This is a genomic window from Lyngbya aestuarii BL J, from assembly GCF_000478195.2.
GTDB classification, from domain to species: domain Bacteria; phylum Cyanobacteriota; class Cyanobacteriia; order Cyanobacteriales; family Microcoleaceae; genus Capilliphycus; species Capilliphycus aestuarii.
On record NZ_AUZM01000040.1, the window covers coordinates 1 to 57,671 of the forward strand.

Below are 57,671 nucleotides of genomic sequence, written 5' to 3' on the forward strand. Positions count from 1 at the left end.
GATCGGCACCTCTGGACTAATCTTACCTCAACGTCGGGCTGTCGGCATTACCTCGACGGTGATGAAAGTAGCCGCAGGCGCATTAGAAACGTTTCCCGTTGCTCGCGTTGTCAATCTCAATCGCGCTCTCGAAGAACTCAAACAAGCTGGTTTTTGGATTTATGGTACATCTGCAACTGCGGCTCAACCTTTATATACGGTTAAGTTTAGTGGCCCTGTGGTTTTAGTGGTGGGGAGTGAAGGTCAAGGTTTAACTCGGTTAGTTGAGCAGAGTTGTGATATTTTGGTGTCAATTCCTTTGATCGGACAGACCCCTAGCCTGAACGTTTCAGTAGCGACAGGAATGGCACTCTATGAGATTGATCGTCAGCGTCGGTCTGGTCAATAATTCTCCAACTCCGTCTTGATTAAACCGTATAAATCAACTCTGTCTGAGAGTAGAAGATTAAGATAAAGTAACGATGTAAGATCGGCTTCTATGAGGCACTGAAGAAGGGTGTCTGTGGAGAAAAGGTGAACGTGTCGCAAGTCCGATGACATGATTGAAAAAAGAAATGCGAGACTGGTATAACAAAGTGTGAAGACTGATTCTAGTAGAACTTGAGAGAACATCATTACCCACTTGATCCGCTCGCTGACCGATTTGATTCAGTTGCAAACAGACATTTCTAACATTTGATCAAGGGAAAAACAGACATGAAAGAACTTTTGATTAACTTGCTCAATTTCTTGGGGTTGGCATTTTGGGTAAAAATCATCACGACAGATCCAGATTGTACTTATTACTTTGGCCCGTTTTTGACCGCCCAAGATGCCCATTTTGCGAAAGTCGGTTATGTAGAAGATATTGAAAGTGAAGGCGCGAACACCTACACAGTTTTTGTAAAACGTGATAAACCGTCTCGCCTAACGGTTGCTGAAGATCTCGAAACCCCAATAATTGCTCAAGGCGTTATTCCCGCTTTTAGTCCTCAACCTTAGTTGAGCAAACAGAAAACAGGGTACTGGCTAGAGAATTTCAGTATTTAGCCAGTTTTCAATATCGCTTTGAACCTGTTGCGGAATTTCCCAGGGAAAAAGATGAGCCGTTTGAGGATAACAAAAAAACTGAGCATTTTGGAGATGTTGAGCGGTAGCTTGGCTCGACTCGGCGGTAATATGGCGATCGGCTTCACCTGCTAACACCAAACAGGGACATTGGATCTGATCGAGATCGGCTTGACGGTTATATCTCGATCTCAGGGCTTGATTTAAAGCTTGAGTCGCATAACGTGAGGTTTGCAGATAAGCAGGTAAGGCTTCGCGAGCGAGGTATTGGTAGGCGGTGGGTGTATGCTGTTGAATCAGATATCTAAACAGCGATCGCTTCCCAAAGGTATTAATATTCCAATCCCAACCCGGAATAAACCCGTTAATGATTCCGGCTAAACCTGTATAAATATTATCGAGCAACGTGATGGGAGGATGGTTTCCTCGGGGATAAGCAGCGGTAGCCACTAAAATTAACCCTGTAATTCGTTGAGGAAATTTTAATGCCAATTCCAGGGCGAGTATTCCGCCTAAAGACCATCCTAAAATGAGACAATGCTGAATATTAAGTTGATCGAGTAAGTTCTCTAAATCAATTAAATGATCTTGCATTTGAAAGCTTTGAGAAGTCCGACTTTGACCATATCCGCGTAAGTCTGGCGTAAGGGTTTGAAACCGACGAGATAAATAATCGGTAAAAACAGACATACATTGACGAGAACCCGGATGACCATGAAGACAAAGAATGGGAAATCCTTCGCCTTGAATTTGGAGATTAAGCGGTAAAGGTTCCATCGTTCCAAATAATCATTAAAAACAAGAATTAAAGATGACCATTTTGTTGAAGATGATCGGCGATTTTAGAGATCGCTTTACGAATTTCAGGAATCTTACCTGTATTATTATCAATCACCGTAATTACATAGGGTTCTCCATCAATACTCACGGCTAAAGTTGTACCAATCATACGAGAATTTTGACCTGTTTTTTCACCCAACCATTGAGCGTCTACTAAGTCCTCTAAAGCCTGATAACCAATTTCTCGATCATACTGACGATTAAGAGCTTGAATTAAAGCATCAGCATTCGGATATTCGTGATTATAGGTTTTAATCATCATTTCCGTTAGTTCGCTACTGGTGAGGCGATTTTTACCACTTCCGGGGCGTTTTGGCATAATCCGATCCCCCATTAATTTGAATTTAACTTTAGTTTCTTTATAGCCTTGTTTTTCCAGGGTTTGATTAATATAATCTTGACCTAAATAATCAATCAGTTGATTAGTCGCAATATTACTACTATGATCGATCATCTCTCCCATTAATTGATTGAGAGAATAGCTAGTTCTGGCTCTAATTGAAGACGCATCTTCGGTGAAGTTTCCGCCATCGACATAGACTTGTTCTTCGAGACTAATATTGTCTTTGGAAACCTTCTCTAAGAGTGCAACAGCAATCGGAACTTTAATCAAACTTGCCGGACTAGCGGGAGGATCTTCACCTCGCAGATGAGCGCAATCTCGATTGAGATTACAAACACTAATCATCGCTGTTGTTGATAATCGGCTTTCCGTGCGAATATTTTCGAGGAAAGATGCTTGAGCGAGTTGAATATCTTGGATTAAGTAAGTTAAGCTCGTCTCATAGTCTTTGATTTTTTGAGACGCTTGAGCGGCAATTAATGAAGTTTTAGGGATTTCTTCGAGATTACCGATTGCTTGTTGCCAAAGAACTTTAATTTGTTTTTTATGAGCAAGGGAATCTGAAGCGTTTGAGTTATCTTTTGTGGCTTCTGTGGCTAAATGAATGGCTTGTTTCCAGTTGTCATTGGAGCGCTGTTCAATTAAAATTTGTAGTTCTACATCTTTTAACTTTTGAAATAAGATTTTATCTGGATTCGATGCGGGAGATTCAGATAATAAAGAATTTAAAAAACCCGATTCAGAAGCATCTTGAACTGGAGTTTCTAATTCCTGAATAATTTGATCGCGCAGTTCAATTAATTCACTTAAGGAACGCGCACCATAAACATCATTGGATGAACCCCACATCGGTAACGTTTGAGTTAACCCCATACAAAAGGCGATCGCCAAACTACTGATCCCCGTGGTGGCCCAACGAAATAGTCGTGGCATTTAGTTCTCCTTATACAACCCTCACACAATACCGTTAATTAAACCTCACAAACTAGAGTTCTGTAAATGTCGCTGAGTCACATTCGGTATGCTAACGGTTTTCACCCCTGATAGAAGCATCCTGTTGTGAGATACTATGAATTAGAGAGAGTCAGCGAAGGCAATTGCGGACTCAAGACCTGAGTCTGAGGAAAGTCCGGACTCCCAAAAGACTAAACCTGCTGGATAACGCCCAGTGCGAGTGATCGTGAGGATAGTGCCACAGAAAAATACCGCCTTTTCAGTCAACCGTGAACAGTTCTTTGATCACTGATCATTGAAAACGGAAAAGGTAAGGGTGCAAAGGTGCGGTAAGAGCGCACCAGCAACGTCGAGAGGCGTTGGCTCGGTAAACCCCAGGTGGGAGCAAGGTCGGAGGAACTAAGGTTGGTCTTTTCCCCGTTCCGGTTTAAGAGGTACCGCTTGAGGTGTTTGGTAACAAACATCCCAGATAGATAATTGCCTTCTTGACTGTATACAGTTGAGAAAACAGAATCCGGCTTATGTCTGGCTCTCTCTTTTTCGGAAAACTCCGAACTAATGATACTTGAGAAAAGTTAAGATGAAAATCGGCTATCCAAACCGCCAACGCCAGTTACAGAAGCTGGTTGAACGTTTGGGACTGTCGGAACAAGACGCCATTCAGTGGCATTTGTTAGATTTGGCCCTAACGCATCCTTCGATCTCCATGGAAGCTAACTATGAGCAGTTAGAATTTGTGGGAGATGCTGTTGTACGACTAGCTGCTTCTGAGTTTTTGTGGGAAACTTATCCCCAGCAACCAGTCGGAGAGTTTAGTGCAATTCGCTCAGTGTTGGTTAGCGATCGGTTTTTGGCAGAAATTGCTGAAAGTTATGGCATGGGTCGATATTTGCTGATTGGCGGGAGTGCGGCGCAAGATCGCATGGGTGAACAGTCTCGTCTGGCTGACTGTTTGGAAGCAATATTGGCGGCTTTTTATTTGAGTACCCACAATTTACAACTGATCCATCCTTGGCTGGAACCTCACTTCCAAAAGGGTGCGACCCAGATTTTACGTGATCCGGCTCGTCAAAACTACAAAGCGGCATTGCAAGAGTGGACGCAAAGTCATTATAAAGTTTTACCGGAATATACCGTGACTGAAAGTGGGCCGATGGGCGATGAGGAGCGGTACACGGCGCAAGTTTGGTTTCAAGGTAAATCGGTGGGTGAAGGTCGCGGACGTTCAATTAAAGCAGCGGAACAGGTGGCGGCTCAAGAAGCGTATACGGCTTTGGTGATTTCTCCGAAGAATCAAAATTCAGATTAATTTGAGGGTTGTATTGTGATCACAAATCCAATCAAGATTGCTATTTTTGGAGCGGGTCGCTGGGGAACGCATCTGATTCGCAATTTTAATCAGCATCCTCACGCGGAACTGATCGCGATCGCTGATCCTCATTTTCAACGCCTACAAACGGTGAAGGAACGTTTGAACTTGAATGAGCGAGTCAAGTTGGAGACGGATTGGTTAAAGGTGATTCATGGTTATGAACTGGATGCGGTTGTGATTGCAACTCCAGCCTCAACGCACTACACTTTGATTTCTGAGGCTCTAGAGCGAGGTTATCATGTTTTTGCTGAAAAACCTCTCACGCTCAAACTCTCGGAGTCACAGAGCCTTTGTAACTTGGCTAAACAGCATAATCGTCAACTGTTTATTGATCATACCTATTTGTTTCATCCTGCGGTTGCTCAAGGTCAAGCGGTGATTGAACAAGGACGCTTAGGACAATTGCGCTATGGGTATGCGACGCGAACTCACCTCGAACCGATACGACAGGATGTAGATGTGTTGTGGGATTTGGCTATTCATGATCTGGGAATTTTTAGCACTTGGTTAGGACAAAAAGCAGTTGAGGTACAAGCGACAGGGACGGTTTGGCTACAACCGGATCGCAGTTTTGATCTCAATAGTCCGAGTTTTCCGGTTTCTAATCAGATTTCGGGGTTGTCTGATTTGGTGATGGCGACGATTCGCTATGAGTCGGGTTTTCAAGCTTTTTTACATTTTTGTTGGTTAAATCCAGATAAACAGCGACGTTTAGCGGTGGTTGGGAGTGAAGGAACGTTGATTTTTGATGAGATGTTAAAAGATCAACCGTTAACTTTGCAACGGGGGTATTTAGAGACAATTAATGACGGTTGGAAAGCAGCAGGAGTTGAATGTGAAAAAGTGGAAGTTGAACCGAGGGAACCGTTAGCCCAAGTTTGCGATCGCTTTTTAAATTGTGTTCGTCAAAATCAAGTGTGTTCGGTTTCTTCCGGTGAAGTCGGAACGGATTTAGTTCGGGTTCTTTGTGGTTTAAGTGAATCTCTCCAACAAGGTGGAAAACCAATTAAACTTTAGCTTTTAGCAAAATTTATTCTTCTTTCAATCGGGCTAACTCCCACAACTGATTTTGTTGAGGAGGAAAGCCAAATACCGCCAGAAACCAATACAAAATCCAAGAATTCTGTCGAGGATGAATGGAAAACTCGGACTCTGCAACTTTCAATAAATAAGATAAATAACTAACTTGATCTTCAAAACACTCTGATTTTAACCCGGCAATTTCTCGCGACCACGCTAACACCGGAACACTTTTTAAGCCTTGTTCTTGCAGAAAAATCTTGGCTTCTCGACGCGCAATTTCTGGAGAAAGTTGTAGAAAATAACACTGTTCTAACAGGGTTCTAAAGGCTTGATGAACTGATTTTTTTGCATTACTATGAAATAGTAACTTGAGTTCATCTTCCGGTTCAGGTCTTTCTAAAGAGGGGAATTCATACCCACAATGATCACATTGTTTTTGAGATAATCTGATTACATGACCACATTCAGGACAAGCTTTAACCGCAGATTCTCCTCGGTTTTGAGATAACTCTAACTCGGTCAAAGGTTCATACTCAATTTCCTCAACTGACCCATGACGCTGAATATTTCCGCCCTGATCTAAAATCAAACAATCTGATTTTCCTTGCTGCGGACATAACCTCATTCCTCGACCAATCATCTGAACATAAAGGGCTTTAGATTGAGTTGGTCGTGCGAGAATAATACAACTGACTTCGGGTCGATCAAAACCCGTCGAACAAACCCCCACATTAATCAGGATTTTAACATCACCTTGAGAAAAAGAATCAAAGATTTTTAATCGTTCTTCATCGGATGTTTTAGCAGTGACTAAAGCTGAAGGATGACCTCGAGTTGTAAACTCTTGAAAAAGAGATTGAGCGTGTTTTACCCCGACTGCATAAACGAGAGTTAAGCGCTGAGGACACAATCTTTCATAGTTGTCTACCGTCGCCTTAACCACCCCAGGGGCGTTACATCGGAGTTCGAGTTCACCAATGGCAAAGTCTCCTTGGCGAATTTTAACCCCTTTGATATCTGCCCCGGCTATGCCATAATAAACAGTTGGAACTAAATCACCCTTTTCTATTAAACGGGCGGGAGATTGGCTGGCAATTTGAACTTCAAAAATATGACCAAAATTTTCCCGTTTACTCAGTCTCCAAGGACTCGCTGTAAACCCAATTAACAATGGAGAATAGGTTAATGAATCTGGGGTTTTATTCAGACGCGGAAATCGTTTTTTTGCCCATTTTGACCACATGACTTGATGACATTCATCAATTATCACCAGATCAGGATCAAACCATGTTTCTCGACGACCTCGTTCGAGGGTTTGTCTCATCGCAACTTGAATTGTAGCTTGTCGATCTTCTTTCCAACCTCCGGCGATGACCCCGGCTTTGAGATCAAATAATGCTAGACTTTTTAAAACTTGTTGAATCAGGGCTTGAAAGGGAACAACAATTAAAACTTTACCGTTTTTTTGAATAGCATCATAGGCAATTGAAGAAAAGACAATAGTTTTCCCATAAGCACAAGGCGCAACAAATAAGACTCGCTTGTATCCGTTTTGAATCAGTTGATAGAGTTGTTGTTTGTCCTGTTGTTGATAATCTCTCAGTTGGATTAAGGATTGTCTATCCCGTTTAGATTGGACTTGGATTGTTGTCGGCGGGGTTTGCTGTTGAGATCTTTGGGACTTCACTCCGGTTAACAGAGAGTAAGGATTAGACATTCTTGAGCCTGAACTGAGCCTTGTCAAGTTTACGAGATTTATTGCAGTTTGAAAAGGGTTGAGTGTCAATGATAACCTGTTTGAATTGATTTCCCTTTGTGTTTGGGGAGCAGATTGCTATAATAATTGCAGTTTTTTGAAAACAAATCTCGTGAATGATTTATTGAGAGGAATTAATCTCTATCTCATCGGTATGATGGGTGCAGGTAAAACGACTGTCGGAAAATTGTTGGCAAAAGAGTTTAATTATCGCTTTATCGATACGGATGAGGTGATTACTCAAGTCGCGGGTCAGTCTATTAACCAAATTTTTGCAGAACAAGGCGAGGAAGCGTTTAGAACGTTAGAATCTCAGGTATTATCAGGATTATGCGCCCATCAACGTTTGGTCGTGGCGACAGGAGGAGGTATTATTCTCCAACGGGCGAACTGGGGTTATCTCCGTCATGGTTTAATTGTTTGGTTGGATGTTTCTCCTGAAGACCTTTATCAACGCTTAAAAGAAGATACAACCCGACCTCTACTCCAACATGATAATCCTTTGGGTCGATTGCAAGAATTGCTCGAACAGCGCTCCTCTCTTTATGCTGAAGCGGATGTGAAAGTGACGATTACTCCCCATGATACCCCAGAACAGGTGGTGGATCATATTCTCGAAAAAATTCCGACTGCTTTGAAAACAGAATCTCCAAAACCCCCTCAATATAATCTAAATCCCAATGACTTATCGTAATCCTACTCCGACTGTTGATATTATTATTGAATTGAGTGATAAACCTCAACGACCGATAGTTTTGATTGAACGTCGTAACCCGCCTTATGGTTGGGCAATTCCGGGCGGTTTTGTTGATTATGGAGAATCTGTAGAAGCTGCGGCTAAACGAGAGGCTCAAGAAGAAACGGGTTTGGAGGTAACATTAATTGAACAATTTTATGTTTATTCTGACCCGAATCGTGATCCACGTCAACATACTTTATCAATTGTGTTTTTAGCAACTGCAAAAGGAGAACCTGTCGCAGCCGATGATGCTAAAAATTTAGAAACTTTTGAACCGTGGCGTATTCCAACTAATCTTTGTTTTGATCATGATCGGATTTTAGAAGATTATCTACGTTATCGTCATTTTTCGCTTAGACCTCGACTTTAACTGTGATTAGCGATCTCCGTTTCCCCTGCTATAGTTGATATTGCCAATCCTCTTGAAATAATGTGGTTAAAGCGTCTACCGTTAAAGGTTTAGCAATTAAGTAACCTTGAGCAAAGGGACATCCGATGTTTTTTAAGTATTCAAACTGCGTTCGGGTTTCAATTCCTTCTGCAATTACTTCTAGGTTTAACTTCGTTGCCAAAGTCATAATAATGTCTATAATTGCGCTATTTTCTCCCTGTTCTCCAATACAATTGACAAAAGATTGGTCAATTTTGATAGTATTTAACGGCAGTCTTTGTAAATAACTCAGAGAAGAATAACCCGTACCAAAATCATCGATACTGAGTTGAATAGAATGGGAGCGAATGTTAGAGAGTAGTGTAATAATATTTTCGACATCATCTAATAACATACTTTCAGTCAGTTCTAAAGTTAAAAGTTGGGGAGGAAAATATATCTCAGTTAAGGCTTGATTAATTTGTTCTATTAAAGTCGGTTCTCGTAGTTGTCGCCCGGAAAGATTGACACTGATTTTTAAATTTTGAGTATTTGGAAAGTGTTGATACCAAGTTTTCATCTGAGAACAAGCCGTTTTTAACACCCACATTCCCATCGGAACAATCAGTCCGGTTTCTTCAGCCACCGGGATAAAATCAGACGGAGGAATTAAACCCTTTTGAGGATGTTGCCAACGAATTAACGCCTCCATTCCCGTGATTTTTCCCGTTTCTACAGAAACAATTGGCTGATAATATAAAATAAAATCTTTTTGGTCTAAAGCTTGACGTAAATCATTTTCTAAGTGTAAACGTTTGAGAGCTTGTAGATACATAGACGGATCAAAAATTTCATAGCGTTCTCCCCCTTTTGCTTTCGCTCGATACATGGCTGCATCTGCATCCCGCAACAAGTCAATTGCTTGGTGATAATCACTCGAACCATACACAATCCCAATACTCGGTGTAATAAACACTTCTTGTTGATTTAATATAAATGGAGATTGGAGTTCTGTGATAATACGTTTAGCAATTTGAACTGCTTCATTAATATTGTCGATTTCTTCGAGTAAAATCACAAATTCATCACCGCCAAACCGAGCCGCCAGATCAACTTGGCGAATTAATCCCTGTAAGGTCTGAGCAACAGAGATCAACAGTTCATCTCCGACGACATGACCTAGACTATCATTAATCACTTTAAACCGATCAAGATCTAAAAATAAAATCGCAAACTGAAAGTCTTGATAGCGTTTTAAACGTTGGAGAGCCAGTTCAATGCGATCAATCAATAGATGACGATTTGGTAATTCCGTCAGAGAGTCATGTAGAGCATCATATCTCAGTTGTTGTTCGACTTGGACTCGATCTGTGACATCCCGAGAAGTGGTTTGTAGACGAACGACTTGACCCGTATCATCTAAAATGGGTGTAGTTAGGGTTTCTAGCCAGATATAGTCTCCTGATTTTTTTCGCATCCGATAGGTCATGGGGATGGATTGACCGATCAAAGCTGCCTGATGAGAAGTTTGAAAGATCTGATCGCAATCTTCGGGATGAAAGAATGTATAAGGATCTTGTCCAATCAGTTCTTTGTCGTCATATCCGAGTAGAAGCTGACAAGAAGGACTCACATAGAGATATTGACCTTCTGCATTGTGAATACAAACGAGATCACTCATATTTTCGGCCAATAACCGATAGCGTTCTTCGCTTTCGCGCAATGCCATTTCTGCTCGTTTGCGATCGCTGATATCGAGAATTAAACCTTCCCAAATCACATCACCATTGAGTCGTCGCTCGGGTTTTGCTAAGGTTTGTAGCCATTTTTGACAACCCGAGGGGGTGGTAATTCGCCATTCACAACTCCAGGGTTCTAGAGTCTCCGCAGACACCTGAAGCGATTCTTGCATTCTAGGTAAATCTTCGGGATGGATCAACTTCCAAAGAACTTTAACATCTTGTTCGATTTCGTAGGATTCGATTTCCCAGAGTGTTCGGCTACCTGGACTCATATAAGTCACCGCATCAGAGCCATCAGCAGACAAGACGTAGCGATAAATTACTCCCGGTAAATTCGCCGCTAGGTTTTGCAGACGCTTTTCGGCTTGTTTGAGGGCTGTTACCTCTATTATCATCGTGTCCCAAATCACATCACCATTGGTTTGTTGTTCGGGTTTACCTGCACTTTGCACATATTTGTGAATACCGGAGGGCATGATAATTCGCCATTCATAAGACCAAGGTTCTAGGGTCTGAGCCGATAGCAATACTGATTGTTGCATACCGGGTAAATCGTCGGGATGTACGAGCTTCCAGAGAATTTCGGTATTGTGTTCAACTTCCCTGGCTTCAATTTCCCAGAGTTTATAACAACCCGAATTCATATAAATAACTGAATCAGAACCATCGCTATGCAAAATATAGCGAAAAATCGCTCCGGGTATGTTGGCGGCTAGATTTTGAAAACGAGTTTCGGCTTGTTTGAGAGCGGTAATATTGGTTGCTGTTCCAATAATTTGAAAAATTCGCCCAGTGTCATTTTTTAAGGGTGCTAAACTCGTCAGCCACCAAAGATCTTGTCCGCGAAAGGGAAGAAATTCTTCGTAGGTGATTATGGTTTCTGTTTCTACGCAACGGCGATAGTTTTGTTCAACTGCTTGGGCAATTTCTGGGGGAAGAATTTGGGCGGGGGTTTTTCCTTGTATTTCTGCGGTTGAAATTCCGGTTACTTGCTCATGAATGGGGTTCAGTCCAACATATTTAAAAATTCCATTTTCTAAAACATTGAGAATAAAGATGCCATCTTGAGTATTATCATAAATTGTCTGTAAAAACTGTTCGTTTTCTTTTAAAGCAATTTGTGACTGTTTACGCTCGGTGATGTCTCGAAAGTAAACGGAAAGTCCGTCTTCGTCGGGATAGGCATGAACTTCATACCAACAATTAAAGGGAGGATAAAAGGCTTCAAAATCAACGGTTTTATCTGTGTTTAAAGCTTGATGATATTTGTGGTAAAACAGAGTATTTACTGCTTCGGGATAAACTTCCCAAAGATTTTTACCGATTAATTCTTCGTTGTCTTTACCGAGCAATGGCTCGGCTTGAGAGTTTAAGTAGGTAATCTTCCACTGACGATTTACTGCAAAAAAACCATCACTAATTCGCTCTAAAATTTTCTCTATTTTTGTTTTTTCAGCCTGTTCGCGTGCGAGTAACTTTTCGCGTTTAAGTTCAGCTTGCTTACGTTCTGTAATGTGAGTATTGGCAATGACACATTGACTGACTTGTTGCTGAGAGTCAAACAAGGGATAAAGACGGGAAATCGCAAAATGTAGGGTTTGATCTGCACCTCGATAAGTAATTTCAACTCCACTAAATGACTTTTTTTCTTGAAAAACTTGGGTGAGAAGTGATTCAAGAGAAGATAAACTTTCATCAGCTAATAGGATTTTCCAAGACTGACCGATAATTTCTTGATGATAATGATAGTTTTGCTGACAAGCGACATTCCAAATTTTGATTTCACCTTGTTTATTGACTGAAAAGATTGGATTGGGAGATCTTTCGACAGTCTGACGATAGTCTTCAATTTCTGGTTTTATTGAGCGATCATCGCTCTGAAAATTAGACTTTTTGATTTTATAGATAAAGTATACTATGATGATTAGAATTGAGGAAGTTACTAAATAAGTTAAAGGATTAAAAAAAGTCAAAGTTGAGACAAAATGAACAGGTAAAAAATAATATTTTTTAGAAAACCAGTAATACATGGGTAACTTTCCTATGAATTCTTAGCTTTTGATTTAACTTTAACATTTTTTATGAAAAAGACATTAAAATTATTATGACTAATTTGTTGTCTTGAAAACATACTCCTAAATCTTAGACATAATCTGGAATCGGTAACGTGCGAACTTTAAGATCTTTGTAAAATTCTTCTTGAGTTAATTCGACTTTAGATTGAGCCGACAACAATAATAATGCCCAGAATACTCCGACTCGTTCATTAGGTTGATGAACTAAATTGGCTTCATCATTATTGTCATCACTATCTTCGGAAGACAACTTAGGCGATAAGGCTTCAGGGGCAGTCGCATCTGACCATAACACTAAAAGCTGTTCTAAATCTAACCATTCTGCACTGAAATCTGACCATTGATTACTAAGTAACTGTTCGAGTTTAGTTGCGGTTTCAGTTAAATTTTCTTGGTGTGCGAGTTCAGCGATCGCTTTTGCAGCTTGGGCTTTGGCTTGAGAACTGGTTTGACGACGCTTCGGACGTGCTTTTTGTTCGGCGATCGCAGTTGCCATTAATTGTAACTGATCAATCAATTCTTGCAAAGTCACGCGGCGTTTTTGGGGGACTTTACCAACAGTTCGTCGTCGAATTTGACGTTCTAGATTTTGGGGGCGTTGCAGCCCATTTAACCCATTTTCAGCATCGATAAATTCTTCTTCTACAATTATTTCTCCGTCTCCTTCTAAGGGATCAACCGACATTAAACTGTCAGCTTTCAATAAAACCAATATTGAAGCATACAAAAAAGCTTGACCCGACTGAGACAATTCGGTAAAATTTTGACTCGGAGAAGAATTTTGTTGAGGCGTGAGTTGACTCAAGTAGCGATCAATCACTTCAATCACTTGTACATCCCAAGGATCGATTTCTCCTCGCTTTGCCAAGTCGATTAACAGGGCGATTCCTTCGGAGAGTTTATTTAAAGCGTCTTGCGGTGTTTCGACAATCATTGAATTTCTAAGCGTTAAATGAGCGCGAATTTTTACAGTCACCCGTTTGATTGGGATCATTGATCAATTATCCGTGTTAATCCTGTCACCCAGAGTAACCCAGAGTAAACTAAACTTCTGGCTTCTGACCTCACAGCTTCTGACTTTGGCAATAGTTCACTTGACGACTGATAACAATTAACGATATTGTAATCAACTATAGACATTTGGTAAAAGTTTATCCATTTTGTCACACCGAAAAAATCAACCCCCCTCAATATTCTGATAGTAGTCGCTAACCTTGACAGACGATTTTGATTCAGACTTGAATTCACCTTCTAGCTCGACGCAAACCCTCCATCCGGCGTCAGTTTCATTGACTTTGACCGGGAATGACTCAAAAGCGATCCCGGCCTCTAGAGAAGCAGCATTGCAGGAAATTCGTGACGGTTTGCGCCCAGGACAACAACAAATGGCAGACTGGGAAGGCGGGCCTTTAGCGGTGTCGGCAGTTCCAGGGGCGGGAAAGTCTACCGGAATGGCATCTGCTGCGGCTATTGCGATCGCCCGTTATCATCTTAATACTCATCGTCAGTTAGTGGTAGTGACGTTTACTCGGGCAGCAGCAGCGAATATTCGGTCTAAAATTAATGAAAAACTGAAAAATCTGGGTTTACCGATGGGCGGTTTTTTGGTCTATACGTTACACGCCCTGGCTTTGAATATCGCCCGCCAACATCCAGAATTATCGGGTTTAGATTTAGAAAACTCCACGCTAATTTTACCGACTCCGAGTAATCGTTTAACCCGAACTTGTGTAGAATTGTGGATTAATAATTATCCTCGCCACTATCAGCGCTTAATTGAAGGAATGCAGTTTGATGGGGAAGAAACCGAACGGTTGCGGCGTCAATCTGTGTTGAGAACAGAAGTGTTACCAGACTTGTCTTGGAAGGTGATTCAAGAGGCAAAAAGTTCAGGTTTAAAACCTTCGGATTTACGAGATTTAGCGACAATTATTCCTGATGAATATGAGATTTTAGCGATCGCTGCGGGATTGTATGAAAATTACGAGAAATTGCTAAAAGAACGTCAGTTAATGGATTATGACGAGATGATTTTAGCCGCCTTGCGGGTTCTCAAAAATGATCGGGTTCGTCAGCAATGGCAACAGCGAGTCTTTGCGGTGTTTGAAGATGAAGCCCAAGATTCGACCCCTTTACAAACCGAGTTACTCAAAATTTTAGCAACAGATTCAACTTCAGACAATATTTTAAATTTAGTTAGAGTTGGTGATCCCAATCAAGCGATTAATTCGACGTTTACTCCGGCTGATCCGATTTATTTTCGTGACTTTTGTAAAGACTGTAAAAATCAAGACCGTTTGGCAACCATGGATCAAGCGGGGCGGAGTTCACAGATTATTATTGATGCGGCTAATTTTGTGTTAAAATGGGTGAATAATTCTCAGTTAGCCGGAAGCGAAAAGCCCTTTCGAGAACAAGAAATTCATCCGGTTTCCGAAGGCGATCCCCAATATCCCAATCCGGCGGCGACGGGTTTGGGGTTGGAACTCTATCGACCTGTTGATGTTTATCAGACTGTAGAATTAATTGCCGAGCGAGTGATTCAATTAATTCAAGACAATCCCGAGGGTAAATTTGCAATTTTAGTCCGGGAAAATAAACAAGGGGAATTTATTTCTAATTTGTTGACTCGTCCTGATGAATTTAATTTTAAAGTTGATTTAAGAGAATATCCGATTAAAATTTATGATGCGTCTTTAGCCGCCCGAAATTCGCGTATTCCGGCTGAAATATTATCATTATTACAGTTTATTGATCGTCCTCATTCTCCAGATTATCTCAAAGCTGCGTTAAAAGTCTTTAGCGATCGCCAATTAATTCCCAATCAAGATTTTAACGCTTTAGTGATTCAACCGGAAGAATTTCTTTATCCTAGCCCCCTGGAGAGTTCGCCCTCTGATCAGGTGCGAAAATGTCGGCTTTTTTGTCGGGGTTTGTTACAAGCCCGTTTAGAGTTAGCCCCGTTTCAACTGATCTCATTTTTAGCATTAACCTTGCAATACGAACGCAGCGAGTTGGCAACGGCTGATAAATTAGCCGAAAGAATTGTCAAACAAACTGCGGGCAATAATTCAATTCCAGCTATTGTTAACGTGTTGAATGAAATTGTTAGTTCCGAACGATTTGAAACCGTTGATATAGACGAAAATAAACAAAATGAGAGCGTCTATACCCGCAAAGGTCAACTGACAATTATTACCATGCACAAAGCCAAAGGTTTAGACTGGGATTATGTGTTTTTACCGTTTTTACATGAACAAACAATTCCGGGAGGTTTGCGAGTTTTACCTCAAAGTCGCTTCTTAGGAGAGTTTACTCTATCAGAAGTCGCACGGGCGCAAATTCGGGCTTATTTGCATCAACAAAATCCCTTACCCAATGTAACGCAAGCTTGGGAACAAGCAGGCTATTTAAAAACAGCAGAAGAATACCGTTTATTGTATGTCGCAATGACAAGGGCAAAACAGTTATTGTGGATGTCGGCAGCGCGTCAAGCCCCTTTTTCTTGGCATAAACCTGAGAATTTACAAGCCCAAAAACCTTGTCCGATTTTACCCGCTTTAAAAGAACGTTTTCCTGATTATTTTAAATCCTGTTAAATATAGAAGTGTATAACTTTAATAAAAAGGTTATAAAACAGGAATATATTGACTCTACAACGTTTCTTTTAGAGTAATGCTATAATACAAAAAAACAAATTTTAATTATTTTAAGTGATGGTTTCTCGTTTACAAGAGTCTTATACTATTTCTCACAAAGATTATCTCGAAGGCGAAAAAGTTAGCCAGATCAAACATGAATATATTCGCGGAGAAGTTTATGCAATGGCAGGCGGAAGTGATGCCCATGAAACGATTGCGGGTAACTTATTTGTTTTACTTAGAAATCATGTTCGGGGTCAGGGTTGTCGTGCCTATATCGGCAATATGAAAGTCCAAATTGAAGCAGCCGATGTTTATTATTATCCCGATTTATTTGTAACTTGTGATTCTCGCGATCAAAATCCTGATGATTTCAAAAAATACCCTCGTTTAATTGTGGAAGTGTTATCGCCGAGTACAGAAGCCTTTAACCGAGGGAATAAATTTGCAGATTATCGACAAATTGAAACCTTAGAAGAATATATTTTAATTAGTCAAGATCAGATTAATGTTGAATGTTTTCGCCGCAATGAACAAGGGTTTTGGGTTCTTTATCCCTACAACGCAGAAGACGAACTCGAACTCTCCTCAATTGGCTTTAAATGCGCTATTCGTGAACTCTATGAGGATGTATTGGGGTTCAGCTAAGTTGTGAGCTTGATCTTCTTAGAGAATAAACACGCTATGATAATAAACTGAAGATTAAGAAATGTAAAGAGCTTTGACTGCTAGCTTAAAATCAACTGACCCGATTCAACAGCCAACCGCTTGGCACCGTCTCCGTACCCACTGGGAGGGCGGAGAAGAAAAAGTTCGTCAGGGTTTACCCCATAGCCAACTGTCTCCCGCGTGGCAAATTTTGTTACTAGGCGATGGTTCTCCGACTCGTCACTTACAACTGTTAACGACCGAACCGACAGAGGTAGATGTGATTGATATGTCGCCTGTGGGGATAGATAGAGATAGCGCCCCGGATGCGATTGAATTAGTACCCGGGCCACGACTACGACGACAAGTTTGGTTAAAAACCGCTTCAGGACAACGACTGGCTTATGCGGCGTCTTGGTGGGAAGCGAGTCATGTTGATGAGTATTTACAAAACCGTTCCTTGCCAATTTGGGCGAGTTTAGCCCGTCTGAGAACAGAGTTATACCGGGATGTACAGGGATTATATTATGGGGAGTCGAAGGCTTTAGAATTAGCTTTTGGACAAGAGGGGCCGTTTTGGGGGCGTCATTATTTATTTTGGCATCAGGGTAAACCGTTGACGCTCATTTATGAGGTATTTTCGCCTTATTTAACTCAATATTTAGGGCCGATGCAAGGGGTTATTAAACAGTGAAAACAGTTAACAGTTAACAGTGACCAGTTTTTTGCCTTTTGCAAGAGCGCCTGTTGCAAGAGCGCCTCTTGACTTTTGCCTCTTGCCTATTTAAGACCGTCGAATGTTAAAACAACACCAGTCTTGGCGTTTCCAAAGTGTTGCGACTATCCACCCATGTTGTTCGAGAGTATCGGCAATGGGTTTAGCTTGGTCGAGTAAAATTCCACTGAGAATTCCCCAGGTTGTCGGTTTAGTAATCACAGTAAATTTAGGAATTAAATCAATAATGACTTCTGCTAAAATATTGCAAAGAATGCCATCAACTGGCTCATTTGCTAACTGAATAATTTCTTCTATTCCTCCCTGTTCTACTTTCATTTGTGTAGAAGAAAGATTGTTTAGTTTACGATTCTGACGAGCCGAACGTACTGCCATGGGATCAATATCAACCGCGTAGGCTTGAGTCGCCCCCAATAGTAACGCCCCAATCGATAATATCCCAGAACCACAGCCAACATCTGCGACAACCAAATTTTCAGGTTTGATACTCAACCGCATTTCAATTGATTCTAGACAAAGCTGAGTAGTCGCATGAGCGCCTGTCCCGAAAGCAACACCCGGATCAAGATGTAATAAAATCCGATCAGACTCAGCAGGTGTTTCTAGCCAAGCCGGATAAATCAAGAAATAATCACCAATCTTTGTCGGTTCCCAATGTTTTTTCCAGCTACTCGCCCAGTCTTGTTCATCAATCAATTTCCATTGAACAACGGGAAGGCTCGTCTCCATACAAAGCGCATCTTGACGTAGCCATAAGGAAAGTGCGGCTAAATCTAATAAATGAGCTTTTTCTTCAGGAAGATAAGCTGAAACTAGGCAGGAATTGTTTTGATTCTGACTCGCTGTTCCTCGACAGCCAAAACTCTCCAGACGCCAGAAGACAGATTCTTCTAACACGGGATCGCATAGAACTTGAATTTCCCACCAGCTATGTATCATGTCAATCCTGCAAAATTCGGAATTCGGAATTTGTGATGGCTTGTCGTCAGACATCCATATAGAGTCACCCTGAGCCTTTTTACCATTGTCCAGTAGAAGCTCAGGAGAACCCCCCGATCACACCTTCCGAACTCCGAATAATTTTTACTGCCAATGTAACTTAGAGAGTAACGGTATAAGCATCCCGAATTCCAGGTACTTTCATAATCTCACTTAAGAGACCTTCTGGTAAGGGGTCATCAATACTTAAGACCATAACCGCCTCACCCCGGACAATTTTTCGGCCGACTTGCATACTGGCAATATTAACGTTAAAACTGCCCAAAAGAGAGCCAATTTTACCAATAATTCCCGGCATATCCCGGTGTAGGGTAAATAGCATATGGTGAGTCGGGGGGACGTTAATCGGGAAACCATCAAGATTGGTAATCCGCATTTCACTTGATCCCAGTAATGCCCCTGTGACTGAATGAGTACCTAAAGACCCCTTCGCTTCTAAGTGTAACGATCCGGTGTAGTCATTAGCCGAAGCATCGCGGGTTTCGATTACATGAATCCCTCGTTCTTTAGCTTCGATGCTGGCGTTGACATAGTTAACCCGTTCACGCAATGCTTGAGAGAGTAAGCCTTTAAGAGAAGCAACAACCACAGGCTGACTATTGTTTGTGGCGAGTTCCCCTTGTAGACGAACATCCAAGAAATCAACTCGTCCTCCAGCTAACTGACTAACCAGATTTCCCAAAGTTTCCGCCAACTGAAGATAAGGCTTGAGTTTTTCGAGGGCGTCGGGATACAAACCGGGAATATTCACCGCAGAACGTGCAGGTAAACCGAGTAATACATCTCGAATTTGTTCGGCGACATCAACCGCAACGTTAACTTGGGCTTCTTCGGTGGAAGCGCCTAAATGGGGCGTGAGAACCAGTTTTTGATCTAATGCTCTCAGGGGTGAATCTGCTTCTAGGGGTTCATTTTCATAAACATCAATCGCAGCCCCGGCAATTTGGCCTTGTTTGAGAGCTTCGACTAAAGCCGCTTCATCAATAATTCCCCCTCGCGCACAGTTAACAATTCGGGCGGTGGGTTTCATCATCTCGAAGGCTTTCGCATCAATCATATGATACGTGTCCTTCGTTTTGGGCATATGCAAGGTAATATAGTCAGACTCTTGCAACAATAGCTCTAAGTCTACCAAGCGACAACTGAGTTGATCGGCTCGTTCTTGGGAAATGTAAGGATCAAAAGCGAGAAGTTTCATCCCCATTGCTTTGGCGGCGGCGGCGACGTGAGAACCAATTTTACCGAGGCCAACAATTCCCAAGGTTTTTTTATAGACTTCAACGCCGATAAACTTTTTACGATCCCATTTACCACTTTTCACCGATTGGTTGGCTTCGGCAATGTAGCGCGATAAGGATAACATCATCGCCAGGGCGTGTTCAGCAGCAGCAATGGTATTTCCCTCGGGAGAGTTCACGACAACGATTCCTGCTCGTGTAGCGGCAGCTACATCGACGTTATCGACTCCGACACCAGCTCGACCGATAATTTTAAGCTGAACGCCCGCTTCAATTATTTCTTGGGTGACGCGAGTGCCGGAACGTATCATTAAAGCATCATATTCTGAAATAATTTTGACTAATTCCTCTGCGGGCAAACCTGTTTTAACATCGACTTGCGCCACTTGGGAAAGGATATCAATTCCAGCTGGATCGATTGAATCGGAGACAAGAACCTTAGGCATAATTATGCAAATGGGTTGCAACAGTAGGGCGGGAGATGCTACCCCGTTATGGATTGGGGTGTTTACCGTTTGGAGAATCTGTTGAATCAGATCTCTATTCTGGTGTTTATAATACCGCAGTACGTTATTCTACCTGGTTTCGGGGACTTTTTTGGGCTGATTGTTGGAAAAAATTAAGCTTTCTGATCCAAAAAATAGTCAATTGATTCGACAGGGTTGCACTCTGGCGACTGGATTCCCCAGATTGGACTTTGACGATTGACCTTGAATCCTTAAAAATTCCGCTCGACCCATTTCTCTCTTTTGACAGTTGAAATTCAAGGTTTTGAGTGCAGATAATTGGTGGATTTTTTTCGGCAAATTGATTGATCTTGATGCTCCTCAATCGTATAAAATCAGGTAAAATGACGGAAGACTGCTTTCTAAAGAGCAGTTTTTTCATCAATAAAAACGGATTAAAACATTTTTTTTGCATCTATGAACTATCTCGTAGCCGTATTGAGCGATCGTATCTCTGCCGAAGCCGCTTATGTTGCCCTAGAAAAAGAAGGTTTCCCCATGCAGAAAGTAGCCATTTTAGGTCAAGGATACAAAAGTGCTGATGAATATGGCTTAATTGATCCCCAAGAACAAGCCTGGAAACAAGTCAAGTTTATGGCATTTTGGTTGATTCCTTTTGGGTTTGTGGCGGGTTATACGTTTAGTTTGATCACCGGATTAAATACGTTTTATTGGGCAGGAGAAATTGGTAATCATATTATTGGTGGGATTCTCGGAGGGATTTCTGGCGGTTTAGGAAGTATTGTGGCCGGAGGTGGTGTCGGTTTAATTGTTGGGGGCGGTGATGCTTTACCTTATCGCAACCGATTAAATGCTGGAAAATATCTGATTGTAGTTGAAGGTTCGGAAAGTTCGACTCGCAAAGCAACCAGTGTTTTACGTCAGTTTGAACCGGAAAATATTCAAGGTTATGCCGCACCCAGTTAACACGATTCATTCTTTGTTCATTGATTTGTGTTATAATAATGGTGAACTTGAATGTCAAACTTTCAGTCTGCAAAACTCATAGTTTAAACCTCTAAAATCAACGAATGCTGCCTAGAGAAGAACTGTTAAATAGTGTTGAAAATCGAGATTGTATTGCTCGGGTGATCGATCAAGCCGAACAAGCGATAAAAACCTGGGAAGTCACCTATACAGACTTTCTTTCACCGCCGGAACTGGCAGAGGCGCAACGCATTTTTAACCGTCTAACTGAGGTACAATTAGTTACAGGAGGCGGTTATCCCCAAGCCGAACGTCAACGCATTGCGATCGCTCGTTCTGAACTTCCTTTAGATGATTCTAGTGTTGCGGTTGAAGCGATTGATATTTCGGGGAATTTTCTCTTTGATACTGCTACCCATCGAGATTTTTTAGGTTCGATGCTCGGAACAGGTATTGTACGAGAAAAAACAGGTGATATTATTGTCTTAGGAGAACGAGGCGCCCACGCGGTTGTTGTTCCTGAATTAGTCGAATTTTTAGAAATGAGTTTGACTCAAGTTCGTTCTGTTCCCGTCAAAACAAAACGCATAGAATTAAGTGAGTTAAAGATACGTCCACCCAAGAAAAAAGAAATGACAACCGTTGAAGCTTCCATGCGGTTAGATGCGGTGGCGTCTGCGGGGTTTGGAATGTCTCGTAGCAAAATGGTGAGTTTAATTGATGGGGGTGATGTCAGGGTAAATTGGAAAGATATTAGTCAAGCGAGTTATCAAGTTAAGTCGGGAGATTTAATCGCAATTCGCGGAAAAGGGCGCTTAGAAGTTGGGGAAGTTGCTGTGACAAAAAAAGAACGGTATCGTGTTCAGTTAACGAGATATCAATAAAAAATCAGGTTCTCCGTAGGGGCGCAAGGCTTGCGCCCGAATCATAGCCGTCGAAATATAAAAAAACGCCGATATAAATCCATCTATTTTTATAATAAATACCCAATAACTGTTATTGAAATTTCCAATAAAAACGCCAATATACAGACATCTATTTTTATTGTAAATTCCCCCTGGGGGCGCAACCAAGGGGCGCAAGCCTTGCACCCCTACACAACCCTAATAATTGTTCTTGATTATTCTTATTATAAATCAGATTCAAGTTGTCGGAGTTTATCAAGAGGTGATTGGTATTCGTTGGGTTCGTCGGGAGAGAATTCTAAATCAATTTTGATGATTATTCCAGCTAGTTCTAATTGTCTTGCTGAAATAACGGGAGCAGTAAAATCAGGATTTTGATAACGAAAATCAACATCTGTTTTAATTCTTAATTTTCCTTTCTTCCATCCTGAATATCCAACTCCTAATAATTGACATTCTAATTCTTCTGTGGAAGATTCCCATTGACTTTCAAATAGTTCAAAAGGAACCTTGTTATTAACTAAAATTCCACTTCTCACTATACCAATAACTCGAGCATTATCGCAGACATTAGCTCTAATTTTTTCTAAAATCAATTCTGCAAATAATCCGACTGTATATGTTATATCATATGTAAATAATAAAACATCTTCATCACAATTTAGAGATTGAAACCCATTATTAAAATTGCTTTTCATAACCCATTATTTATCCTAATCTATTTGTAAGTCTAATTAAAGTTGTCGAAGCTTGTCAATCGGATCTTGGTATTCATTCTGTTCCTTTAAACAAAATTCTAAATTGATTTGAATAATGACTTTCTGGTGATTACAAAGATCAATATCTGTTTTAATTCTTAATTTACCCTTTTGCCAAGCGGAATATCCAAATCCTAATAATTGACATTCTACATCTTGAGTACAAAACTTCCAATGACTTTCAGACGATTGAAAATGAATGTTTCCGCCCGATAATGCGCCAGTCATTTCCCGTAAAAGAAAAAGGTGCTTAGAACTGTTATAATTAGAATATATGTTGTTTTGAATATTTCTTAAAACTATGTCTTTAAATTTTCTGACTACAAATGTATCCTTTCCCAACATTAAAACATCCTCATCACAGTTGAGAGGCTGAAACCCATCATTGAAAATACTTTCCATAACTCATTATCCTCAATAACATTTTCTGTGAAAATGAAAACAAAAGTCCAAGCGTCTCACTTTTTGGATGATGCTTTCAGTTAAAGAATGTTCTATCAGTTATGAATAAGATTATCATATTAAGGGTTGGATAACTACACAACAATGAGTTCATAGTTAGACTTCAACGCCAAAAACAACGACTAAAGCCCAACTACAAACTCATAAGTTTGCAAGACATCAATTTTGAATAGTTATTGATGAGATTACAACATTAACGCTTTGACACATCCAACTCATCCGCACTTAACAACAAATTTCGGGCGATGTGTTCCCATTCTTGCTTTAAACTCCCTGAAAATTCCAGTTGTTGGCTGCGTTTATACCAATATCGCGCATTGGGAATATCCCCTTCCTTGCGATGGAGATAAGCATGAACCCACGCACTCTCAGAATCGCTTTCATCTTGTACTAAAATATGCGCCTGATTCCAATCTCCCTGTAAGTCATACCACAGCGCTTTTAACGGAATAGATAGAGAAGACGGACATTGATTGAGTTGAGAAAATGCAATAACGTTAATCATAATGTCTAAAATCCTACTAACTGGATACGATACATAAATTTACATCTTTTGCAAGTGTAGTTTTTTGAGAAGCTTTTCGTCGTCAGTCAAAAGTTCAGTGTTGGGAGTTTTGATAAATTGGTAACAATATCAAACTTCCCTCAAAATTGTTAGCGTTCCCACTTTTAGACTCATCTGTTAAATTAAACCGCCAATATTGTTCGTAGTGATTGAGAAAATTCTGACCTAATATTCCATCAACTTCTAACAAATCTAATACCGAAGGAGAAGATAAAATTACTGCTTCTAGATTAGTTTGTTGGCTGTCTCCCATTTTGACTTGTTTTAACGTCGAACGTTCAGCCATTTCTAACCCACAAAACCCAATGACTTGAATCTCTTGACGAGAGGCTTGATCGAGTTGTAAACTTAAGCTCAGGGAAGGAGAAATAAAAATCGTATCTGCTCCCGTATCCAACATAAATGTAAACGGCCCTAGACCATTGATTTTGATTTCTGCTAACATTACTCCTAAGCGACTTTTTAAGGGAATAGCTTGTTGAGTTTGGATAGAATTGAGTTGAGAAGGCGTTAGAAGTTTTAATTGTTGGGTTTTGGGGTTTAAGTTTAGGTCAAAATGTCGTAAAAAATCCATCCCCAACACTCCCGAAAGTTCACCGGGAATCAGGGTATTTGTAAATTCTAAACCTCTCAATTCTTCAACCCGCACTCCATCCATCGTCAGAGTTGGAAGTTGATGTACTGTCGCACTCATTTCAGGACAATCATCACCCGCGACGGCTGAGGTTAACTGTTCATTGGCAACTTTTTCTCCTTCCAACCCTAACCGTTCAACCATTGGTGTTGATAGCATGGTTGTAGAAGCCCCAGTGTCTAACAGAAACTCACCGGATTGATTTCCAAGGGTAAGTTCAACAGTAAAAACCTGACTTCCTTCTAGCTGCTGTTTCAAGGGAATTGTAGCTTGTCCTTGAGTGCGAGGGGGAGGAAAGTCGAGTCCTTTGAGTTGAACAATTGCGTTTAATTGTTGTAAAACTGAATCGTCAGTGGTAAGATAACTAAAGTGATATCTTCCTAATGGTAAGGGATAAATTATTTCCGGAAGTGAAACCAAAAATTGAGTCGATTTTTGAGGTTGCTCAGAATCAAAAACTGAAGCATTGAGGTTGGCACTAACGGGTAATGTTGCGATAGAGACGAATATCGGGAGTAAAAACCGTTGTAGATTCTGTCTCACACTTGTCGCCTCTGATCACCAAAAAATATCTCAATCAAAAAAATGAAATAATTGAATTAATCTCGCAAAAAGCTGATCAGTTCGCGGTTAACGGTTTGGGGAACTTCTTGTTGAATCCAATGACCACAATCTGCAACTAATTGTAATTTAAACGGTGCTGCAATTAAGCGATCTAAACCCTCTAAAAGTTTATGACTAAAAAACTCATCTTCCTTACCCCATAATACCAGAGTGGGAGATTCAACCTTTTGAGGCGATCGCATTGTACTCGAAAGCCAGTTCGGTGGCCATAATAGTTGACGATAGTAGTTCAATGCTGACGCAATCACGCCTGGTTTTTCTAATGCAGCTTGATAAATTTTAGTTTCTTCTGCGCTAAAAGCCCCTTTACGAATCGCCTGTCCACGCAGTAAGTCAATCACAAAGTTATTCAAATTTTGTTGAATTAACCATTCGGGTAAATTGGGAACTTGAAACGCCAAAACAAACCAACTCCGACGCAGTTGATCTATATTACTCATCAACTCTTGGACAAAGCGATGAGGAGGAGGAGCGTTTAAAACCGCCAGACGGTTAACATATTGGGGAAATTTTTGGGCCATGTGCCATGCGATTGTTCCTCCCCAATCATGTCCAACAATATGAGCTTTTGTATAACCCAAACGCTCAATTAAGCCCTGAATATCAGCACTCAGCGTATCCAAATCATAACCTGTTGCTGGCTTATCAGAATCGTTGTAGCCGCGTAAATCAGGAACAACGACTTTATAATGACGAGCTAAAGCCGGAATTTGATAACGCCAAGAATACCAAAATTCCGGAAAGCCATGTAGGAGGACAACCAGTTCGCCTTCACCTTGAGTGACCGAATGTAAACGAATGTTGTTTGTCTCAACAAACAAGTGCTGCCACTCAGACTCCAATGTTATTGCCATATACCGCCTTTTTCGATACTTAGCACTGCCCGAAGCTTTTGCCTACTTTGTCAGATAGACATCACAATCTCAAGCAGTGTCCTTTATTCAAGGTTAACATCTGGAGAAGTGTAACACCAACAACAAAATCAGATAGAGTTGTATGAGTAAGTCATTATCGAATCGACTCTATTACCATTGGCTAAATCATTAAGCCAGCTTCGGTAAAACCATAGACGGTTCGACTTTGTACTTGACTAAATTCGCTAATTCTTGCAATTGACTAATGGCTTCGGCTCCTTCTAACTTCATCAATTCACGATCATCTCGCATTTCAGTCCAAGTGATGCCATAGTCCGAAACCAGGAAACGAATCAGATGATTATCTCCCAAACTGACCATGAAGGAAGCACTATTCATTTGGCCACCACAGGTATAGCAAGAGGCTAGATAGCCTTGACGCTCTAGCACTATCGCTAAAGCCTGAAGATTCATTACGAGATCCTGTACGAATTTACGGTGTTGTTCCGCTAGTCTAAGAAACATAATCTGCCCTCCTATCACCACACTTAAGATTTATTAAAAAATGTAACACAATCTTAAGAAATTGGTGTCTCAATGTTGGCACAGTATAACTCTAATTTCCTAAAAAGATCATCATCATTCTGAACTCTTTTTCCGGATATCTGAGAAATCATTCAACTCGTCACCTCGGACAATAGAAGCCTGAAAAACTTTACGCTTAAGACTTTCACTGCCCTGATAACAGGGGTTTAACAGTCTTTATCACCCATTTTTGAAGGAAGATTAGAATAACTGATAGTATAAGTATAAGTTATAGATTATACATTTTTTAGAACTCTTAAAAAGATTTTGATATCAACTGGGCTTTTGGGTTTTAATTAACTTATCTTTTCTTCAAGAAAAACTGATGTTAATTTCTAATGAAGTTGTGTGAAGTTGATTGTCCACTTGAAGTTTTAACAGTGATCCGTCAACCGTGAGTCTTAGGGGCGTATGTAACACCCCCTTACCCATAATTTTCAGAAAACCGTGATTCTCTCAGCAGACAGCTCTAACTCGATTCTTTACCCTATTAGACTCTCAAGTCGCTATTCCGGTTCAAAAATCAGTTAATCAACTTCCCACCATCCAAAAGCCGGGCCAACAAATCGAATCGTCAGCCAGGACAAAATCAAAAGCCCAATTCCAGCCCAAGCCCCTCGGGTTGTCCATTGAACAAACTGTTCGCTTTGAGTTTTGGTAACTGGGAGCCAAGGCAAGATCTTTTCTTCCTTACCATAGCGATCTCCCATAGCTTCCTTGCGACGCTTGGCATCTCCCATAATTTTTGTCTGTGAGCATCTCACAATTGATATCTGCTATTTTTTTATTATCCCTCAAAGGGTACTTTTTGAGAGATTGGGAAACAGGCGTTCCCAACTGAGGGTCAATTCTGGGTGTTCAGTCCATCGAATCAACTCAGTTGCCGGAGAATTGATCATCCCCGAGATGGCGCGAGCTTCTCTAGGGGCATGAGTCGCTAGAGCGATCGCTTCAGAAACCGAACAAACGCCCCACTTGACCAAATTCTGTACCCCGACTAACAGAGGATGAGTGGTTCCAGCGAGAGTTCCGTCCAATAAACGAGCCGTTCCTTGTCTGACTTCAATTTGCCGTTGATCCCAGGGATAAACGCCATCGGCTAAACCCAAAGGGGATAAAGCATCACTGACGAGAAAAACATCCGCAATCTTTCCTGATGTTTCGAGTTTTCCCCGAGCGCTTTGAAGCAACACCTGAATCATCGGGGGAGACACGTGTTGGCCATCGGCAATTAACCCACAGTGAACGTTTGGATGTACCAAGGCTGCCCCTAAAAGTCCCGGTTGGCGATGATGTAGACTCGGCATCGCATTAAACGCATGAGTCACCATTGTTGCCCCTTGGGAAAAGGCTAAATTGGCTTGCTCAACGGTTGCCTGAGAATGTCCTAAACTGACGGTAATTCCTAAGTTGCGTAAAAACGGAATGACTTTGCCTGTGGGATCTAATTCGGGGGCGAGGGTAATGATTTTAACAATATCGGCATAATCGCCCAAAACTCGTTTGACGTTATCCAAGGTGAGGGGAAGTAAACAGTCTTGAGGATGAGCGCCGCGTTTTTCGGCGTTGAGAAATGGCCCTTCGAGATGAACCCCGAGAATTTGGGCAGTGTTGGCGGAAGCGGGAGTTTGCATAAATTCGGCAAAAGTCGCTAGCGATCGCTGAAATTGTTCGAGAGTTGTGGTGACAATGGTGGGTAAAAATCCATCAACCCCTTGATTCCACAAATATTGACAAATTTCGTGCAGCTTGAGGTAATCTTGGGGAGTTACTTCTGGAAAGGCTAAACCCAAAGCCCCGTTAATTTGCAGATCAATTCCACCGAGAGAAACCCAATCTCCCTCCAAGTCCAAACAGGGGAAATCGTCTGAATTTTGGGTATTGTGGGCTTGAATCGCTGCAATTTTACCTTGACGAATTAAAATTTGCTGTAGATTGTCGTCTCCTGGCAAACGGGCATTGATAATATCTATCGAAGCGGCGGTCTGTGTCGCGGTTTGAGTCATAGTAGGTTACAAGTTCAGCTTTGAATTCATTATCAAACACAGCACATCAAGAGTCTTCCCAAGTAGGGATTATTATGGGGAGCGATTCGGATTTACCCAGTATGGCGGCAGCGATCGCCATTTGCGAAGAGTTTGGGGTAGCGCATGAAGTGGCGATTATTTCGGCTCATCGCACCCCTGAACGGATGGTAGACTACGCCCAAAACGCTCATCTGCGAGGGTTAAAGGTGATTATTGCCGGGGCAGGGGGGGCGGCTCATCTGCCGGGGATGGTGGCTTCTCTGACTCCGTTACCTGTGATTGGGGTGCCGGTGTCTAGCCGCCATTTGCAAGGGGTGGATTCTCTGTATTCGATTGTCCAAATGCCTCGAGGAATTCCGGTGGCGACTGTCGCGATCGGCAATGCTCAAAATGCGGGTTTATTGGCGGTGCAAATTTTAGCTTCTCATCAGCCAGAACTGTTGCAGCAGGTTTTAAACTATCGCCAGACGCTGAAACAATCGGTTCTTGATAAACAACAGCGCTTGGAACAATTGGGCTATTCTCAGTATTTGCAAGAACAACAAGAGCAACATTCAGGATAAAGTCGATTCCTCTGGCTAAATTTCTGTAGTTTGCGATACAAACTTTCGGTCGTTCTACCGCTTTAATCGAGCCAGAGATTGTCTAGACAGCGATACAGACCAAAGTGTAGTCTGTCATACAGAAAATTACTCGAATCTGTACGCCAGATCATCAACTCTGAGTGCAGAGAAAATCTCTCGGTTAGATCTCTTGCCAAAGTTTCCCTCTGTTTGTTCGGGCTGAGTGATGATGAAAAATCCTATAGATGCTCAATTCCCACGGTTCTAAACCCTAGAGAGAATTCGTGACTTTTGAGGTTGCACTCGAAAAAGTTTAATGTTTTGTGAGCGTGTTTGTTGTATACGCCCTTGATATGGAGTCGTAATGTTTAAAGCAATGTTTTCTAGAAAAAAATCAACACGCCTTAATCAGCGCTCATCTTCTCGGGAAAGTTCTATATCGAGTCGGTTAGCAAGCCGGTTTTCTCGACTTCATAAACCCAGATGGTTATCTCTAAGCTGGATTGCTTGTATTCCGATATCAGCTCTGATTGTCGGACTGTGGAGTTTTGCCGCAGTTGCTCAAGAAGATGCCCAACCCCTAACCGCAGAAGATGTTCAGGGCGCTTTAAACACAATTTGGATTGTCGTTGCTTCTGTTCTAGTTATTTTTATGAATGCGGGGTTCGGAATGCTCGAAACGGGCTTCTGTCGCCATAAAAATGCGGTGAATATTTTGGCAAAAAACCTAATTGTATTTGCGATCGCCACTCTGGTTTTTTGGGCTTTTGGATTTTCGGTGATGTTTGGGGGCGATAATTCTTTTATTGGCGGAGGGGGTTATTTCCTATCCGGAGAATCGGCAAACTATGGACTTGATCCTTTTCCGGCGGGTTTACCCGTTAGTGTGTTTTTCTTGTTTCAGGTGGCTTTCGCCGCAACGGGTGCCACGATTGTATCGGGTGCTGTCGCCGAACGGATTGAATTTGTCGCCTTTTTACTGTTTAGCGTTTTGTTGGTGGGGATTTCCTATCCAATCACGGGTCACTGGGTTTGGAGTGGTAATGGTTGGTTAGGTGTTGCCGGTTTTTCAGATTTTGCAGGTTCAACTGTTGTACACTCCGTTGGGGGGTGGGCCGCTTTGACAGGAGCCTATCTGCTTGGCCCCCGTATGGGTAAGTATGCTGAAGATGGTACTCCCCGGGCGATTCCGGGTCACAATATGGGTTTTGCGACTCTGGGATGTTTAATTCTGTGGATTGGCTGGTTTGGGTTTAACCCTGGCTCTGAATTAGCGGCGAATGAAGCGGTTCCCTATATTGCGGTCACAACAAACTTAGCCGCAGCAGCAGGTGGTGTTGCAGCTACGATTACGTCCTGGGTTAAAGATGGTAAGCCCGACTTATCGATGATTATTAACGGGATTCTGGCGGGTTTAGTCGGTATTACGGCAGGTTGTAATGGTGTTAGCTATTCGGGTGCTGTAATTATCGGTTTGCTGGCAGGGATCTTGGTTGTCTATTCTGTTGGCTTCTTTGACAAGTTCAAGATTGATGACCCTGTGGGTGCAACTTCGGTTCACTTAGTTTGTGGGATTTGGGGAACTTTAGCGGTAGGGTTGTTTAATACCGAAACTGGCTTATTCTATGACGGTGGATTTGATCAACTCGCCGCCCAAATTGTAGGGGTTGTGACGATTGGTGCGTTTACCGTGCTTCTGAGTACCATTTTCTGGCTCGCACTCAAAGCAACAGTTGGAATTCGGGTTCATCCTGAACAGGAATATGAAGGCCTCGATATTGCTGAACATGGTATGGAAGCTTACAATGGGTTCCTCAAGGAAGTAGGCCCTGCAAGTATTGGTGGAAGTGAAACGGGAATTCCCAGTAGTGGGGGCAGTATTCTGAGCGATTATTAACGCTCTCCACATTGTTTAACTGCTAGAATTGTCCTTCGTCCTTGATTCCCTCGATTTTTGGAAAAAGGACGATTTTTTTGTCAGCAGAACAGTTTACCGTTTTCTCTCGTCTCTCCATCTCTCCATCTCCAAACTCTTGTTCACTGAAAAGGCGGACAGAATGCTAAATTTACAAAGGAGATGGATAATTTTCTCAGTTGCATCTCGATTCTGTGTCTATTCGCTTGAAAACGATTCCAACTTGGGTTTTGTTGTCTCTGATTAGCAACGGAGTGCTTCTGTTTGCTGTTGTATTGCTTTTGATGCGAGGTGAAACCTTGCCGGAGAATTCTCAAGCCAATGCTTCGGTGATGAGTAATACAGTGGAAACTGACTCCCTTGCAGATCTCGACTCCCGCCAAACTGCTTCTCCCAGAATAGGGCCACGTCATCAGTGGACTTATCAAGAGTGGGTTGCCCAGTTAGAGCGAGAAGCCGAGGCTGTGGCGATGGACCCCCCAAAACACTTAACGGTTCTAGCCGGAGATTCCTTGAGTCTTTGGTTTCCTCCAGATTTACTGCCAACGGGACGAACTTGGCTCAATCAAGGGATTTCAGGTGAAACATCTACGGGTTTACTGAAGCGACTTAAAGCTTTGGATATGACTCAACCCGAGACTGTTTTTATTATGATTGGCATTAATGACTTGATTCGGGGCATTGATGATCAAACGCTATTAAACAACTATCGGGAGATTGTACGGGATTTACGTTGGGTTCATCCCAATACTCAGATTGTTGTGCAGTCTATCTTGCCTCACAGTGCAGAAAAGGCAACCTGGGAAGGTCGCGCGCGCTTGTTAGCCATTCCGAATTCTCGGATTCGTCAACTGAACCGAGAACTAGAAGCAATCGCTCTAGCCGAAGGTGCGGTTTATCTGAATTTACATCCTTTATTTACCGATGATCAGGGAAAACTCCAACCTGAACTCAGTACCGATGGTCTTCATCTCAACGATAGAGGATATTTAGTGTGGAAATCAGGAATACAATTGTTTAGTTTGTTGAAATTGTAGGGTAAATTGTAGGGTCAGCTATTTTTGTTCCGGGTGAGAGGTTTCCGGTGTGGTAGCCCCTAAAATATTGATTGTAGAAATGAGTTGATACAATCGACCGATATCGAGTTGATTAAAATGCAGAACTAAACGGGGTAAATGTTCGCTTTCATCTCCGGCTTCTGCGGGCCGGGCGAGAGATTTCTCGATTTTGCCTTGAACGAGGATATCATGAAACTCGTCATTGAGTTTTTCGACATTCTCATCGGAAAGTTCTGATTTGAGGCGAATCACCAGCAACTCTTTAACGTAGCGACTAGAGTGATAAACCCGATAAAAATCCGAAATAGCTTTACAAGCGGTTTCAATATTATCGGTAATCGTGTAAATACTCGGATCATCGGCTGAAATGAGTCGCCTTCGCAATAATTGTTTTTCAATAAAAGCGTGCCAATCATGCCAATAATCACCCCCGGGATGATCAATTAAAACCAGTGGTGCGGGGCCAAATTTTCCAGTTTGAGCTAAAGTTAAGCACTCAAAGGTTTCATCAAGAGTACCAAATCCCCCTGGAAACATGGCTAAGGCATCGCTTTCTCGTAGAAAAAAGAGTTTGCGAGTAAAAAAGTATTTGAAGTTAATCAGTTTGTCATCGCCTTCGATAAAGGGATTAGAAGACTGTTCAAAGGGAAGCTGAATGTTTAAACCAAAGGAGCGATCCGCCCCCGCCCCTTCATTTCCAGCTTGCATAATCCCGCCCCCTGCTCCGGTGAGAATCATAAAGCCTTGTTGAGCGACAAAGCGAGCAAAATCTGCCGCCATTTGATATTCTTCGGCTTCGGGTGAAGTTCGCGCTGAACCAAAAATACAAATTTTGCGAACGTGGCGATAGGGATAAAAGATTTGGAATCCTCGCTCCATATCCAGTAGGGAAGCGGAGAGGATTTTCCAATCAAGGGTATCAAATTCTTCTCCGGCCATGCGAACGAGGCTAGAGAGCGATCGCGAAATCCATTTTTCATGCTTCAAGCCCGGAAGCTGCTGAATTAATGACCGCATTTCGGCTTGTAAAGAATCGACCGTTAGGTTAGTTCCAGAGGAATCCATACTTTTCCAAACAAACTTCTATAACGCGCCTCAGACCTATAATTCCAAGGCGCGACCCCTTGTCACTCTTTAAGGCTCTGGCTTGCTTGACCTGACGGCTACACGCCCAGAGCTATTAACGTTAAAGGTATTTTTCTATAGTGTTTGCCAATGTACTTTTAGGAACAGCTCCGACTACCATATCCACCCTCTGACCCTCTTTGAAAATCATTAAGGTTGGAATACTGCGAATTCCGTACTGGTTGGCAACGTTGGGATTCTCGTCGGTATTCAGTTTCACCACCTTGACTTTGCCCGCATATTGTTCGGCAATTTCCTCAACAACGGGTGCAACCATGCGGCAAGGGCCGCACCAAGGTGCCCAAAAATCTACTAAAACGGGGACGTCGCTTTCTAGAACGTCCTGCTTGAAACTAGCATCTGTAACTTGTGGGGCTGCTGACATGCCTTGCTATCCTTATACACGTCGTATTACTCTTGAGACTTTCCTTGCGCGAACACAAGGCGGAGTCGAACAGAAAGATCTACTGGTTTGAGATTAACATTCTCGCTGCACAGTTGATCATTGTTCTTTCCGAATCATCGCTTGGGGAGGATTGATCAAGGATGCACGGATTGCGGCATAAGCCTTGAGTTGATCCTTCCAAATTCACCCCTAACCTCAGCAGAAAAGCACAACAAGTGTGTTCGGTCTGATGGCTCTCCAAATCAAAATCAATCATTTTGGAGATAGAGGTTGGCGACTTCTGAGATCTTGAGTCATGTTTATTTTACTCCAGATTGGTACCATTAATATCTGTATATCAGTTACAGAAGGCTAAAAAAGAGGTAAAACTTGGATTTCAGCGAAGGATTACAAAAAATCTCTTTGGTGTCCCCTCCAGAAAATTATAGATTTCTTGACGAAAAACTTGCATCAACGAACAGGGTGTGATTATCTTGATAGCAGACTGATTCGTTTGGGGTGTGGTTTTGATCTCCTTGATCTGGCCTGAGCCGGGCATCACAGGGGAATAAGAAACCGCCCGAACAATAGTCCAGGCGGAGTGTGGTGTGAGGAGTGAACGGAAACATACGTCTCCGCTTTCTCTATTGTGACATTTTCTTCCAAATAATTCCAGTCGGTAAGCCCTAATTTTTACGACAAATTAACAAGTTTTGTCAAGGGTTCGCGGGGATGGGGGGGAGATGGGGTTCCGGGGGAGATGGGCAGGTGGGGAGATAGGGAGTAATAGCAGTACCTATTAAGTCCCGCTAGTTCATCGGCCAATCTCACCGCAGTTCTCCCCATCAACCCCGACAATTTTTTACTGACAATGAAAAGGTGCTGAGTCTATTTCCCCATCCCCAGTTGTTGGGCTTTTTGATAGACTTTTCCTTCAGTCAACAGCGACGGTGCAATCACCACTTCCACTTGCTGCATTTCCTGAATGCTCTTTGCGCCCAAGGTTCCCATACTGGTTTTTAAGGCACCTAAGAGGTTGTGAGTGCCGTCGTCTAATTGAGCAGGCCCCCGCAGGATTTGTTCTAATGTGCCTGTGGTGCCAACGCTAATCCGAGTTCCCCGAGGTAAGACTGGACTTGGCGTTGCCATTCCCCAGTGAAACCCTTGTCCGGGTGCTTCTTTGGCTCGGGCAAAGGGAGAACCAATCATTACCCCATCGGCGCCACAAGCAATACATTTACAAATATCTCCACCTGTAATTAAACCGCCATCTGCAATCACCGGAACATAACGTCCGGTTTCTTGATAATAATCTTCCCGAGCGGCTGCACAGTCGGCGACTGCGGTTGCTTGCGGTACACCTACACCTAACACTCCGCGAGAGGTACAAGCGGCTCCTGGCCCAATACCGACTAACACACCCGCCGCACCTGCTTTCATTAAATTCAGGGTGACTTCGTAGGTGACACAATTACCCAAAACGACGGGCATGGGCATTTCTTGACAAAACTGATGTAAGTCGAGAGGGGTTACAGAGTCAGCCGACAAAAATGCAGTTGAGACGACTGTTGCTTGGATGAAGAATAAATCAGCCCCCGCCTCAGCGACGACTTGACCAAACTTAATTGCTCCGGCTGGAGTCGCACTGACTGCGGCAATCCCACCTTGTGATTTAATTTGCTCTATCCGAGTTTTAATCAAATCCGGCTGAATGGGTTGAGCATAGAGTTGCTGCATCAACGGCACAAACTGGGTTTTGTCAACGGAGGCAATTTGCTTTAATATCGGTTTGGGGTCTTCATAGCGGGTTTGAACGCCCTCTAAATTCAACACTCCCATTGCTCCTAATTCACTGAGGAGAACGGCCATCTGCACATCAACGACACCATCCATTGCACTGGCAATAATGGGAATTTCTCGCTCAATCCCCCCCAGGGTCCAACGGGTATCCGCTAAACCGGGGTCAAGCGTGCGTGTTCCGGGAACTAAGGCAATTTCATCAATACCGTAGGCTCTGCGGGCTGTTTTGCCTCGGCCAATTTTAATATCATCCACTTGAACTCTTCCCACCAACTGTAGTGTACTTCCTGAACTTCAATGACTTTAGGATCTCAAGTGTTGTCAAACTGATTTAAACTGAATTTCGGGTAAAAAAGTTTTGTGTTCACGTTTGCCACGGACTTGCGATGAACTCCTCCTCAATCTCTGAATGCGATGTCTCATTGAACCCTTCGTACCCGGTGCAGTTTGATCGGTTTTAACCGCTTGAGAACTGAGTCAGCTTGAAAAAAATGTAAAAATATCCCTTTATTTTAATTGATCTTAGATTCAATTCTCTTTAATTATTTTAGGGGAACTCTCCCACTCCGATGATCCCTTGGGCTTCTAAACACTTTGCGACTCGTAAGATTAAAGCTTCGTTGTACGGTGCGGCGATAATTTGTACCCCTAAAGGCAGTTGACCCGAACGTTTGACCGGAACTGACAAAACAGGTAAACCCACAAACGAAAGCGGTTGAGTATACACCCCCAAATTCGGACGAACCAATAATTCAACGCCTTCAATGTTCATTTTTTCTTGACCGATTTTTGGCGCAACACAGGGCGTTGTCGGAGCCAATAGGATATCGACCTGCCGAAAAATTTCTCGCACCTGCTGTTGATACCAACGGCGAAATCGCTGGGCTTGATTGTACCACGTTGCGGGAATTAATGCACCGGCTAAAAACCGATCCCGAGTTGCTGGATCAAAATCTTGGGGACGTGATCGCAAATTGGCTAAATGTAAGTTACTGCCTTCGCAAGCTGTGATTAAATAAGCCGCTGCTTTGGCTCGATGGGCTTCGGGTATGGTAATCTGTTGAGTAACATTTAAAGCCGTTGCAATTTGGGCGACAACTTCTAAAACTTCGGGTTCCCAAGCTTCGGCAAAATATCCCCCTAATACAGCTATTTTAACATCCTTAATTCCTGTTTCTAGCTGGGGTAAACTGAGTTCAGGCGAACGTTTTGTACAGACCGGATCACACTCGTCTTCCCCTTGTAATATATCATAAATTGTGGCAATATCTCGCACCGATTTTCCAAACGGGCCGATATGATCTAAACTACTTGAAAATAGGGCAACTCCTGCCCTCGATAAGCGTCCATAGGTGGGTTTAAAGCCGAATACTCCACACAAAGAGGCGGGAACTCGAATTGATCCATTAGTATCTGTTCCGAGTGTAAAAGAGACTAAACCTGCGGCAACAGAAGCGGCTGAACCCCCAGAAGAACCGCCAGAAATTCGACTCAAATCATGGGGGTTTGGTGTCGCCCCATAATGAGAATTTTCGGTGACAAAACCATAAGCGTATTCATCCATATTCAACGCCCCAATAAGAATCGCACCCGCTTGTTTTAGGCGTTTTATTGCGGTAGAATCTTGGCTTGCGGGAGGGTTTTCTTGGTTTATTTTTGATCCGGCTAATGTAGTGATACCCGCGATATCAAATAAGTTTTTGACGGCAAAAGGAACACCCGTTAATGGGCCAGGATCTTGTCCTTTCGCGATCGCTTGTTCGAGGGTTTTTGCTTGGGCGATCGCTTGTTCTGATAAGATTGTTGTAAAACAGTTTAACGTGGGATTTTGTTGGTTAATTTTGTCGAGAGTTCGGGTACAAACTTCTTGGGCGGAGAGTTCACCGGAACGAATAGCTAGGGATATTTTTACAGCATCGGCTTGTTTGAGATTAAAAGACATTTTTCGGAGTTACACTCAAGAATAATTATTGGAATTTTTGGGTGGCTTCTGGCTCAAAACTGGGATCGAATACGGGGGCTATTTCTATTTTATCATCTAAGGGGAATTCGGTGATCAGTTTAGCGAGTTCGGCAATTTTTTCTAAATTATAAATTACACCTTCATGGTATTCTGGGTTAATGGGTAAATCGATTAAATTAGCGGTTTGATGGACGTACTCTGAAATATTGTTCATAATTTTTGAATGGGGTAAGGTGTTGAAATCAATAGCCAGTTTTTAGACAGATTTTGTTTAACAAGTCAATCCTTCTCAAGTCTTAATGATCTCATTAATTTAACCGTTTGACAAAGAAAAGGTGCGATAGACATTCACCGCATAAATTTACAAACTGTCTACTTTGGTTAACAATTTGATACATTTTATCAGAAAGATAAGTTTTCCTGAACAATTTTATAACAAATGGCTATAAATCGATGGTAGGCTACATCTGTCGATATTTAACCCGTTTTTCAATAGAAAACTTTCTCAACTGAATAGGATATCCCAACACCTCAGTCTAAAAATAGATGAGACTGTGTGTAAATGTATGTATACTAGAGTCATTAGGAAAGATTTTTTGATGGGGTGAAAACTCCAAGTTTTCAGAAAATAACCAAAACTTCAACGATTATTCAACAACTTTTTAACGATAAATGACAACTGAATTAAAACAAAAACACTCCGCTTTTCAACCGTTAAGCTTAGGGGTTGGCTTTGGTTCATCGGTTCCTCAAGGTTGGTTATCTTTACTGACACAGCCTGTATTGATTATTGTTGGTTTAACGGGGGTGGGAAAAAGTACCGTTATTTCTAATTTAATGGAGGAACGTTTAGACTTATCATTGCTTCCAAATCGGCGCATATTAACGGATGAAATTATTATTCCTCAAATGGCAGAAAATGAACAGAACTTATCTTATTTTTGTCGAGTTCAACGGTTTAATTATACTCGTCAATATCGCCAATTTTTTTCGGGTGGAATGGCTCATGTTTTGAGTCAAATTTGGATTAATCCTCAACAGCTTCAGACTCAATTAATATTTGATGGTTTACGCGGAAAAGATGAGGTAAATTATGCACTTAAAGCGTTTACCGAGGCGAATTTTATTGTTTTAGATGCTCCGAATAAAGTTCGTCTACAGCGGATTTTAAAGCGAAATGACGCTTTTGATTCTGTAAATACCATCAATTCCAACAGTCAAAATCAAAGTGTAGATTTAGACAAGTTAACCAGTTTTGCAGCGTTGGGAATCTCAGAAGCAAGTTCTGTATTTAACTCAGCAGAAGAACAGGAAATATTAGGTTGGGTTCGTCAGGGAAGTGTGACGTTGAAAGAGTTAGAACAAAAGCTAAAAATTGTTGTTCTTGAACAACAAAATTATGATGCTGTATCGACTCGGTTAACGTTAGAAAAAATGGCTCGTGAACGAACTTTGGTGATTGATACAACGGTTTATAATCCTCAACAAGCGGCTTCTCAAATCCTCTCTTATTTAAAGGTTCGTCAACCGATGGAATGTTTATCTGTGAGTTAGGTTAGTTACACCCGAACAACCCGATTTCTATGAGTTACCGGGTTGTTGTTCCTCACACTTCGTTGAGTTGATTTAATTTTGATTTTAAGTCCTCTAATCTTTCTTCGTTTGTAGATTCTTCTGTAAGATTAGTTTGATCAGGAGAGAATTCTAATTCAAGATTGATATCAGCCGAATGTAAACCCTTAATTTTTAAATCACTAACAACTCTAATTTTTCCTTTTATCCATTTTCGCGATTCTAAGTCAAGTAATTGACAGTCTATACCCGTTGGAGGAATAACTAACCTAATATCTGAAAGGTCAAAATAAATTGACTTATCGGTTATGGATAGCTTGCAAAATTCATAAAATAAGTAACTAATAGAAGCTAGATGATTAACACCTGCTATACTTAAATTACATTTAACTCCATCTCGGTCTATTTGTTGTCCTGTTTTCTCGATTAATTCTTTAAGATTTTGACTCAATAACTCTTTCAGTCTGGCGACAGTAAATGTATCTTTTTCTAGCATGACAATATCATCATCGCAGTCTAAGCGGCGAAAATTTTCTTCACTCATGGGAAAACTTGAACTATAATTAACTTCTATCCGATACAATTATAAAGTGTGAGTGAACGGAAGCAAAAATGAAGCGAATTTTAGGACTGGCGGCGTTTGGATGTATGATAGTATCACCCGCTTGGGCGGAACAACCCCTCTATATTGCTTATCCCCCGGCTGAACACGAAACCACCTCAAACCGCATTTTTTTCATTGGAAGCGCCTCTCCCGATGCTGAAGTCACCGTTAATGGTGAAGTAATAGAACGTTCTCCGGCGGGTCATTTTGCACCGTCTTTTTCCTTAGAGATGGGAGAAAATATTTTCAAACTCCGACACCAAGACGAAGAAATAATACTCAAAATTAATCGCACTTCTAACTTACCTGAAATTCCCGAAGGGGTGGCTTTTGTAGAAGATTCTCTCCAACCCAAAGTTAATCTATCTAGACTTCCGGGAGAGTTGGTTTGTTTTAGTGCAATTGCGCCGCCTAACGGACGAGTTTCGGTTGAGTTAGGGGGGGAAACTATACGCTTATCTCGTCAAAATCAATTCTTAGATTTGCCGAGTAACTTTGCAGTTTTAACGGGAAATAATCAACCGATAGCGTTAGAAATTAGTAAATATCAAGGTTGTGTAGAAATTGGCAAAATTTTTCCGGTTTCTAACCGCAGAAATCAAGTTAATTTAGGTCAACCGCAATATAAACTCACCTTAAAAGGGGAAACTGTGACCCAAAATGCACCCGGAAATATTACGATTATCTCTCCGGCTGAATTTGAAATCGCAGAAGTTACAGTTGATGAAGGCGTGGCGCGGACTGGCCCCAGTACAACCTATTCCCGTTTAACCCCTTTACCCAAAGGAACTCGGGCAAGAATTACGGGGCGAGAAGGAGATTATTTACGCTTAGATTATGGCGGCTGGATAAAAGTAGATGAAACCCGAACTTTCAAAGGAAAATTACCGCCTCAGTCGTTTATTAGAAGTGCGAGTTCTCGTCAAATCGGAGAGTGGACAGAGGTTTATTTTCCCCTACAAATTCCAGTTCCAGTAACCGTTAAACAGGACAATCAAAGTTTAACACTAACTCTCCATAATACCACTGCCCAAACAGATACAATTCGCTTTGATGATAGTCCGTTAATTGAACGGATGGACTGGGAACCTGTTCTTTCACCGATGGGAGAACAACAGCAGGCGGTTCAATATACCTTTCACTTTAAAACTAACCAACAATGGGGATATAAACTGAGGTATGAAGGCACAACTTTAGTCTTATCATTAAAGCATCCCCCCGAAATTAAAGAAGTATCTGAGTCGAGTTTTTTTGGAGATATTTTTAGTCCGAAACCGTTGGCGGGGATGTATATTTTGATTGACCCCGGACATGGAAGCGAGAATGATTTGGGGGCAAAGGGGCCGACGGGATATCCTGAGAAAGATGTGAATTTGGTGGTTTCTTATTTGTTGCAAAATGAATTGATTAAACGGGGGGCGAGAGTGTATATGACTCGTAAATCTGAGGAAGATTTATTTCCAAAAGATCGGGTTAAAATGATTAATGAGGAAGAACCGGATTTGGCGATTTCTGTTCATTATAACGCTTTACCCGATAACGGAGATGCGATAAATACTAAGGGAATTGGTACGTTTTGGTATCATCCTCAAGCTCACAGTTTTGCGGTTTTTTTACATAATTATTTAGTAGAAACATTAGATCGTCCGTCTTACGGTGTATTTTGGAATAATCTGGCTTTGACTCGTCCGGCGGTGACTCCTTCTATATTATTAGAATTGGGATTTATGATTAATCCGGTTGAGTTTGAATGGATTGTTAACCCCCAAGAACAGAGAAAGTTAGCGGTTGCATTGGCGGATGGAATTGTAGAATGGGTGAAAACAACACAGTAAATTTGTGAAGGAGTTTGTCAAATAAAATCGATGTTTATTCCAGCACATAGTGATTTATTCGAGCCAACTCTTAACGCTTTAAAAGCTTTAGGAGGCTCGGGAAATAATCAGGAAATCTATGATAAAGTTTGTGAATTAGAAAACTTTTCCGAGGAACAGCAGAGTGTTCTTCATAAAGAAGGGCCACAAACAGAAATTAGTTATCGATTAGCCTGGGCTAAAAGTTATTTAAAAATCTATGGAGTAATAGAGAGTGTAAGGAGAGGTGTATGGTCTTTGAGTGAGAAAGGACGAAATCTAAAGTCAATTGACCCAAAAAAAGTTCAGCGTTTTGTGCAATCAAACGCCAGACAAAAACGCCAGGATAATTCCTCTAATAACTTAGATAATAGTCTAGAAGAAAAAGCTCTGATTCAAGAGGAGGAGGAAAGTTTAGATTTAATAGATAAATCCTTACAAATGTCTGTAGAATCTGATATTTGGGTGGAGAAATTACTTCAGGTTTTACAGAAACTTTCTCCTGATGCTTTTGAACGATTATGTCAGCGTCTCTTAAGAGAGTCTGGATTTGTGAAAGTTGAAGTTACAGGAAAAAAGGGGGATGGAGGAATTGATGGAATTGGAGTTTTGAAAATTGGTTTGTTGAGTTTTCAAGTTTTTTTTCAGTGTAAACGTTATTCTGGCTCTGTCGGTTCTTCAGAGATTCGAGATTTTCGAGGTGCAATGGTAGGGAGAACTGATAAAGGTTTATTTTTAACAACTGGAACTTTTACTCGTTCAGCTCAACAGGAAGCAACCCGAGATGGCGCTCCTGCGATTGATTTAATTGACGGAGAACAACTCTGTCAACTTCTTAAAGATTTGAAGTTAGGTATTGAAACTAAGACAATAGAAGTGATTGAAATTAATCAAACCTGGTTTGCTAAACTTTAAATTTAAGTGATTTATTTTGATCTATTTTAAATGATTTACATCAACTTTGTATGACCTCAAATAGCCATTTTTCAACGCGATGACCCCAAACTTCTAAAGAATATTCAGTTTCCGCCTGTTTTCTACAGCACAAACGGTCTATTTTGTCAAGCTTTTGAATCGCTTCCACCAACCCCTCGACGCTATCGGGTTCAACCAACCAACCTGTTTCGCCCTCTCGGACAATTTCTGTTGGCCCTCCCCGACGATAGGCAATCACCGGCACCCCACAAGCTAAGGCTTCAATGGCGACATTTCCAAACGCCTCAACCCACCGGGGAGTCATCAATAACGCCCGACAATCTCGCAGGTGTTTTTGTAACTCATTTGTTGATAAAAATCCCAAGTATTCTATTGGTGCGTTGGGGTAATCTTGATTGATTTTATCCCAATAGGCTTCATCCTGCATTTTTCCCATAATCTTAAGAGGAATTCCGGTGATTTTTGCCGCTGAAACTGCATCTTCTAGGGCTTTTTCCGGTGCAATTCGACCTAACCAAGCTAACTGATTTTTTGGTTTAGCACAAAATTGATACTGTTCCAGACTAATTCCACTTTGCAAAAAAATGAAATTTTTCTGACTAAAATTAAAAGTTTCCGCCTGAGTTTTTGTGTGAAAAAAAACTGCTTTCGGAAATTGCTCTACTATTTTTTTGATAATATTATCCATCGCTGTTGTTAGCGAACCCATACTAATCCAATGAGCTACTTTAATATGAAAAAATGGTGTTAAATAGAGTGGCAACCAATCATAGGAAAAATTTATAATTAAATCATAATTATTCTGCACCTGGCGGGCATAATCCCACATCTTTTCTAAAACCGAATCGGGAGGTAAAATAATCGGAGTATCTCGGTCTTGAGATTGTGCCATGATTTGGAGATTGCCCGAAATTTCCACCACATTAATTGACTCTAAAATTGAACCTTCTGGGGCGACAACGGTAACTTGATGACCTCTTTCTTGTAATATATTCGCCAAATTTAATAGCGTTAATTCCACACCACCACCTATTCCTGACCCTAATGGCCCGACAGGAGTTGAGATTAATAATAGTTTCAGTAAATTAGAACTCATGTTGTTAGAAAACCCTTTTTAATTTTTAACTTTTTATCGAGGAGGTTCATCACCTATTGTGGGTAATGGACGCATTCGACTTAACTTATCTGCCGCCCATCTAGCCGTTTCTCTCACTTCGCTATCAGGGTCATCCGCCGCCCGTTGTAATAACTGATTCATCTGACAAGCTAAGTCATAAATACGGGTTAAATCTCGAATGGCATTTTTTCTAACTTCTGCATTTTCATCTTGTAATGATAGCGTTAACGCCCGACTCATGGGTTTTAATGTGCGAGTTCCAATTTCTGAAAGGGCGGCTAAAATCAAACTTCGCTGTTTAGAATCAGAATTATAAATTAAATCTACTAAGGGTTGAATCGCCCGAGAATCGCCTTGTTGACCCAATTCCCAAATCGTTTGACTGCGTTTAGTTGGATTCGTATTTTGTAATTCTAAAATCAATTGTTCCACTCGGTCAAGTTGAGGTAAACGGGGCTTATCGGCGATTAAAAAAGTCTCACCCGAATGAACTTGGGAGGGAATAGATGCTTTTTCTGGAGGTTCTTTTTGAGGGCGAGGTATATCTACATAGCCGTTATTTTCCCGAGGTTCGTTCACAGATTTATGAGTGGGTGGGGATAAAGTTTCGGGGTCTGTATTGGCATCTTCAAGTTGAAACGGAGAAGCAGAACTCGGAGGAGTTAACGTATTTTCAGACTGAACAAGATAGGGTGAAGAATGTTCAACCGTCTCCTCGGGCGAGAGTTGGTCTTCGGCTTCCGGTTCAGGCTGATGACCAATTAATTTAACAATAATAAAAATAGCTCCTCCGGTCACAATTATTGACCCCACACCGAGTAAAATTAATCCGGTCGGAAGTTTAGTCGGAAGCTGAAATTTTTGCTTTTCAGAAGTTGAATTTTCTTGAGCCAATATTAACGAACGGGTCGATTCATCGGAGAGAACAGGAGGCTGTAGGTTAGTCAAATTTTGAGATATCGTACTTTGACTCGGATGGTCGATAAAACCCGAGAAAGTCAAGTAGGTCAGTAGGAGTAGAGGAATGTGGTAAGAAGCCATGAAATGCTATTGAAAATGTTCACAAGTCGGGTGTAACCTTGAGCTAGCTCCATCCTAACTTCTCTGACAGCCAGATTCTCGTTTTTCAACAAAGTAAACCCATTAAATTTCCGAATGACAGGAGAGCGCACCCACAAACCGACTCAAAAGTTCATCACCACTGAAGCCTTCAGACCAAGAGGTGAACTCGGTGAACAGCAAGTTTGGGAAACGATTCGCCAGACTTTTGCTCACCGTCATTGTATCGCATATTGGCGTTATCCGATTTTTTCAAAAACAGGAGCTTTTCGTAAAGAACCGGATATTTTAATTGTAGATGCTCAACTGGGATTAATTGTCATAGAAGTAAAGTCTATCACTCTTGATAAAATTGTTACTATTACAGGTCATGTTTGGGCGTTACAAAATTTTTACACAACTCGCATCACGCCCTACCAACAAGCAGAAAACCAACTCTTTGCTTTGCTGAACTATTGGAATTCTGAACCGATTCTCAAACATCAAGTTTTTGGACGGGCGATAGTTGCTTTGCCTTTTATTCTCGCTCAAGATTGGGAAAAACGAGGCTTTGACAAATTACCAAGTTCTCCTCCTATTCTCTTTCAAAATGACCTTTTAAGTCCATCTTCTCTGATTGAATTAATCACTCAAATCCCTTCTTTAGTTCCGGGAAAAACACTCACGTCACCCCAATGGGAGCTATTACAAGCCATTATCTCTGGAACCCCTTTATTTCGTCCCCCAACCCGAAAATTCTTTTTCCGAGAACATCAAAAAATGCGGGCGGAAATCTTAGCTAAAGTTAGAGAACATATTTATAAACTGGATTTAAACCAAGAACGGATTGCGAAACAAATTCCCCCAGGTTTACAACGAATTCGCGGAATAGCAGGGTCTGGAAAAACTGTATTACTCTGTCAAAAAGCTGCCCAGATGCACCTTAAATATCCGGACTGGGATATTGCCTTAGTCTTTTTTAATCGCAGTTTATATCAACCAATTATTCAACATTTAGATCAGTGGTTGCGACACTTTAGTTGTCATCAAGTCGGGTATGATGTTCACAATCAAAAATTGCGGGTGCTTCATGCTTGGGGTTCAAAACAACAACCCGGACTTTATAATACAATTTGTCAAGCCGCAGGTGTTTGGAGTTTGAGTGTTCGTCAAACTAATTCTTCTAAACCCCATGAAGCATTAGCAGAAGCTTGTTGTGATTTACTTCAAAAAACAGTTATTCCCGCCTGTTTTGATGCGATTTTAATTGATGAAGGTCAAGATTTAATCGTTAAAGATGAGTTGAAGTTTGAAGGAAAACAGCCGTTTTATTGGATGGCGTATCAAACTTTACGTCTGGTTAGTTTAGAAGCAAATCAAACCGCTAAAATCTCCCAACGTCTGTTAATTTGGGCGGCGGATGAGATGCAAAGTTTAGAACTGCAAAAAAGTCCGACAGCTAGTGAATTATTTGGGGATGAATGGGGACATCTGTTAACAGGTCAATATCCGAAGGAAATCAACAAAACAGAGATTTTTTCTCGTTCTTATCGGGTTCCTCGTCAAATTTTAAATGCGGCTTATGGGATTAGCTTGGGGTTACTCCGTCCCTCGGGATTATTAACAGCGATGACCAGAATTGAAGATTGGGAAGTGATGGGTTATCAAGTGAATATTGAACATTCGGTTTATTCTCCTATTCCGAAAGTGACCTGATCTTTTGCGTCAGAAAACTGTCCTCATCCGGTTTCACAGTTTTGGGAAAATTCTCTGATTGAATTTGAAGCTTATCATTCTCGTCAAAATGAATTAACTGCCCTTTCTCAACATCTTTACCACAATTTAAAGATAGATGGGCTGCGTCCGAGTCGGGAAATTTTAATTATTATTTTAGGAAATATTTTTGAAGCGATGGCGTTGGAAACTTATGTCGCTAATTTTTTGATGACACAGGGATTAGATATTTATATTCCGGGGGCGGTTGATTGTAATATTGTCACCTCTGAGAAAGAGAAACCTAATCAATTTTGGTGTGAAGGCGGAATTACTATTTCTCGTATTCATCGGGCGAAAGGACAAGAAGCGGATATGGTTTATTTAGTTGGGTTTGATCAAATAGCCAAAGATGAAGCAAATCTCAGTTTTCGTCATCAATTATTTGTGGCTTTAACGCGGTCAAGAGGTTGGGTGAGATTAACGGGAACGGGTGCTTATCCGATGTATAATGAAATGGCAGTGATTCAATCTGGCGATAGGTTTAGCTTTACCCAACGACAACCCCGAGTCCGAGAAATTGGCTTAACAAATGTAGGGGAAATGTTGCGGTGTTATCATCAGGGAAACCGGAATTTTCGGGGTGTTAATTTAGTCGGAGTTGATTTAACGGGTGTTTGTTTGTCTGAGGCGAATTTGATGGGTGCGAATTTAGCTCAAGCTAACTTGAAAAATGCTAATCTTGAGGGTGCAAAGTTGTTATTGGCTAACCTTTCTCAAGCGGTAATGACAGGCGCAAATTTACACCAAGCCAAGTTAGTTGGTGCTAATCTTTCTCACGCCAAACTGAGTGATGCAAATCTGACTCAAGCTGATTTACGAGATAGTGATTTGAGTAATGCTCAATTAATGGGTGCAACCTTGGAAGGGGCTAATTTAACTGGAGCAAATTTGAGTTATACAAATCTGAGTCAAGCGAATCTCAAACAAGCTGATTTAACTGAAGCGACCTTGCAGGACACAATATATTCCCATTCTACTATAACTGATGGTACAATTTTTCCCTAACTGTGTCAACCCTTTCTACATTTTTTAACACTATTTTGATCGAGAAGCGGTAAACTAGAACAGTAACAAAATTTTGTTGTAATTGTTGACGACGACTAGCAAATCAGGATGAACGATTTATACGTTTCTTGGTCAGATTATCACCAAGCCATAGAGTCCTTAGCGGCGAAAATCTACCACTCGGGCTGGCAATTTAATCAAATTGTTTGTTTAGCCAGGGGAGGACTGAGAATTGGAGATTTGCTCTCGCGGATTTATGATACACCGTTAGCGATTCTTTCTGCGTCTTCCTATCGAGGTTCTGAAGGTCGAGTTCGAGGTCAAATTAAAATCGCGAATCATCTCACAATGACAACAGAAACCCTGGGAAGTCAGGTTTTATTAGTTGATGATTTAGTTGATTCTGGGATTAGTTTACAAGACTGTCTATCGTGGTTAAAAACGAACTATACTACTGAAATTCAGGAAATCAAAACGGCTGTTTTATGGTATAAAGCTTGTTCGGTGATTGTTCCTGATTTTTATGTCGAATATTTAGCTGATTCTCCTTGGATTCATCAACCATTTGAACGCTATGAAAAGATGACTCCCGCCGAAGCCGCACAAAAGAGTGAACTGACTCAGCAAGCTATTCGTTAAAAAATGTAGACTTTTCCGGAATTGAGAGAGTTTGATCTGTTATCAAAGGGGTGAGCTTTTATGAAAAACGCTATGGGAACCCAACGCCAATACCGCAAAATTTGGAAGCGGTTTATATTAATATTTCTGTTTATTGTGACGCTAGCGGGTTGTCGATTTTTGAGTCTGACCCCAACAGAAGAACCATTCCCGACAGTTTCTGCCCTGCCTGTTCCCCAACTTCCCGACTGGATAGAACAAATTAGTCCAACCGGAGTTGTGACTTCTCAGAGTCCAATTCAGATTATTTTTAAAAACCCGTTAATTCCGGTTGAGCGTTTGGATTCTCCCCAACAGCGTCAACTTCTCAATCACTTTGAAATTACCCCCCAACTTCCCGGACAATTTCGCTTTCTTACTCCGCGAATGGTGGGGTTTCAAGCTGACCGAGCATTACCGTTAGCGACTCGTATTCAAGTCAAAATCAAACCCGGCTTGTCTGACCTCGAAAATCACAGCCTAGACCAAGATTTAGCCTGGACGTTCAACACCGACTCAATTGAGCTTACTAATCTACCGGGAACCGAAGAAAATCAAGGGTCTGAAAACAATCCTGTGGGTTTGACTCCTGATTTGACGTTTAACTCTAACGTCGAACTAGATATAGATTCATTAACGCAACACGTTAAACTCGTTTCACAAGCGTCAAATCAAGCCGTTCCGGTTAAGGCAGAACTCACGAAAAATCAGTTTAATTCGGAGTCTTTACCCCCTCAGACACAGTACGACCCATCAAACCATATCTGGCAGTATACCATAACTCCCACGCAAAATCTACAAAAAAGTACAAAATACACCTTACAAATCACACCTGGACTGCATCCTAAGCAGGGAAATTTAGACAGTCAATTTATCATTTCCTCTCAAATAAAAACCTTTGATTCTCTACAATTTGAACCCCTACAATTCTACGGCGAACCGAGTCGAGGGGGAACCTACGGACGGTTTGAAAAGGGCAGTCCGCAACTGAAATTTAACAATCAAATTTTAGAAGCATCAGCCCGAGAAAATATTAAGATTAATCCCCCACCGCCCAAAGACGCACCTCCTCTGATTCAAACCTATGGAAATAGTAATATTATTAACCTCAATCCTTGGGCATTAGAACCACAAACGAACTATACCATTACAATTGGAAAAGACCTTAAAGATCAATTTGGTCAAACCCTAGAAAAACCTATTAGCCTCTCCTATCAAACCGGAGACGTTGCGGCTGACCTTTGGGCGCCGACAGGGTTAAATATTTTCCCCTCAACCCAAAATTTACAGCTTAATATTGCCACTACAAACTTACCCCAGTCGAAATATACAGCCGCCTATAAAATCGTTCAGCCAACTGATTTAGTCTATACCGATGTTGCGTATCCGCGAGAAAACCGCAAAAATCTTTTACCCGCCGAAAGAAACTGGACTTCCTTCTCCGTAAAAACCCCAGAAAACCAAACCCAAGAAACCTCAATTAATTTACGGAAAAAACTTGGGAAAGACACAGGAATGCTGGCTTATGGAGTTAAAGCGCGAACCACTCGTTATCAAGAAGAAGGAAAACGGCGCTGGAATGAACCTGAATTTTATGGGTTCGTTCAACTCACAAACTTAGGTGTTTTTTCCCAATGGTTTCCCGAGTCAGGACTTATAAAAGTTAATCATTTAGAAGACGGTTCCCCGGTGAATAATGCTAGCGTTGAAATTTATCAATCTCAACTCGAAGCCCAAAGCTTTGCTAACCCAAAACCCTGTGCATCCGGAAACACGAACGAAAACGGAATATTGGCGTTAACTTCCGAAAATCTCCAACAATGTATGAACGGCGATCGCTTTACGGAAGCCCCAGAATTATTAGTAATTGCCAAAGAAGGAGACGACTGGGCTTTTGCACGAACTCATTCTTATAGTGGGATGTACGCTTATGGAATTTATAGCGACTGGGAAAATAGCAAACCCCTTTCTAGAGGCGTGATTTTTTCTGACCGACAACTCTACCAACCCGGAGAAAAAGTTGCTTTAACAGGAGTTGCGTATTATCTACAAAATGGTGAATTAAAACAAGATAAAAACGTCAACTATACCGTTATCTTGACAACCTCAGAAGGGACAGAAAAAACCCTCGGCACTTACCCAACCAATGAATTTGGTACATTTTCTTTTGAATTTACGCTAGATTCTGACCAAGCACTGGGAGATTATCGTTTAAGTGCAAAAGCAGAAAATGAAGTAGAAATTTATGGAAACCTACGAGTTGCAGAATTCAAACCCCCAAACTTTAAGGTTGAGTTGAACCTCGATAAAGAAACCGCTATTCAAGGGGAAACTCTCACCGTAAACACGAATAGTAACTATTTGTTTGGTTCTCCGGTTGGAGGTGGAAAGGCTGAATACTATATCACTCGTACCCCAACAGAATTTACCCCTAAAGATTGGCAACAATATAGCTTTGGTAGACAATGGTTTTGGCCGGAAGAAAAACCCACTGTTCCTAGTGATGTCTTACAGAAAAGTGAGGTTCTCAACCCAGATGGAAAAGGCATCCAAAGCGTTAAAATTGACAAAGATTTATCCTTTCCAATGCAATATCGGGTGGATGTAGAAGTATCCGATGTTTCTAACTTAGCGGTATCTGATTCTCAAAGTGTAATTGCTTTACCGAGTAACCGTTTAATTGGGTTAAAAACACCCTTTGTCGCCGAAGCCAACAAAGCTTTTCCCATCGAAGTTATTGTTACCGACCCCAACGGAAAACCAATTCCCAATATGGGAGTCCGTTTGGAATTGCAAAAAATGAATTACAGCAACGTTACCCGAGTGGTTGCAGGCGGACAAACCGATAAAAACCAAGTTGAATATAAAACCGTTGCGACAACACAAGTCAAATCAAATCAGACTCCAAAAACCGTTTCTTTAACCCCTCCAGAGTCGGGTTCCTATCGAATTCGTGCCAATTTTCTCAACAACTCCGGCGAAGCTACCGCAACAGATTTACAAATTTGGGCGACTGGTAATTCTCCTGTTTTTTGGGGAGGAAATAACGACAACCGCTTACAAATTGAACTCGATAAAGACACCTACAAACCCGGAGAAACCGCCACCGCTTTAATTAAATCTCCCTACGCAGAAGGCGAGTTATATTTTGCAGTAGTCCGCGATAAACCGTTGTATGAAACCCAAACAACCGTCACGGGCGGCGCCCCGCAAATTCAATTTACTGTTACTTCGGAAATGTTACCGAATGCAGCAGTCGAAGCGGTATTAGTTCGTACAGGCGAACCCCTTTCAGAAGTCGAACCCGGAAGCGTTGAAAACTTATCTCAAATTGGGTTTGTTCCCTTTAAAACTGACTTAGCCGAAAAAACTTTACAACTGGAAATTATGCCAGAAAAGTTAGAAGTCGAACCCGGCGCTGAACAAACCCTGCAACTGCAATTAAAAGATGCAAACAACCAACCCCAACGCGGACAATTTACCGTGATGGTTGTTAATGAAGCGGTGTTACAACTAACAGGTTATCGCCCTCCCAACTTACTCGAAACCGTCTACGCCGAACAACCGATTTCTACTCGTTTTAGTGATAATCGTCCGGAAGTTAACTTAGCAATACCTCAAGCTGCATCAGCAAAAGGTTGGGGATATGGCGGCGGTTTCTCCGCAGGAATTGGCAACACTCGTATCCGCAAAAACTTTCAACCTTTAGCCTATTATCAAGGTTCAATTGTCACCGACAATAGCGGAAAATCCAACGTTAACTTTCAACTCCCCGACGATTTAACCACCTGGCGGGTGATGGTTGTCGCTACTGATGGAAACTTTAAATTTGGTTCGGGCGAAACCACATTTATCACCACCCAACCCCTACTTTCCAACCCGATTTTACCCCAATTTTCCCGCCCAGGAGACAAAATTTTAGCCGGAGTTTCCGTTACTAACACCACCGGAAACAAAGGAATGATTGCCGTCAAAGCCGATGTCGAAGGCGGCGTTAAACTTTCCCCCGGAAACTCCAATACCCAAACGATTCAACGCCCACTCAAAGCTGGAACCCAAGCCTACTATTTCCCGGTATTAGTAGAAGAAGTGGGAACCTCTCAAGTGAAGTTTCAAACCGCGTTTAATGGGAAAACCGATGGCTTTGAAGTTCCGTTAGAAGTCAAACCTGTACTGGTTACAGAACAAGTAGTTGAAAGTGGAACCACAACCAATTCTCTCAATATTCCCATCAATGTGACTCGTGATACTCTGCGAGATACAGGCGGTTTAACAATCTCCCTAGCCAGTACATTAATTCCTCAAATCACCGCCCCCGCCAAACAAATCTTTAATCAAGATTTACCCTTCCTTGAACCTGCGGCGAGTCAATTGTTAATTGCGTCCAACTTACAACAGTTAAGCCAAAAATATGGTCAAAATTTTAGTGAATTAAACCTCAATCAACAAGCCGAAAACTCCCTAGAACAAATCTTCCAACTGCAACAAAACGACGGAGGACTCGCCCTTTACCCCGAACAAAAAACCTCCAATCCTCTCTTATCTGCTTACGCCGGAGAAGCCTTAGCCCAAGCCTCAAAAGTAGGATTTAAAGTTGATGAAAATAAACTCAATCAACTTGAATATTACCTTAAACAAGCCTTAGCTAACCCCGAAAAAAATGAATTATGTAGCGATGATTTAGTGTGTAAAAGTCGAGTTCGTTTAAATCTCTTGATGGCGTTAGCAGAAATGGGAGACCAACGCAACGATTTTATGTCCGATATTTACGGCTTGCGGGATGAATTTGATACGGTAACTCAAATTAAACTCGCCCGTTATTTATCCAACTTCCCCGAGTGGAATTCGGAATTTAACGAACTGGTGAATAAACTGCAAGAAATCGTTTATCAAACCGGACGAACCGCCACCGTTAATATTCCCCAACAATACGGCTGGATGAGTTCAGATATCACCGCCCAGTCGGAAGCATTGCGTTTATTTGTGAGTCAAAATAGTCAACCGGAAACGATAGATAAACTTGTCCAAAGTTTACTCAATCTTCGTCGCGAGGGAACCTGGGGAAGCACTTACAATAACGCTGAAGCCTTAACTGCATTAGCCGAATATGCAGCCATAGAACCCACTCCCGAAAACTTCCAAGTTCAAGTCAAATTGGGCGGTAAAAACTTGGGTTTAACCGAATTTAACGGCTTCAAAAATTCCAGTTTCAACCTCAATATTCCCATGTCGGAATTACCCCCAGGTAAGAATAATCTGATCATTCAAACCTCTGGAAACGGAAAACTGAATTATTGGATATCCTACGAATATCGCTTGGAAGGAAGCCAACCCGGACGGTTAAATGGGTTAAGAGTTGAACGCAAAGTTAAACGAGTTAATCAGAGTGAAGTGTTGCAAACAATGGGACTTTCTACAGCAGAAGACCCCCTAGAAGTTCAACCTGGAGAAGTGTTTGATATCGGCTTAGAAATTATCACCGACCATCCCGTTAACAATGTGATGATTACAGACCCACTTCCGGCTGGTTTTGAAGCCATTGATAACCGTTTTCAAACCAGTAATTCTGCCTTAAAAGCCCAAACTGATAGTTGGAATATTAGCTATCAAACTATTTACCGCGACCGCATTCTCGCCTATGCTGACTATCTCCAACCCGGAGTTTATCAACTGCATTATTTAGTTCGTTCCGTAACACCCGGTGAGTTTATCTGGCCTGGTGCAAAAGCCTATTTACAACAAGCCCCCGAAGAATTTGGACGCAGTGCATCTTCGAGTTTAGTTGTCTCCGAACAGTCCTAATTACACCCCAAAACCCGGTAACTTTTAATAAACCGGGTTGCCAAATTTGTTGAGAAAAGATAATCCGTAAAAATACGGTGATTCAAACCCTTGTATTTTCAACCTCTCCGTAAACATACGGATGCAGATCACACCTGAGACACCCATGCTGTCACATCCCCAGACTGACAACATTCACAAAAACTCAATTAACATATCACACAACATATCTAGCGATCGCGAGATTATAGAGATTGTTAACCTCGAAATTGCAGTTGAACCATGTTAACTGAAACCTCCACCTCCACTCTTAACCTCGAAGCCATCATCAAGCGAGTTCTCACCTTCCGTCAAATCACCCCCCTTGACTACCAACTCCTCAAATCTGCTATCCTATCGGAACAATCCTTTTCATACAGCACACAAGTTCATCTTGATCAATTGTTTGACAGTCTACAACGAGGGTCAATTTGGATCGCATCATAACTTTGCCGAGCCAGAAAAGACGTACAATAATAAGGGTATTTCGAGAAAAGGAACGCGAGTTAAATGGCGGTCATCGCAGTAATCGACTATGACATGGGAAATCTCCACTCCGCCTGTAAAGGTTTAGAAAAAGCAGGGGCTACCCCAAAAATTACGGATTCTCCTGCGGAAATTCAACAAGCCGATGCAGTGGTTTTACCAGGAGTCGGATCGTTTGACCCAGCCATGCAACATTTGACTTCGCGCCACCTTGTCGAACCCATTAAAAATGTGATTGCAGCGGGCGTTCCCTTCCTCGGCATCTGCCTCGGTTTGCAAATTTTGTTTGAAAAGTCCGAAGAAGGTAACGAAGCAGGAATCGGCATTTTTTCGGGAACTGTACGACGGTTTCAGTCTGAACCTGGACTGACAATTCCTCACATGGGATGGAATCAACTGCAATTGACTCAACCCCATCTTCCTTTGTGGAAAACCCTTGATCAAAACCCTTGGGTGTATTTCGTTCATTCCTATTATGTTGCCCCGACAAACCCTCAAATTACAGCCGCTACCATTACTCATGGAAGCCAAACTGTCACCGCAGCCGTTGCCCATCAAAACGTTATGGCGGTACAATTTCACCCTGAAAAATCCTCAACCGCAGGACTGCAAATGTTGAGTAATTTTGTGGAATTTGTCAACGATAAATCTGCTCAAAAATCCCCGCTTCGGGCAATTTCCCATAGTTAGTTTAACGGTTAATTGGTTTGTTGTTTTCCTATGAGTTTGAGAATTTACGGCAATCGTCCGCTAAAAACTTTGTCTGGACAACAAACTCGTCCAACTCCGGCGAGAGTGCGTGAAGCGGTATTTAATATTTGGCAAAATAGCATCACAGGCTGTCACTGGTTAGATTTGTGTGCAGGAAGTGGTTCAATGGGTGCTGAAGCCCTCTGTCGAGGGGCATCCCGAACCATTGCGATCGAACAGTCGGGGCCAGCTTGTCGAATTATCCGTCAAAATTGGCAACAGGTAGCTAGTCCTAATCAAACTTTTGAGGTGATTCGGGGTGATGTGTCGGGAAGACTGAAATCCTTAGCTGGACAGCAATTTCATCGAATTTACTTTGATCCCCCCTATGCCAGTGATTTGTATCAACCTGTAATAGAAGCGATCGCCAATTATCAATTACTCACTTCTGATGGTGAATTAGCCGTCGAACATGATCCGAAACGATGGACTGTTCAACCCTTTTCTGGATTACAAATCTGTCGGGAGAAAGTTTATGGAAATACAGCCTTGACTTTTTATTGTATTTCAGAGGTTTGAAAACCCGATCCAAGCAATACTAGCAGGGACAAAGGAATGATCATCTTTATTCTCACTTCTGTGTCCCCACCTATTTTTTTAACCGTTTAACTGATTGCCTCGGCGATATTGCTGATAAGCCGCAAAGAACAATCCGGCTAAGGTTACAGTCACTAGACCGAGGACAATGCCAGAAAGTAAAGGTTCTACCACGTTAATTCTCCTTGATATGATGGAAAGATCTCAATCCTATTAATATCGCATATTCGTTCAGGGTGGCAATCACTCAATTGCTAAATGGAATTTTGATTAATCTCCATGAGTTTACAAAACTTGACAAAAATACTCAATTATTCTCTCCAGCCCGATTCCTTTGGGGTTAGTCATTCTAGATTTATGAAGATAACTTGCTCTGACCGCCTGAAAGCATTAAGCTAGTGAATAAGTAAAGTTTTTTGTAGATATTTCTCAAATAGATAAGGACGCTTTGAATAACCAGCTTACTAGCACTGAAATCGATGTCCTACTCAGACGGGTTTCCCTCTTCGCCGTCGGGATCATGCTGCTGATATTGCTGTGGGTGGTGGGACAGAACTGGCTTCAGGTTTCAGATCCCTATATCGAGCAAGTCTTATCTCTCAATGGAGATCCCGTTAAAGGTCATGCCATCTTTGAAATGAACTGTGCAGGCTGTCATTTTCAAAACGTCAGTCATCAAGTCGGGCCAAGTCTGTTAGACGTTTCTCAACGGAAATCACCCGTCGGCATTATTCATCAGGTGACTAGCGGTCAAACCCCTCCTATGCCTCAATTTCAGCCTACTCCTCAAGAAATGGCTGATCTCCTGAGTTATCTTCAGAAGCTGTAAGGGAAAATTGAATTTGAGTAATTAATTTACACAAGTTTCATTTCTTGTGCTATAGTATTAAAGGTCAAGAAATTGACAAAATATGCTGGCGTAGCACAATGGTAGTGCATCCGACTTGTAATCGGAAGGTTGTGGGTTCAAATCCGACCGCCAGCTTTGATTAGAGGCACTTTCAGACAATACACAATACCCCTTTGACGCGAATTTGGAGCGAATTTGGAGCGAATTGATTTTCGCTCCATTTTTGATTGTGGGGTCATGGTAACAGAACAGGAGTAAGGAAGTATAGAAATTCACTTAAAAGTCTTATTTAGGCTGTCTAGTTGTCTTGTAAGTCTTAGGATTAATGTATATCAGTGGTTTCAGAGAAGACAACCCCTAAGACAGCCTTAGACAGGGGGTTGTCTTGTAAGTCTAGAAGTAAGGTATAACAAGGCTTTCAGAGAAGACAGCCCTATCTCAAAGTAAAACACCCCTCTAACAGAAGGGTGCTGACTAATGATGCTTAACTTTGCTCTACTGACTTAACTTTACTGGCACGGGCTGATTAACAGATTGCTCTGGCTCATCCTCAATAAAGGAGAGAGGCAAGGGATGGATTAGTCGGGGCGATTGCCAAACTCTTTCTGAGCCATCACCAACAATCCAAAGGCGTCGTAACTTAAGTCTTTCAACATGGCCAATACCATTTTTTCTTAGTCTACCTGTTGACAAGATGTAATGACACGTATGTACAACCGTCAATACACTTGTCAATACAGTCATTACAGTCTAGACTGTGTATGTACAGATGTAATGACAGTGTAATGACATGGCTAAAAAGATGGTATCCTTTCGGTGTGAAACCGAGTTATTAGAGGCGTTTCAGACGTTTTGTGATGCTAATGAAACTAACCTAACTGAACAGTTGACCGGGTTCATGGAGAGTGTTGTCAATACAGGCGTACATACAGATGTCAAGACAGATGTACATACAAGCAATGACATCTGTAATGACAAGTATGTACAACCGTCAATACAGGAAATGATAGAGACACGGATGGCTGAAATAGAGGCACGGCTTGAAAAAAAGCTGAATCCCTGAGAGCAGAGATTGAGACTCTCAGGGAAGGTGTCAATACAGGTGTACATACAAGTAATGACAGCAGTAATGACACGTATGTACAATGTAATGACAGGTGTAAACACCTAGAGAACTGGCTGGCTGAAACACTCCCCAAACTTAAACGGGAGAGGGGTTACACGTCCAACTCAGCAGGGAAGTTGATCAGGTCAATTGAAAACTTGACCCCCTAAAAAATAAACCCCTAACTGCACAACGGTTAGGGGTAAAACATATCAGAATCTCTATGCACTGAGAAGCGATCAGATAGAACTCAACTTTAGGTTAACAGTTGCGATCACAATTATTCCTCTGGGGATTCTTCATCTTTTTGTTGAGCCTCCTCTTTTTGGCGTTTCCGGATGAGAGATTTATAAACTTCAACCTTGTTAAGGTTTTCAATCTCTCGG

General features: G+C 41.7%; 51 protein-coding genes, 1 tRNA gene and 1 other RNA gene (1 of these 53 running past the window's edge). 28 read left to right on the forward strand and 25 right to left on the reverse strand.

Annotated elements, in window-relative coordinates; all coding sequences use genetic code 11:
• Together M595_RS16730 and M595_RS16735 are read left to right on the forward strand one after the other, a co-directional pair.
• A partial coding sequence (locus M595_RS16730) for a 23S rRNA (guanosine(2251)-2'-O)-methyltransferase RlmB (RefSeq protein ID WP_023067561.1) occupies positions 1-388 on the forward strand: 388 nt, incomplete at its 5' end.
• Between the two features lie 308 nt (positions 389-696).
• Positions 697-981 carry a DUF1816 domain-containing protein gene (locus M595_RS16735; protein WP_023067577.1) on the forward strand — a complete coding sequence of 95 codons (285 nt, stop codon included), beginning with the start codon at positions 697-699 and terminating at the stop codon, positions 979-981.
• A gap of 27 nt (positions 982-1,008) precedes the next feature.
• Here M595_RS16735 and M595_RS16740 read toward each other — a convergent pair whose 3' ends face one another.
• Together M595_RS16740 and M595_RS16745 are read right to left on the reverse strand one after the other, a co-directional pair.
• Positions 1,009-1,824: an alpha/beta fold hydrolase gene (locus tag M595_RS16740; protein ID WP_023067540.1), complete on the reverse strand. Its 816-nt coding sequence runs from the start codon at positions 1,822-1,824 to the stop codon at positions 1,009-1,011.
• 28 nt (positions 1,825-1,852) lie between these two features.
• Entirely contained in the window at positions 1,853-3,163 is a 1,311-nt protein-coding gene (locus M595_RS16745) for a serine hydrolase (protein ID WP_023067527.1), read from the reverse strand.
• 147 nt (positions 3,164-3,310) lie between these two features.
• Between M595_RS16745 and rnpB the strand changes: the two genes are divergently transcribed.
• The 3 genes from rnpB to M595_RS16760 all read left to right on the forward strand — a co-directional run bounded on the left by rnpB (position 3,311) and on the right by M595_RS16760 (position 5,573).
• An RNA gene (gene rnpB / locus M595_RS16995) (RNase P RNA component class A) lies at positions 3,311-3,721 on the forward strand.
• A gap of 43 nt (positions 3,722-3,764) precedes the next feature.
• The gene (rnc, locus tag M595_RS16755) at positions 3,765-4,493 is read left to right on the forward strand and encodes a ribonuclease III (protein ID WP_023067560.1); all 729 of its coding nucleotides are present in this window, start codon (positions 3,765-3,767) and stop codon (positions 4,491-4,493) included.
• Between the two features lie 18 nt (positions 4,494-4,511).
• Entirely contained in the window at positions 4,512-5,573 is a 1,062-nt protein-coding gene (locus tag M595_RS16760; protein WP_040484254.1) for a Gfo/Idh/MocA family protein, read from the forward strand.
• Between the two features lie 13 nt (positions 5,574-5,586).
• On the opposite strand, the gene M595_RS16765 is transcribed toward M595_RS16760, so the two are convergent.
• Positions 5,587-7,296, reverse strand: coding sequence for a DEAD/DEAH box helicase (locus tag M595_RS16765; protein ID WP_023067563.1), 1,710 nt, complete (start codon positions 7,294-7,296; stop codon positions 5,587-5,589).
• Between the two features lie 151 nt (positions 7,297-7,447).
• Here M595_RS16765 and M595_RS16770 point away from each other — a divergent pair, with 151 nt between their 5' ends.
• A complete protein-coding gene (locus M595_RS16770) occupies positions 7,448-8,029 on the forward strand; it encodes a shikimate kinase (RefSeq protein WP_023067538.1) in 582 nt (193 codons plus the stop codon).
• Positions 8,016-8,444 (forward strand): NUDIX domain-containing protein, encoded by a 429-nt coding sequence (locus tag M595_RS16775; protein ID WP_023067529.1) that lies wholly within the window; start codon positions 8,016-8,018, stop codon positions 8,442-8,444. Before M595_RS16770 ends, M595_RS16775 begins: the two co-directional genes overlap by 14 nt.
• Before the next feature lie 28 nt (positions 8,445-8,472).
• On the opposite strand, the gene M595_RS16780 is transcribed toward M595_RS16775, so the two are convergent.
• A complete protein-coding gene (locus M595_RS16780) occupies positions 8,473-12,216 on the reverse strand; it encodes an EAL domain-containing protein (RefSeq protein WP_023067533.1) in 3,744 nt (1,247 codons plus the stop codon).
• Between the two features lie 112 nt (positions 12,217-12,328).
• Positions 12,329-13,195 carry a segregation/condensation protein A gene (locus M595_RS16785; RefSeq protein WP_023067574.1) on the reverse strand — a complete coding sequence of 289 codons (867 nt, stop codon included), beginning with the start codon at positions 13,193-13,195 and terminating at the stop codon, positions 12,329-12,331.
• A 280-nt stretch (positions 13,196-13,475) separates the two neighbouring features.
• On the opposite strand from M595_RS16785, the gene M595_RS16790 reads away from it, so the two are divergent.
• From M595_RS16790 to M595_RS16800, 3 genes are all read left to right on the forward strand, one after another.
• Positions 13,476-15,860 carry an ATP-dependent helicase gene (locus tag M595_RS16790; RefSeq protein WP_040484244.1) on the forward strand — a complete coding sequence of 795 codons (2,385 nt, stop codon included), beginning with the start codon at positions 13,476-13,478 and terminating at the stop codon, positions 15,858-15,860.
• A gap of 117 nt (positions 15,861-15,977) precedes the next feature.
• On the forward strand, positions 15,978-16,550 hold the full coding sequence (locus M595_RS16795; protein WP_023067553.1) for a Uma2 family endonuclease: 573 nt from the start codon (positions 15,978-15,980) through the stop codon (positions 16,548-16,550).
• A 73-nt stretch (positions 16,551-16,623) separates the two neighbouring features.
• Positions 16,624-17,244: a chorismate lyase gene (locus M595_RS16800; RefSeq protein WP_023067528.1), complete on the forward strand. Its 621-nt coding sequence runs from the start codon at positions 16,624-16,626 to the stop codon at positions 17,242-17,244.
• A gap of 90 nt (positions 17,245-17,334) precedes the next feature.
• On the opposite strand, the gene prmA is transcribed toward M595_RS16800, so the two are convergent.
• Positions 17,335-18,225 carry a 50S ribosomal protein L11 methyltransferase gene (prmA, locus tag M595_RS16805; RefSeq protein WP_023067534.1) on the reverse strand — a complete coding sequence of 297 codons (891 nt, stop codon included), beginning with the start codon at positions 18,223-18,225 and terminating at the stop codon, positions 17,335-17,337.
• Positions 18,226-18,385: 160 nt separating this feature from the next.
• Complete coding sequence (serA, locus tag M595_RS16810) at positions 18,386-19,969, reverse strand: phosphoglycerate dehydrogenase (RefSeq protein ID WP_040484245.1); 1,584 nt, start codon at positions 19,967-19,969, stop codon at positions 18,386-18,388.
• Between the two features lie 477 nt (positions 19,970-20,446).
• On the opposite strand from serA, the gene M595_RS16815 reads away from it, so the two are divergent.
• Both M595_RS16815 and M595_RS16820 read left to right on the forward strand, forming a co-directional pair.
• The gene (locus M595_RS16815; RefSeq protein ID WP_023067579.1) at positions 20,447-20,956 is read left to right on the forward strand and encodes a hypothetical protein; all 510 of its coding nucleotides are present in this window, start codon (positions 20,447-20,449) and stop codon (positions 20,954-20,956) included.
• Positions 20,957-21,060: 104 nt separating this feature from the next.
• Positions 21,061-21,840, forward strand: coding sequence for a photosystem II electron transport protein, Sll1252 family (locus M595_RS16820; protein WP_023067570.1), 780 nt, complete (start codon positions 21,061-21,063; stop codon positions 21,838-21,840).
• 245 nt (positions 21,841-22,085) lie between these two features.
• Here M595_RS16820 and M595_RS16830 read toward each other — a convergent pair whose 3' ends face one another.
• The 8 genes from M595_RS16830 to nagA all read right to left on the reverse strand — a co-directional run bounded on the left by M595_RS16830 (position 22,086) and on the right by nagA (position 28,349).
• Positions 22,086-22,559 (reverse strand): KGK domain-containing protein, encoded by a 474-nt coding sequence (locus M595_RS16830; RefSeq protein ID WP_040484246.1) that lies wholly within the window; start codon positions 22,557-22,559, stop codon positions 22,086-22,088.
• 36 nt (positions 22,560-22,595) lie between these two features.
• Positions 22,596-23,021 (reverse strand): KGK domain-containing protein, encoded by a 426-nt coding sequence (locus tag M595_RS16835; RefSeq protein WP_023067572.1) that lies wholly within the window; start codon positions 23,019-23,021, stop codon positions 22,596-22,598.
• 253 nt (positions 23,022-23,274) lie between these two features.
• Entirely contained in the window at positions 23,275-23,586 is a 312-nt protein-coding gene (locus M595_RS16840; RefSeq protein WP_023067569.1) for a hypothetical protein, read from the reverse strand.
• 94 nt (positions 23,587-23,680) lie between these two features.
• Positions 23,681-24,823 (reverse strand): retropepsin-like aspartic protease, encoded by a 1,143-nt coding sequence (locus tag M595_RS16845; protein WP_023067576.1) that lies wholly within the window; start codon positions 24,821-24,823, stop codon positions 23,681-23,683.
• Between the two features lie 56 nt (positions 24,824-24,879).
• Complete coding sequence (locus M595_RS16850) at positions 24,880-25,758, reverse strand: alpha/beta fold hydrolase (RefSeq protein ID WP_040484247.1); 879 nt, start codon at positions 25,756-25,758, stop codon at positions 24,880-24,882.
• A gap of 189 nt (positions 25,759-25,947) precedes the next feature.
• The gene (locus M595_RS16855; protein WP_009786791.1) at positions 25,948-26,283 is read right to left on the reverse strand and encodes a DUF1815 family protein; all 336 of its coding nucleotides are present in this window, start codon (positions 26,281-26,283) and stop codon (positions 25,948-25,950) included.
• A gap of 587 nt (positions 26,284-26,870) precedes the next feature.
• Positions 26,871-27,083: a DUF2839 domain-containing protein gene (locus M595_RS16860; protein WP_009786792.1), complete on the reverse strand. Its 213-nt coding sequence runs from the start codon at positions 27,081-27,083 to the stop codon at positions 26,871-26,873.
• Positions 27,084-27,137: 54 nt separating this feature from the next.
• Positions 27,138-28,349, reverse strand: coding sequence for an N-acetylglucosamine-6-phosphate deacetylase (gene nagA, locus M595_RS16865; protein ID WP_023067551.1), 1,212 nt, complete (start codon positions 28,347-28,349; stop codon positions 27,138-27,140).
• A gap of 20 nt (positions 28,350-28,369) precedes the next feature.
• Here nagA and purE point away from each other — a divergent pair, with 20 nt between their 5' ends.
• From purE to M595_RS16880, 3 genes are all read left to right on the forward strand, one after another.
• Positions 28,370-28,933, forward strand: a complete 564-nt coding sequence (gene purE, locus M595_RS16870; protein WP_275044467.1) for a 5-(carboxyamino)imidazole ribonucleotide mutase — start codon at positions 28,370-28,372, stop codon at positions 28,931-28,933.
• Between the two features lie 376 nt (positions 28,934-29,309).
• Positions 29,310-30,830, forward strand: coding sequence for an ammonium transporter (locus M595_RS16875; RefSeq protein ID WP_040484248.1), 1,521 nt, complete (start codon positions 29,310-29,312; stop codon positions 30,828-30,830).
• Positions 30,831-31,042: 212 nt separating this feature from the next.
• Positions 31,043-31,885, forward strand: coding sequence for an SGNH/GDSL hydrolase family protein (locus tag M595_RS16880; protein ID WP_023067564.1), 843 nt, complete (start codon positions 31,043-31,045; stop codon positions 31,883-31,885).
• Between the two features lie 18 nt (positions 31,886-31,903).
• Here M595_RS16880 and M595_RS16885 read toward each other — a convergent pair whose 3' ends face one another.
• From M595_RS16885 to M595_RS16905, 5 genes are all read right to left on the reverse strand, one after another.
• Positions 31,904-32,971: an LOG family protein gene (locus M595_RS16885; protein WP_023067536.1), complete on the reverse strand. Its 1,068-nt coding sequence runs from the start codon at positions 32,969-32,971 to the stop codon at positions 31,904-31,906.
• A gap of 121 nt (positions 32,972-33,092) precedes the next feature.
• Complete coding sequence (gene trxA, locus M595_RS16890) at positions 33,093-33,416, reverse strand: thioredoxin (protein ID WP_040484249.1); 324 nt, start codon at positions 33,414-33,416, stop codon at positions 33,093-33,095.
• An 888-nt stretch (positions 33,417-34,304) separates the two neighbouring features.
• Entirely contained in the window at positions 34,305-35,471 is a 1,167-nt protein-coding gene (locus M595_RS16895; protein WP_023067542.1) for a GuaB3 family IMP dehydrogenase-related protein, read from the reverse strand.
• A gap of 292 nt (positions 35,472-35,763) precedes the next feature.
• The gene (locus M595_RS16900; protein ID WP_023067532.1) at positions 35,764-37,158 is read right to left on the reverse strand and encodes an AtzE family amidohydrolase; all 1,395 of its coding nucleotides are present in this window, start codon (positions 37,156-37,158) and stop codon (positions 35,764-35,766) included.
• A gap of 25 nt (positions 37,159-37,183) precedes the next feature.
• Entirely contained in the window at positions 37,184-37,393 is a 210-nt protein-coding gene (locus M595_RS16905) for a DUF4089 domain-containing protein (RefSeq protein WP_023067575.1), read from the reverse strand.
• 458 nt (positions 37,394-37,851) lie between these two features.
• Here M595_RS16905 and M595_RS16910 point away from each other — a divergent pair, with 458 nt between their 5' ends.
• Positions 37,852-38,733 carry an ATP-binding protein gene (locus tag M595_RS16910; protein ID WP_023067541.1) on the forward strand — a complete coding sequence of 294 codons (882 nt, stop codon included), beginning with the start codon at positions 37,852-37,854 and terminating at the stop codon, positions 38,731-38,733.
• A 52-nt stretch (positions 38,734-38,785) separates the two neighbouring features.
• On the opposite strand, the gene M595_RS16915 is transcribed toward M595_RS16910, so the two are convergent.
• A complete protein-coding gene (locus M595_RS16915) occupies positions 38,786-39,295 on the reverse strand; it encodes a KGK domain-containing protein (RefSeq protein WP_023067566.1) in 510 nt (169 codons plus the stop codon).
• Between the two features lie 68 nt (positions 39,296-39,363).
• Between M595_RS16915 and M595_RS16920 the strand changes: the two genes are divergently transcribed.
• Positions 39,364-41,190 carry an N-acetylmuramoyl-L-alanine amidase family protein gene (locus M595_RS16920; RefSeq protein WP_023067571.1) on the forward strand — a complete coding sequence of 609 codons (1,827 nt, stop codon included), beginning with the start codon at positions 39,364-39,366 and terminating at the stop codon, positions 41,188-41,190.
• Between the two features lie 30 nt (positions 41,191-41,220).
• Complete coding sequence (locus M595_RS16925; protein WP_023067578.1) at positions 41,221-42,123, forward strand: restriction endonuclease; 903 nt, start codon at positions 41,221-41,223, stop codon at positions 42,121-42,123.
• Between the two features lie 40 nt (positions 42,124-42,163).
• Here M595_RS16925 and M595_RS16930 read toward each other — a convergent pair whose 3' ends face one another.
• Both M595_RS16930 and M595_RS16935 read right to left on the reverse strand, forming a co-directional pair.
• Entirely contained in the window at positions 42,164-43,240 is a 1,077-nt protein-coding gene (locus tag M595_RS16930; RefSeq protein ID WP_023067567.1) for a glycosyltransferase family 4 protein, read from the reverse strand.
• A gap of 33 nt (positions 43,241-43,273) precedes the next feature.
• Positions 43,274-44,302 (reverse strand): HEAT repeat domain-containing protein, encoded by a 1,029-nt coding sequence (locus M595_RS16935; protein WP_023067543.1) that lies wholly within the window; start codon positions 44,300-44,302, stop codon positions 43,274-43,276.
• A 114-nt stretch (positions 44,303-44,416) separates the two neighbouring features.
• On the opposite strand from M595_RS16935, the gene M595_RS32400 reads away from it, so the two are divergent.
• The 7 genes from M595_RS32400 to rsmD all read left to right on the forward strand — a co-directional run bounded on the left by M595_RS32400 (position 44,417) and on the right by rsmD (position 55,312).
• A complete protein-coding gene (locus tag M595_RS32400; protein WP_023067557.1) occupies positions 44,417-46,015 on the forward strand; it encodes an NERD domain-containing protein in 1,599 nt (532 codons plus the stop codon).
• Between the two features lie 195 nt (positions 46,016-46,210).
• Complete coding sequence (locus M595_RS32405) at positions 46,211-47,080, forward strand: pentapeptide repeat-containing protein (RefSeq protein WP_023067554.1); 870 nt, start codon at positions 46,211-46,213, stop codon at positions 47,078-47,080.
• Positions 47,081-47,188: 108 nt separating this feature from the next.
• The gene (locus M595_RS16945; protein WP_023067559.1) at positions 47,189-47,719 is read left to right on the forward strand and encodes a phosphoribosyltransferase; all 531 of its coding nucleotides are present in this window, start codon (positions 47,189-47,191) and stop codon (positions 47,717-47,719) included.
• 60 nt (positions 47,720-47,779) lie between these two features.
• Positions 47,780-53,539, forward strand: coding sequence for an alpha-2-macroglobulin family protein (locus M595_RS16950; RefSeq protein WP_152983589.1), 5,760 nt, complete (start codon positions 47,780-47,782; stop codon positions 53,537-53,539).
• A 261-nt stretch (positions 53,540-53,800) separates the two neighbouring features.
• Positions 53,801-54,004: a hypothetical protein gene (locus M595_RS30670; RefSeq protein WP_023067544.1), complete on the forward strand. Its 204-nt coding sequence runs from the start codon at positions 53,801-53,803 to the stop codon at positions 54,002-54,004.
• A 63-nt stretch (positions 54,005-54,067) separates the two neighbouring features.
• The gene (gene hisH / locus M595_RS16955) at positions 54,068-54,733 is read left to right on the forward strand and encodes an imidazole glycerol phosphate synthase subunit HisH (RefSeq protein WP_040484250.1); all 666 of its coding nucleotides are present in this window, start codon (positions 54,068-54,070) and stop codon (positions 54,731-54,733) included.
• A gap of 30 nt (positions 54,734-54,763) precedes the next feature.
• Entirely contained in the window at positions 54,764-55,312 is a 549-nt protein-coding gene (gene rsmD / locus M595_RS16960; RefSeq protein ID WP_023067556.1) for a 16S rRNA (guanine(966)-N(2))-methyltransferase RsmD, read from the forward strand.
• 78 nt (positions 55,313-55,390) lie between these two features.
• On the opposite strand, the gene petG is transcribed toward rsmD, so the two are convergent.
• Positions 55,391-55,504, reverse strand: a complete 114-nt coding sequence (petG, locus tag M595_RS29365) for a cytochrome b6-f complex subunit V (RefSeq protein ID WP_009786821.1) — start codon at positions 55,502-55,504, stop codon at positions 55,391-55,393.
• A 346-nt stretch (positions 55,505-55,850) separates the two neighbouring features.
• On the opposite strand from petG, the gene M595_RS16965 reads away from it, so the two are divergent.
• From M595_RS16965 to M595_RS16975, 3 genes are all read left to right on the forward strand, one after another.
• Positions 55,851-56,159, forward strand: coding sequence for a c-type cytochrome (locus tag M595_RS16965; protein ID WP_023067555.1), 309 nt, complete (start codon positions 55,851-55,853; stop codon positions 56,157-56,159).
• Positions 56,160-56,243: 84 nt separating this feature from the next.
• Positions 56,244-56,315, forward strand: a tRNA-Thr gene (locus M595_RS16970).
• Between the two features lie 667 nt (positions 56,316-56,982).
• Positions 56,983-57,243, forward strand: a complete 261-nt coding sequence (locus M595_RS16975) for a hypothetical protein (protein ID WP_152983590.1) — start codon at positions 56,983-56,985, stop codon at positions 57,241-57,243.
• Positions 57,244-57,565: 322 nt separating this feature from the next.
• On the opposite strand, the gene M595_RS16980 is transcribed toward M595_RS16975, so the two are convergent.
• Positions 57,566-57,671, reverse strand: the 3' portion of a protein-coding gene (locus M595_RS16980; RefSeq protein ID WP_040484011.1) for a hypothetical protein. 116 nt of this gene lie beyond the right edge of the window; the window shows 106 of its 222 coding nt (coding positions 117-222); its start codon lies beyond the right edge, outside the window; its stop codon occupies positions 57,566-57,568.

Bases quoted from the DNA above. Each gene is read 5' to 3' on its own strand.
- M595_RS16930 (WP_023067567.1), bottom strand. From the start codon at position 43,240: ATGAGTTCTAATTTACTGAAACTATTATTAATCTCAACTCCTGTCGGG.
- M595_RS30670 (WP_023067544.1), top strand. From the start codon at position 53,801: ATGTTAACTGAAACCTCCACCTCCACTCTTAACCTCGAAGCCATCATC.
- M595_RS16815 (WP_023067579.1), top strand. From the start codon at position 20,447: ATGAACTATCTCGTAGCCGTATTGAGCGATCGTATCTCTGCCGAAGCC.
- M595_RS16835 (WP_023067572.1), bottom strand. From the start codon at position 23,021: ATGGAAAGTATTTTCAATGATGGGTTTCAGCCTCTCAACTGTGATGAG.
- rsmD (WP_023067556.1), top strand. From the start codon at position 54,764: ATGAGTTTGAGAATTTACGGCAATCGTCCGCTAAAAACTTTGTCTGGA.
- M595_RS16820 (WP_023067570.1), top strand. From the start codon at position 21,061: ATGCTGCCTAGAGAAGAACTGTTAAATAGTGTTGAAAATCGAGATTGT.
- M595_RS16920 (WP_023067571.1), top strand. From the start codon at position 39,364: ATGAAGCGAATTTTAGGACTGGCGGCGTTTGGATGTATGATAGTATCA.
- M595_RS16860 (WP_009786792.1), bottom strand. From the start codon at position 27,083: ATGGGAGATGCCAAGCGTCGCAAGGAAGCTATGGGAGATCGCTATGGT.
- M595_RS16745 (WP_023067527.1), bottom strand. From the start codon at position 3,163: ATGCCACGACTATTTCGTTGGGCCACCACGGGGATCAGTAGTTTGGCG.
- M595_RS16945 (WP_023067559.1), top strand. From the start codon at position 47,189: ATGAACGATTTATACGTTTCTTGGTCAGATTATCACCAAGCCATAGAG.
- M595_RS16830 (WP_040484246.1), bottom strand. From the start codon at position 22,559: ATGAAAAGCAATTTTAATAATGGGTTTCAATCTCTAAATTGTGATGAA.
- M595_RS16775 (WP_023067529.1), top strand. From the start codon at position 8,016: ATGACTTATCGTAATCCTACTCCGACTGTTGATATTATTATTGAATTG.
- rnc (WP_023067560.1), top strand. From the start codon at position 3,765: ATGAAAATCGGCTATCCAAACCGCCAACGCCAGTTACAGAAGCTGGTT.
- M595_RS16905 (WP_023067575.1), bottom strand. From the start codon at position 37,393: ATGAACAATATTTCAGAGTACGTCCATCAAACCGCTAATTTAATCGAT.
- M595_RS16795 (WP_023067553.1), top strand. From the start codon at position 15,978: ATGGTTTCTCGTTTACAAGAGTCTTATACTATTTCTCACAAAGATTAT.
- serA (WP_040484245.1), bottom strand. From the start codon at position 19,969: ATGCCTAAGGTTCTTGTCTCCGATTCAATCGATCCAGCTGGAATTGAT.
- M595_RS16740 (WP_023067540.1), bottom strand. From the start codon at position 1,824: ATGGAACCTTTACCGCTTAATCTCCAAATTCAAGGCGAAGGATTTCCC.
- M595_RS16735 (WP_023067577.1), top strand. From the start codon at position 697: ATGAAAGAACTTTTGATTAACTTGCTCAATTTCTTGGGGTTGGCATTT.
- M595_RS16910 (WP_023067541.1), top strand. From the start codon at position 37,852: ATGACAACTGAATTAAAACAAAAACACTCCGCTTTTCAACCGTTAAGC.
- M595_RS32400 (WP_023067557.1), top strand. From the start codon at position 44,417: ATGACAGGAGAGCGCACCCACAAACCGACTCAAAAGTTCATCACCACT.
- M595_RS16765 (WP_023067563.1), bottom strand. From the start codon at position 7,296: ATGTCTAATCCTTACTCTCTGTTAACCGGAGTGAAGTCCCAAAGATCT.
- M595_RS16855 (WP_009786791.1), bottom strand. From the start codon at position 26,283: ATGTTTCTTAGACTAGCGGAACAACACCGTAAATTCGTACAGGATCTC.
- M595_RS16885 (WP_023067536.1), bottom strand. From the start codon at position 32,971: ATGGATTCCTCTGGAACTAACCTAACGGTCGATTCTTTACAAGCCGAA.
- M595_RS16915 (WP_023067566.1), bottom strand. From the start codon at position 39,295: ATGAGTGAAGAAAATTTTCGCCGCTTAGACTGCGATGATGATATTGTC.
- prmA (WP_023067534.1), bottom strand. From the start codon at position 18,225: ATGATACATAGCTGGTGGGAAATTCAAGTTCTATGCGATCCCGTGTTA.
- M595_RS16900 (WP_023067532.1), bottom strand. From the start codon at position 37,158: ATGTCTTTTAATCTCAAACAAGCCGATGCTGTAAAAATATCCCTAGCT.
- M595_RS16925 (WP_023067578.1), top strand. From the start codon at position 41,221: ATGTTTATTCCAGCACATAGTGATTTATTCGAGCCAACTCTTAACGCT.
- M595_RS16975 (WP_152983590.1), top strand. From the start codon at position 56,983: ATGGTATCCTTTCGGTGTGAAACCGAGTTATTAGAGGCGTTTCAGACG.
- M595_RS16840 (WP_023067569.1), bottom strand. From the start codon at position 23,586: ATGATTAACGTTATTGCATTTTCTCAACTCAATCAATGTCCGTCTTCT.
- M595_RS16950 (WP_152983589.1), top strand. From the start codon at position 47,780: ATGAAAAACGCTATGGGAACCCAACGCCAATACCGCAAAATTTGGAAG.
- nagA (WP_023067551.1), bottom strand. From the start codon at position 28,349: ATGACTCAAACCGCGACACAGACCGCCGCTTCGATAGATATTATCAAT.
- M595_RS16965 (WP_023067555.1), top strand. From the start codon at position 55,851: ATGCTGCTGATATTGCTGTGGGTGGTGGGACAGAACTGGCTTCAGGTT.
- M595_RS16780 (WP_023067533.1), bottom strand. From the start codon at position 12,216: ATGTATTACTGGTTTTCTAAAAAATATTATTTTTTACCTGTTCATTTT.
- hisH (WP_040484250.1), top strand. From the start codon at position 54,068: ATGGCGGTCATCGCAGTAATCGACTATGACATGGGAAATCTCCACTCC.
- M595_RS32405 (WP_023067554.1), top strand. From the start codon at position 46,211: ATGGCGTTGGAAACTTATGTCGCTAATTTTTTGATGACACAGGGATTA.
- M595_RS16785 (WP_023067574.1), bottom strand. From the start codon at position 13,195: ATGATTGTCGAAACACCGCAAGACGCTTTAAATAAACTCTCCGAAGGA.
- M595_RS16850 (WP_040484247.1), bottom strand. From the start codon at position 25,758: ATGGCAATAACATTGGAGTCTGAGTGGCAGCACTTGTTTGTTGAGACA.
- trxA (WP_040484249.1), bottom strand. From the start codon at position 33,416: ATGTCAGCAGCCCCACAAGTTACAGATGCTAGTTTCAAGCAGGACGTT.
- M595_RS16935 (WP_023067543.1), bottom strand. From the start codon at position 44,302: ATGGCTTCTTACCACATTCCTCTACTCCTACTGACCTACTTGACTTTC.
- M595_RS16875 (WP_040484248.1), top strand. From the start codon at position 29,310: ATGTTTTCTAGAAAAAAATCAACACGCCTTAATCAGCGCTCATCTTCT.